The sequence below is a fragment of the Aliidongia dinghuensis genome (assembly GCF_014643535.1).
Taxonomy (GTDB): domain Bacteria; phylum Pseudomonadota; class Alphaproteobacteria; order ATCC43930; family CGMCC-115725; genus Aliidongia; species Aliidongia dinghuensis.
This window is the reverse complement of record NZ_BMJQ01000002.1, coordinates 111,117-168,165: the sequence shown is the minus strand read 5'-3', so window position 1 is coordinate 168,165 and position 57,049 is coordinate 111,117. Positions and strand designations below refer to the sequence as shown.

Sequence of the window (57,049 nt, the reverse complement as noted above, 5' to 3'; positions counted from 1 at the left end):
GCCCGCCGCCTCGGCGGCCTTGGCGTCCGGACCGGTCGCGAGGACGCTTTTCTCGATCATGCCGTACCTCCCTCCGCGATCCGCGCCTGATCGGCACCGGTCGCCAATGCAATGATGTTTTCCTGGGTGATCGCCCGGCCGCTGTCGCCGCCGACCTCGCCGACGAGGCGGCCTTCCCGCATGACCATGACGCGGTCGGCGATGCCGACGATCTCCGGCAGCTCGGACGAGATCACAAGCACGCCGACGCCGGATTTCGCGAGATTGTCGATGATGCGGTAGATCTCGGACTTGGCGCCGATGTCGACGCCGCGCGTCGGCTCATCGAGGATCAGCACCTTGGGCTTGGTCTCGAGCAGGCGCGACAGCATGACCTTCTGCTGGTTGCCGCCGGAGAGCGACCCCACCTCGACCGCCGGGCTCGCGACCCTTATGCCGAACGCGGTGATCGCACCCGCCGCGCGGCGCCGGCCGCGCTCGCGGTCGATGAGGCCGCCGAACTTCGCATCCCGGCCGATGACGCCCAAGTTGATGTTGGCGGCAACGGGCATGTCGAGGAACAGGCCCAGCCCCTTGCGGTCTTCGGTCAGATAGACGAGGCCGGCCTCGATCGCCTGCTCCGGCGCGCGGATGTCGACCGGCCGGCCAGCCAGCTCGATCGTGCCGCTCGTCCGCTCGTCGGCCCCGTAGACGAGGCGCGCCAGCTCGGTCCGGCCGGCGCCGACCAGGCCCGCGAGGCCCAGTACTTCGCCCGCATGCAGCGTGAACGAGCAGCCGTGGACCCGCACGCCGTCGCCCATGTCCTTGACCGTCAGGATCGGATCATTGTGGACGCCCGAGCGATGCTCCTTCTTGTAGAAGGACGAGAGGTCGCGGCCGACCATCATGCGCACGATCGCGTCGGGCTCGATGGCACCACGGTCGAGGCTGCCGACATAGCCGCCGTCGCGCAGCACCGTCACCCGGTCGGCCAGCTCATAGACCTCGGCCATGCGGTGCGAGATATAGACGATCGCCAGCCCCTCGGCGCGCAACCGCCGGATGAGCACGAACAGCGCGTCGGTCTCGCGCGAGGACAAGGCCGTCGTCGGCTCGTCCATCACCAGGATCTTCGATTCCGCGTGCAGCGCCCGGGCGATCTCGACCAGTTGTCGCTCGGCGATCGAGAGGTCGGCGACAATGCTCGTCGGCCCGAAGCCGGCGCCCAGCCGGTCGAGCACGGCGCGGGCCCCCTCCGCCATCGCCTTGCGGTCGATGAGGCCGGTCCGGCCGAGCTCGCAGCCGAGATAGATGTTCTCCGCGACCGTCAGGTTCGGCGCGAGCGCCAGTTCCTGGTAGATGATGGCGATGCCGTGCCGCTTGGCGGCCAAGGGATCGCCGATATGCACGATGTCGCCGGCGATGCGGATCTCACCGCCCGGATCGGCCCGATAGGCCCCCGCCAGCACCTTCATCAGCGTCGACTTGCCGGCACCGTTCTCGCCCATCAGCGCGTGGATCTCGCCCGGATAGACCCGGAGCTCGACGCCCCGGAGCGCCTTCACGCCCGGGAATGTCTTGGAGATGCCCACCATTTCCAGGATGGGCTGGGAAGGAGCGGTTTGGAATTCAGACGGGAAAGGCATGCTCGCGGACTCCAAGCGGTGCGCTCACGTCGCCGGTCAGAAGCCCGGCACGCGGTCCGAAATGAACGAAGAGCGGCAGGCTGGCGGCGCCGAGCGCCCCTGCATAGGCGCCGAAACTGCCAGCCGCGAGCCGCGGCGGCCGGCGCGATTCGGCCACCGCCGCAGCAAGATGCACGTCGGTCCGTTCGATCAGGAAATCGATCCACGCCCGGTCGAGGTCGCTGTCGAGCACGACCAGCGGCACGTCGAGCAGCGCCTGCATCGCGAGGATGGGCCCGACGAGTGCGCGCGCGCAATCCTCAACCCATTCGAGAGCCAGGTCGCGATGCCGCGCCATCAGGCCCGGCAGGTCGCCCAGGCCCGCCACCCCGTGCCCATGATGGCGCAGGTGCCGGATGAGCGCGTTGATCGAGGCGCGCGTCAGCAGGATCTCGGTCGGGCCGGCGAGCGCCGGCGCCGACACGAGGCCGGACGGCGCCACCGGCATGACGGCGACGTCGCCCGCATTGTCGGTCTCACCACGCCGGCAATCACCGTCGAGCGCCAGGCCGCCGCCAATGCAGGGCCCGATGAAGAGGTAGAGGAAATCGTCCGCCGCGTGGCCAACGCCGTAGAACAGCTCGGCGATGGCGGCGGCCGTACCGTCGTTCTCGTCGAACACCGTGAGCGAGGTCTCGCGCGCGAGGGCGGCGGCGAAATCCGTCTCGTCCCAGGCGCGCAGGCTCTCGACGTTCGAGAGATCGAGCAAGCGCAGCCAGCTGCCGAGGTTGAACGGCCGGGCGAGCCCGATGCCGGTCACGCGCCGCCGGGTTTCCGGCGAGCAGAGCACGAGCAGGCTTTCGACGTCCTGGCGCACGATCTCGAGCGTCCGGTCGGGCGGCGGCAGGTCCAGGTCGTGGGTGTGCTGGGCGATGATGCGGCCGCCGAGATCGGCCAGCACGGTCTCGATCCGGCTGCGATCGATGCGGACGCCGATGCCGAAGGCACCCGAGGGATTAATTTTCAAGAGCGTCGCGGGCTGGCCGCGCTGGCCTTCGTGCCGCTTGCCGACCGCCTCGATCAGGCCGAATTCCTCGAGCTCGGCCACGATCTGGCCGACGGCGCTGTTGGTCAATCCGGCGGCGCGCGCAAGGTCGGCCTTCGACGCCTGGCCCAGGCGGCGCAGGCGCTGCAGAACAAGACGCTGGTTGTATTGCCGGATCTGGACGGAGTTCGTCCCTTGGCCGGCGCGCCCCGCAGGCATGCCGATCTTCCTCCCTGTCACGGTGCTCGGCCGCTTAGCGGCACGTTTAATTCAACGTGATTTAATTAAACGTGCCGCAGGCGCACTTGTCAAGCCGGGAGACGGGAGGGGCGGCGTCAGCCGACGGGGAAGAACCGGTTCTCCGGCCGTTTCAGGCCCAGATGGTCGCGCAGCGTCGTGCCCTCGTATTCGCGCCGGAACAGGCCGCGCCGCTGTAGTTCCGGCACGACCAGGTCCGCGAAATCGTCGAGCCCGGCCGGCACGGTCGGGAACATGATGTTGAAGCCATCCGACGCCTCGCTCTCGAGCCATTCCTGCATCGTGTCGGCAATCTCGCCGGCGGTGCCGACCATCTGCAGGCCACCGTAGCCGCCGACCAGCTGAGCGAGTTGGCGCACGGTCAGGTTCTCCCGTCGGGCCAGCGCTACGAGCGCGCTCTGGCCGCTCTGGCTCTGGTTCGTCTGCGGAATGTCCGGCAACGGCGCGTCGAGGTCGAAGCCCGAGGCGTCGACGCCGAGCCGAATTGAGAGATTGGGAATGCCGCTCTCCGGATGCACCAGGCTGTCGAGCAGCGCCTTCTTCTCGCGCGCCTCCGCATTGGTGCGGCCGGCGACGACGAGCGCGCCCGGCAGGATCTTGAGCGTATCGGGCGCGCGGCCGAGCGCCTGCATGCGCGCCTTCACGTCCTTGTAGAAGACGCGGCCGTCCTCGATCGTGCGGCTGCTGCCGAAGATGACCTCGGCGGTCTCGGCCGCGAGCTGCTTGCCCGCCTCGGAGGCACCCGCCTGGACGATGACCGGCCAGCCCTGGATCGGCCGGGCGATGTTGAGCGGCCCGCGCACCGACAGGTGCTCGCCCTTGTGGTCGAGCACGTGCAGCTTCGCCGGATCGAAGAAGATGCCGCTCTCCTGGTCCCTGAGCCACGCGTCGTCGGCCCAGCTGTCCCAGAGCCCGGTCACGACCTCGTGGAACTCGCGCGCCCGGCGATAGCGCTCGTCATGCTCGACATGCTCGGTCAGGCCGAAGTTGAGCGCTGCATCCGGGTTCGAGGTCGTGACCACATTCCAGCCGGCCCGGCCGCCGCTGATGTGGTCGAGCGAGGCGAAGCGCCGGGCGATGTGATAGGGCTCGTCGAACGTCGTCGACGCGGTCGCGATGAGCCCGATCCGCTCGGTCACCATGGCGAGCGCCGAGAGCAGCGTCAGCGGCTCGAACGAGGTGGCGGTGCCGCTGCGCCGGAGTGCTGCCATCGGCATGTTCAGCACGGCCAGATGGTCCGCCATGAAGAAGGCGTCGAAGCGCGCCCGCTCGAGCGTCTGGATGAAGCGCGTCAGGTGCTGCAGGTTGAAGTTCGCATCCGCATAGGCGCCGGGATAGCGCCACCAGGCGGTATGGATGCCGACGGGCCGCATGAAGGCGCCCAGGTGAAGCTGTTTCGTCATGATGTCCCCGTTGCCCGTGATCGTTGCCAGCCGTGATCGTCGCTCGGGGTGACGTGGGGACGGATATTCCGATTTTGAAGTGTTGAAAAATCTAATAGACGAAACTGCTTGGTGCTTCCGAGCGCCACCTGCGGTGAGGTAGCCTTCGGGGAGACGACACCCCCAAGCGACCTCCCTGCCCATGAAGATCCTGATCGCCGGCTTCCAGCACGAGACCAACACGTTCGCGCCGACGAAGGCGCGCTACGAGGATTTCATCAACGGCGGCGGCTTCCCGCCGATGGTCCGCGGCGCCGATCTCCTGGCGCTCCGCACCGTCAACGTGCCGGCCGGCGGCTTCATCGCGGCGGCGGAGACCCAAGGGCACGAGTTGATCCCGGTCGTCTGGGCCGGCGCCACGCCGTCCGCCCATGTGACCGAGGATGCCTACGAACGCATCGCAGGCGAGATCATCGCCGCGGCCAAGCGCGGCGGGTTCGACGCAATCTACCTCGACCTCCACGGCGCCATGGTGACGGAGCATCTCGACGACGGCGAAGGCGAGTTGCTGTCCCGCCTCCGGGCGCTCGTCGGGCCGGACCTGCCGATCGTCGCCTCCCTCGACCTGCATGCGAACGTCACGGAACAGATGCTGGCGAATGCCGACGGGCTCGTGGCCTATCGCACGTATCCGCATGTCGACATGGCCGAAACTGGCCGCTTGGCGGCCGCCTTGCTCGCCGATCGCGTCGCGGCCGGGGGCCCGCTCCATCGCGCGGCGCGCCGCCTGCCGTTCCTGATCCCGATCAACGGCATGTGCACGCTGCTCGAGCCGGCGCGGTCGGCCTATGCGCAGCTCGCGACACTCGAGACGGGCCCCGTCGTTTCGCTGTCGTTCGCCCCGGGCTTTCCCGCCGCGGACTTTCCCGAATGCGGTCCGGTCGTCTGGGGCTACGGCCGGAGCGCCGAGGCCGCGGCGGCGGCGGTAGACACGCTCTATCGCCAGTACGTGGCGGCCGAGCCGGCATGGGCTGTGCCGTTCCTCGATCCCGACGAGGCCGTAACCCAGGCGATGCGGCTGGCCGAGGCGGCAACGCGCCCCGTCGTGATCGCCGACACCCAGGACAATCCCGGCGCCGGCGGCGATTCCAACACGACGGGCCTGCTGCGCGCGCTGCTGCACCACGAGGCAACGGACGCAGCACTCGGCCTGCTGTGGGATCCCGAGGCGGCGGCGGCTGCCCATGCCGCGGGGGTCGGTGCCACGGTTCGCCTGGCGCTCGGCGGCCGCTCGGGCGTGCGCAGCGATGCGCCGGTCGAAGGCGCATTCACAGTCGAACATCTGTCGGACGGCCGAACGGTGCTCGAAGGCCCGATGATGACCGGCTCCAGGGTCGACCTCGGCCCGACGGCGGGCCTCCGGATCGGCGGCGTGCACATCGTCGTCGCGAGCCGCAAGGCGCAGATGCTCGACCGGAACCTCTATCGCGTCGGCGGCGTCGAGCCCGAACGCATGAAGATCCTGGTCAACAAGAGCTCCGTGCATTTCCGCGCCGATTTCGAGCCGATCGCCGCGGCGGTCCTGGTCGCCAAGGCGCCCGGGCCGATGGCGGCCGACCCGGCGGACCTGCCGTGGCGGCGCCTCGCGCCCGGCATGCGCATCCGGCCGGGCGGCCCGGCGTTCGCGCCGCAACGTTCGGCCGGCTGACGGCCTCGCCGGCCGAGGTTAGAAGCGTGGCGGCGCTAGAAGTGCGCCGACAGGGTGAGCGAGCCGAACTGGTGCGGGCCGCCGTGCTGGCCGTAAACCTGCTCTGTCTGCACGACCTGCGTGTAGGAGATGCGCATGCCGTACGCCAGGAAGGCGACGCCGGCTTCGAGCTCGCCGACGAACGGCATGCGCGAAGCCGTCGCGCTGTTGCGGAAATCGTTGCCGTCGATCGTGACGTCGTGGACGACCGCCTGGCCGTCCGCGCCGACGAAGAAATACCAACCGAAATTGCGGGTCGCGTGATAGGCGTCGGAACCGGAGAGGCCCGGCCGGAGGCGCGCCGCACCGAAATCGGCATCGAGCCCCTGGCCGACGCGGAAGATCGAGCCGCCCAGGCCATAGACCCTGAGATTGCCGAGGCCGCCTTCGATCTGCGGCAGCGCGTCGGTCTCGAAGCCACCGACCGTGCCGAGCGGCACGCGCCAGATCTTCTGGCCGAGCAGTTCGGCCAGGGGCTCGTCCCGCAGCTGATAGGCCCAGCCCTTGGTGTGGCCGTAGCCGATAACGTCGTGGAAGCCGTTCTGGACCTGCTCGGCCTCGGCGTCCGGACCGACCAGGCCCAGTTGCAATCCCACCGACTGGCGCGTGTCGTCGGTGTCCTGCAGCAGCGTGGCGCCCAGCAGCAGCACGCCCGCATAAGGCCGGTCCTTCGGGTCAGGCGGCACCGCCAGCGTGTCGGCCGGCGTGTAGATCGACTGGGACACGTCGAGGGACAGGCGCTGCTGGCCCTCGCCGAACAGGCTATGGCCGATGCTCGCGATGAAGTGCGGCACCGCGTCCGTCGGCGAGGTCCAGCCGAGCTTCAAGCCATTGACGTAATATTTGTCGTTGAGCTTCGACGTGGTGATGGACGAATTCTCGTCCGACAGCGTCCAGATGCTCGTCGGGTCGGCGGCCGGCTCTGCGCGGGCGGGGGATGCCGCCACCAGAAGGCCGGTGGCCAGCAGCGAAGCGCCCCACGCGGCGCCAGTAACCTTCGACATCCAATTATTCCTTCGCCTGCCTCACGCGACGGCGCTCGCCGCAGCCCATGGCTGCGGCGTTGTCCGCTCTACAGCGGTATCTGCCACATTATCGGCCGAGAGTGAACAGCGGGCCGAGTACCACCCTCTCTATAATCGCCATCCACACCAGCGACTTGGGGTGGACCGGCGCGCGCCTTACACGGCCGGAGCGGCCGCCGCACCCGACGCCGCGCCGCTTTGGGGCGGGTGGGTCACGATCGAGCGCAAGGCTGCGACCGGCGTGCGCAGCTGCTCGAGATCGGGGCGCGGCCGGCGCAATGGCTCGATGCCGGCGAAGCCGGCCTCGAGTGCCGCGCCGATGCCCAGGAGCTCGCGGTCGCCGCGGAACCGCCCGACCACCTGCAGGCCGAACGGCATGCCGCGCCCGTCGGTGCCGCACGGCAGCGACAGCGCCGGGTTGGTGACCAAGGTCACGACGTAGGTGAGCGCCAGCCAGCGGTAATAGTTCTCGAGCGGCACGCCGTTCACGGCCTTGAGATAGAGCTCGGTCCAGGGAAAGGGCGAGACCGGCGTCGTCGGCGACAGGACCAGGTCGTAATCCTGGAACATCGTCTGGAACCGCCGGAAGAGGCGCGTCTGCTCGAGCTGCGCCCAGGCGCAGTCGGCGAGGCTCATCGCGGCGCCGATCTCGTAATTGGCCCGCGTGTTGGGGCCGAGCGAGGCCGGATCCTTCGCATAGGCGTCGCGGAACGCAGCGACGAAGCTTTCCGCACGGATGACGTCGAAGCAGCGGTGCGCCTCGCCGAAATCGAACGCAACCTCGTCGCAGGTCCGGAACAGATGGCGCATGGCGGCGATCTTGCTGCGGAAGGTTTCCGCGATCTCACGGTCGACGGCGCACACGCCGAAATCGACGGTCCAGGCGACGCGCAGCCGGCTCAGGTCGACCGTGGGCGGCACGGCCAGGCCCGCCGCATCCACATCGTAGGACAGGGGATCGCAGCGATCCTGCCCCGCCGTCGCCGCGAGCTGCAGTGCCACGTCCGCCATGGTGCGGCCCATCGGCCCCACGACCGAGATCGGCGTCCAGCCAAGCAGGCGCCGCTCGCCCGGCACCAGGCCCGGCGACGGACGGAAGCCGATGACGCCGCATTTGGCGGCCGGGATGCGCAGCGAACCGCCGGTATCCGAGCCGCTGCACAGCGGAAGCATGTCGCAGGCGAGCGCCGCCGCCGAACCGCCCGACGAGCCGCCCGCGTTCAGCATCGGGTCGAACGGGTTGCCGGTCGCCCCCCAGACCGTGTTGCGCGTGTTGGCGCCGGCGCCCATTTCCGGCACGTTCGTCTTCGCCGCAACGATGGCGCCCGCCCGGCGCAGGCGGCTGACCAGCACGTTGTCGCGCGCCGGCACGTTGTCGCGATAGAGCGGCGAGCCGTAGGTCGTGAGCAGCCCTTCCGTCTCTTCGAGATCCTTGATGCCGATCGGCAGCCCGTGCAGCGGGCCGAGCTCGTCGCCCGCAAGCACCGCGCGCTCGGCCGCCCGCGCCTCGCCCCGGGCGCGGTCGTAGCAGGTTGCCGTCACCGCGTTCACCGCGGGATTGATCGCCTCAATCCGCTCGATGCAGGCCTCGAGCAGCTCGACCGGCGAGATCGCCTTCGTGCCGATCAGCCGGCGCAACTCGACGGCCGGCGTTGCGAGCAGGGAAGCGGGATCGGCCATGGTCGGACTCCGTTCGGATCAAGCAAGACGCTGGCCGGTGTGGTCGGTCAACCACCGGATCGGCACCAGCGACAGCAAGCAGGCCGCGGCGACATAGAGCGCCGGGGCCAGCTTGTCGCCGGTCTCGGCGACAAGCCAGGTCGCAATGAAGGGCGAGAAGCCGCCGAAGATCGAGGCGCTCACCACATAGGTGAGCGCAATGCCGGTCGCACGCACCGCCTTCGGGAAGATCTCGGGCAGCATGACCAGGACCGGCACGATCTGGCCGCTGACCAGTACCGCGAGCCCGGCCGAGACGGCATAGAGGGCGAACGGCGTCGGCTGCCGCGTCAGCCACAGGAAGGCGGGATAGACGAGGACAAGCATCGCGACCCGGCACGTGACGAGGACGCGCTTGCGGGTGAAGCGATCGGCCGCGAGCCCCATCAAGGGCGCGCTCACGAACAGCGCGATCGCGCCAACGACGCCCGAGGAAACGCCGGTCGCGGCCGATAAGCCAAGCTCCCGTGTCGCGTAGCTGGGCAGGAAGAAGGCCGTGACATAGACCGAGACCGAGCCGCCCAGCTCCGCGAAGGTGCCGAGGATGGTGAGCGCGATATGGGTGGTCAGCACCGCCCGGACCGCGCCGGACTTGGCCGAGGCGCGCGCGGTCCGCGCATCGAGCGTCTCCTCGAGCCGGCGGCGGATCAGCATGCCGGCCGGTGCCGCCAGGATGCCGACCGCGAACGGGATGCGCCAGCCCCAGGTGTCGAGCGCCTCCTTGGGCAGCGCCCAGGACAAGAGCGTCGCGGCCGAGGCGCCGAGCGCCAGGCCCAGCGCCTGGGCCGCGAAGTTCCAGCTGGCGAAGAACGCACGGTCCCGATCGCCGGCGCATTCGATGAGCAGCGTCGTACCGGGGCCGAACTCGCCGCCCGCGGCGAAGCCCTGGACCAGCCGCGCCAGGAGCACGATGACGGGTGCGGCGACGCCGATCACGGCGAACGGCGGAACGAAGCTGATGAGCGCGCAGCCGAGCGCCATCAGCAGGATGGTCAGCACCATCGCCTTCTTGCGGCCGGCCCGGTCGGCATAGGCGCCAATAATGACGCCGCCCAAGGGCCGCACGACGAAGCCGACGCCGAACACACCGATCGACAGCAGCATCTGGTTGACCGGCGTCTCCGCCGGGAAGAACAGCTTGCCGATCGTAATTGCGAAGTAGCTGTAGACGGTGAAGTCGTAGAACTCGAGCGCGGTGCCAAGCGTGGTCGCCGTGATGATCTGCGCCTTCGAGACCGTGGGCCGCGCCAGCGCCGTCACCGCCACGGCTCAGGCCCTCCCGAGGCGGCGGGGCGACAGCATGTCCGCCGTGACACCGTGCGCCCGGACCCGGTCCGGGATCGCGAGGCCGCGGGCGAGTGCCGCGCAGGTCTCGCCCATGGCGGCCGAGGTCTGGACGCCATAGCCGCCCTGGGCCGCGACCCAGAAGAAGCCGTCCACGCGATCGTCGAAGCCGCCGACCAGGCCGCCGTCGGCGACGAAGGAGCGCAAGCCGGCCCAGGTCCTGAGCGGCCGGCGGATCTCGAGCGTGGTGAAGCGCTCGATCCGATCGATGCCCAGCGCGATGTCGAGCTCTTCCGGCTGGACGTCCTGCGGTTCCATTGGATCGGCATTGGCCGGTGAGCCCAGCAGCGCGCCGGCATCGGGCTTCATGTAGAAGCTCTCGTCGGCGGCGAGCAGGACCGGCCAGCGCTGGGTGTCGAGCCCCGGCGGGCTCGAGAAGATGAAGGCGGACCGTCGCTTCGGCACGAGGCCGAGCGGGCGGACATGCGCCAGTTCCGCGACCTTGTCGCACCAGGCGCCGGCGGCATTGATCAGGACGGCGGCCTCGAAGTCGCCGGCCGGCGTCCGCACGTGCCACATGCCGCGCACGCGCTCGATTGCCGTGACCTCCGCATCACACTGGATCGTGCCGCCGGCGCGCCGGATGCCGCGGAGGTAGCCCTGATGCAGGCCGTGGACGTCGATATCCATGGCAGGCGGCTCGTAGACCGCGCCGGCGATCTGGTCGGCGCGCAACACGGGAACCATCGCCGTGGCGGCATCCGGATCGAGCCAGACGGCCCCGGCCTGGGCGCGCGCATCATCGAGCTGATGGCCTTCGCCGCGCGCCGCAATCGTCAGCGTGCCGCGCGGCGTCAGGATCGGGTGCTCGGCGAAACCATCGGGCGGCGCCTCGAAGAAGGCGCGGCTCGCCCGCGTGAGGGCGCGGACCTGATCGTTGCCGTAGGTCTCCATGAACAGTGCGGCCGACCGGCCGGTCGAGTGATAGCCAGGCTGGCTCTCGCGCTCGAGCAGCACGACGCTGCCGTGGCGCGCCAGCCAATAGCCGATCGACGCCCCCGCGATCCCGCCGCCGATGATCAGGAAATCCGTCTTCACGAACCGGTCCCCTCACTCTTGGTCAAACGCATCTTTTGCGGACCAGCGGCACCCCTCTATGGCCTCCGGCCGCTGCGATGAATTATCATATACGAGAAATGGAAATTTCTCATATATGAAAAATACCCCCTTCACGATCGACCGCGCGGATGTCGGCGCCCGGCTGCGCCATCGACGCAAGGCGAACGGCCTGACGCTGCAGCAGCTCTCCGACCGTTCCGGCGTCACGCTGTCGATGATCTCCAAGGCCGAGCGGGGCGAGGTCGCGCTCACCTACGACAAGTTCGCGGCCCTTGCCCGGGCGCTCGGCATGGACTTCCACGACCTGTTCGGCCAGCCCACAGACACGGCGGCGGCAGATACGGCACCTGTCGGCGGCGTCTCCTTCACGCCGGCCGGCCAGCATGTGCTCTATCGCAGCGGCAATTACGGCTACGGCATGCTCGCGGCCGATTTCGCCGGCAAACGCATGGTGCCGATGCGCGCGACCGTCAGTGCCCGACGTCTCGAGGAATTCGCCGACTACATCCGGCACCCCGGCGAGGAGTTCGTCTATCTGCTCTCCGGCACGCTCCGGATCTGCTTCGAGGACGGCCGCGACGCCGTGCTGCAGCCGGGCGACAGTCTCTATTTCCACAGCACCACAGGACATATCTACCTGTCGATCGGCGCGGGCGACGCGGAAGCGATCGTGGTCTGCAGCGAGAAATCGGCCGACGACCTCGGCGCGGCCTAGCTGCCGTACCGCGCAAGACGCCACTAACCAGGCCATGGTCATGTCGACTCATTTGCAATATACTTGCGATCTGCAAATATATCGCAAGGAGCCGGGCCGATGCCGCGTCCCGCCCTCGAACAGCCCCTCTCGCTGCGGCTCAGCACTTGGCTGCCCTATCGCCTGTTCGTCGTCACGGCGCAGATCGCCCGGCCGCTCGAGGCGTTCTATGGCGAGCGATTCGGCCTCAGCCAAGCCGGCTGGCGCATCCTCGCCGTCATCGCCGAGCGTGACGGCGCCAGCGCCAGCGAGATCGGCCGCGCCGCAGGCCTCGATCCCTTCGCGGTCAGCCGCGGCATCGGCCAGCTCGTGGAACTGGGTTTCGCCAAGCGCAACACCGGCAAGACCGATCGGCGCCAAGCCGCCGTCGTGATCACGCATCCGGGCCGGAAAGCGTTCGACGAGATCGCAGCCTTGGGGCGCGCGATCGAGGACCGGCTGCTCGCCACCCTCGGCGCGGAGGAACGGGCCGTATTCGATAGCGGGCTCCGCAAGCTGCAGGGCGAGAGTGCTGAGATCGAGGCAATGGGCTGGCGCGCGCTCGTGGCGGGTGACGGTTCGTGACCGCGGCGCTATTCGCGCTGACGGCGCTGCTCTGGGGCGGCGGGGCGCTGGCGACCGCGCTGCAGGCAGGCGCTACACCGGCCGCCTGGTCGGTCGCGATCCGCATGGCCCTGGCCGGCTTGCTCCTGCTCGGCTACGGCAGGGCACGCGGCATGCCGCTCGCCATCCCGCGCGGCGACCGCGCCTACGTGGCACTCCAGGGCGTGCTGTTCTTCGCGCTCGCCTTCATTGCCTTCTACGAGGCGACGCGGCGCGTCCCGAGCGGGCTCGCCGCCCTGGTACTCTCCACCTCGTCACTGTTCGCCGCCGTCATCGCGCGCGTGCTGCTGGGATCGGCCCTGTCGCCGGGCCTCGTCTGGGGTGCGCTCAGCGGCGTCGCCGGCATTGCCATCATCTTCGGCCCGATGGCGGGCACAGTCGGGAGTGCCAGCGGCGCCGGCTTCGCCTGGGCGCTCGTCGCGGCGATCGCCACGGCCGGCGGCACCGTCGCGGGTGCCCGCAACCAGCGCGCCGGCCTGCCGACCCTTGCCGTGCTCGGCTGGGGGGGCAGCGATCGGCGCCGTGGCGAGCGCCGGCTGGGCCGTCCTCACGGGCCGGCCGCTGGTGCTCGATCTCTCGGCGCATTACCTCGCGAGCCTCATCTACCTGGCGATCGCCGCGTCCTGCGGCGCCTTCATGCTCTATTTCGAGCTGGTGCGCCGGCTCGGCCCCGGCCGGGCCGCCTATACGCTCGCGACCGTACCGGTCGTGGCATTGGTACTCTCCACCCTGTTCGAGAACCTGCAGCTCGACGGACGGATCGTCCTGGGCGCTGCTGCCGTCCTCGCGGGCAACATCCTCGTCCTGCGGCGCTGAACCTCCGCTCACCCGTTGCCGGTATTGACCGCACGATGCCGCGCCGCCCAGACCGCGACGACGGTCAGCGCGCAGCAGACGATGAGATAGAGGATCACCAGCCGGGGCCGGCCGTCTGAGAGCGCCACCAGGGCCGAGGCGATGAACGGCGTCGGCCCGGCGATGATGAGGCTGTTGAGCTCGCGCGCGAAGGCGATGCCGGAGAAGCGGTAGCGCGTCGGGAACAGGTTCGCGAGGAACGCCCCTTGCGCGCCGGCCATGCCGCCGAAACCGAAGGCATATGCCAAGCCCATGCCGACGGTCGCGAGCACCGCATCCTTGCTGTCGAGCAGAGCGAACAGCGGGAAGGCGAACAGCACCATGAAGAGCGCGCCGAAGCCATAGACCTTGGCGTGGCCGACCCGGTCGGCGATCCAGCCCAGGACCGGCGTCGCGACGATGCCGACCGCCGTCGCGGCGATGACCGCCATCAGCGCGTCCGTGCGCGGCATCTTGAGCGTGTTGGTCATGTAGCTGAGCGCGAAGGCGTTCAGCAGATAGGCGTTGGCATTGTGGCCGGTGACGGAGAGGAAGCCCAGGAACACCTCCTTGGGGCTGTTCGCCAGCAACTCGCGCACCGGCACGCGCGCCGCCCGGCGCCGGGCCTGCGCATGCTCGACGGCAGCGACATATTCCGGTGTCTCGTCGAGCCGGTTGCGGATATAGAGCGCCACGAAGAACAGCAGGGCCGAGACCAGGAACGGCACGCGCCAGCCCCAGCCGAGCAGCGTCGCCTCGGACTCGTACGAGACCGCGAGGAAGGCGAAGGTCGCGAGCAGGATGCCGATGATCGTGGCCGACTGCAGATAGGCCGTGTAGTAGCCGCGCCGCTCCGGCGGCACGTATTCGGAGACGAGCGTCACCGCACCGGCATATTCGGCGCCGGCGCCGAAGCCCTGCACCAGGCGCAGCAGCATCAAGAGGATCGGCGCCGCGATGCCGATCTGGCTGAAGTCCGGCAGGAGCCCGATCGCCACGGTCGAAAGCCCCATGAGGGCGACCGTGAAGATGAGCGCCGGCTTGCGCCCGACCTTGTCGCCGAAATGGGAGATGACGAGGCCGCCCAAGGGCCGGGTGAAGAATCCCACCGCGAAGGTGGCGAAGGCCGCGAGCACGCCCGCCACCGGCGAGAGCTGCGGGAAGAACAGCTTGTTGACGACGAGACCCGAGGCGGCGCCGTAAAGCGCGTAGTCGTACCATTCGATAACCGTGCCGATCGTCGCCGCCGTCACCGCCTTGCGGATGCCTGCCATATCGGCGGCCGGGCCCTCGATCCTGTCGATCGCGGCGGATTGCGTGGCGTCCATGAGCACCCCTCCCCTTTCTCGTTCGTCGGCCGGTCTCGCGCCGGCATCTTGTTCGTTCAGCGCATCCCCGGCAGGAGCACGGCGAATTTCCGCGCCCAGGGCTCGAGCGCCGCGAGGGTTGCGGGATCGATCGCGATACCGTCCCGGAGCTGTTCCGCGCGCCTTTCGGCGCTCGCCTCGCCCGGCAGGCGCACCCGATCGAAGCCTGGGCGCGGCGGCGAGGCATGGCAGGCCGCCGCGAGGACCTCGACCTGGCGCAGATAGGCCTCGTCGCTGCCGAACGCGGCCGGATCGATGACCATGAGGAAGACGGCGGCACTCCAGCCGTCGCGGGGTTCGGCCCGGCCGCGGCCCGAGAGGCAGCCGGTGAGGAGCTCGACCATCATGCCGATGCCGTAGCCCTTGTGGCCGGCATCGAGCCCACCGAGCGGCAGGATGCTGCCCGGCGGCTCCGCGAAAATCGCCGCCGGATTGGTCGACGGCCGGCCCGCATTGTCGAGCAGCCAGGGCTGCGCGAACGTCCGGCCCTCCCGCCGGTATTTGGCGACCAGGCCGTTGGTCGCCATGGAGGTCGAGATGTCGATCAGGATCGGCGCGCCCTTGGTCGGCGCGCCGAATGCGATCGGGTTCGAGGTCAGCACCGGTGCTACGCCGCCGAAGGGCGCCACGCTCGAGAAGCCCGGATCGGTCAGGGTCAGCAGCGTGAGGAAGCCGCGCTCCGTCGCACGGGTCAGATAGGCGCCGAGTGCTGCGATATGGTGGCTGCGCTGGATCGTGACCGCAGCCATGCCGAGGCGGCCGGCGCGCGCCATCGCGTGATCGAGCGCACGCAGCACGAGCCAGGGACCCGGCAGCTTGCGGCCATCCCAGCCGAGGCAGGCGCCGAAATCGGCGATGGTCTCCGGATCGCCCTCGACCCGCATGCCGCCGGTTTCGATCTCGCCGAGATAGGGCGCCAGCAGGGCCAGGCCGTGGGTCGACCGTCCGGCGAGCTCGCCTTCGACCAGGATATGGGCCACGGCCGCCGCCTTGTCGGACGGCATCGAAGCCCGCTCGAGCAACTCGCACGCGAAGGCGACGACTGTGTCGTAGGCGTGGCGCATCGCCGGCCCGGTCGCTACGGCACGTCGCCGCCGGCCTGCGCGCGCCGGACATTGTCGAGCAGGTTCTGTCCGCTGCGCCGCAGGTGCCGCTCCAGCGCGTCGCGCGCCTCCGTCACCGAGCCAGCGCGAAGCGCATCGAGGATGTCCCGATGCTCGCCATAGACCGGACGGGTGTCGCTGACGAGATAGATGTAGGCGGTATGGGTCTGCGCCAGGATCCGCTCATGCCAGCCGGCGATGACGGCATTGTCGCGCGCCGCGACCAGCCGATGGTGGAATTCCCGGTCGTATGCCAGCGCCGTCGTCAGGTCTTCGAGCGTGTCGCGCCCCAGGTGATAGGCATGGCGCTCGAGGTTCTCCGACAGCGCGTCGAGCAGCTTGGGCGTGACGGCGCCGCGCGCGAAGGCCGCGTCGATCGAGGCGAGCTCGACGAAGATCCGTGCCTCGTAGAGTTCCTCGACATCCTTCGCGGTGAAGCGGCGAACCATGGCGCCCTTGCGCAGGCCCGAGACGACGAGCCCGTCCGCCTCGAGCTTGAGCAGCGCCTCCTTCACCGGCGTCTGGCTGATGGCGAGATCGTTTGCCAGCTCCTCGGGCAGCAGGCGATGCCCGCCCGGCAGCTGCCCGCCGAGGATGCGGGCGCGCAGTTCCTGGTGAACCTGTTCGGACAGGGTGGCGCGGATGACGTTGCTCATGGCGTCCATGATCCGCTGATAAATCTAATATGCAACATCAAAAATGAAAAATTTTCTATTTGACGCGACGCATGCCGGAACCGACGATCCCGACAACAACCCGTTGGGAGGGAGCCCATGAGCAAGATCGTCTCGGTCGAGGTGCTGCAAGCGGACCTGAAGCCGAAGGTGAAGCGCACGGACGCGGTGCAGAGCTTCGAATGCCAGGAAACGCCGATCGTGCGGATCCGCGACGCGGACGGCGTGGTCGGCACCGGCTATTCCTATACGATCGGCACCGGCGGCTCGTCGGTCGCCAAGCTATTGGACGACCATCTGGCGCCCTTGCTGCTCGGACGCGAGGCGGATGAGGTCGAGCGGATCTGGCGCGACCTGTTCTACCGGGTCCATGCAACGACCGTGGGTGCGCTGACCTCGATCGCCCTCGCCGCGATCGACACGGCGCTCTGGGACCTGCGCGCCCGGCGTGCCAACCTGCCGCTGCACCAGATCGCCGGCGGCGCCAAGGACCGGATCAAGCTCTACTACACCGAGGGCGGCTGGCTGCACATCGACAAGGCGGAGCTGGTCGAGGAGGCCTTGAAGGCCAGGGAACGCGGCTTCGGCGGCACCAAGCTCAAGGTCGGCCGGCCCCATGTCGCCGAAGATGTCGCGCGCATCGCCGCCGTGCGCGACACGGTCGGATGGGACTGGGAGGTTATGACCGACGCCAACCAGGGCTTCACGCTCGACGAGGCGATCCGGCGCGCCGGCCGCTTCGCCGAGTTCGACCTCGCCTGGTTCGAGGAGCCGATCCATGCCGACGACGTGGCGGCGCACAAGCGCCTCGCGGATTCGACGTCAATCCCGATCGCCGTCGGCGAGTCCCTATACAGCATCAGCCAGTTCAAGGATTACCTGCAGGCTGGCGCCTGCTCGATCGTGCAGGTCGACGTCGGCCGCATCGGCGGCATCACGCCCTGGCTCAAGGTCGCGCACATGGCGGAGGCGTTCAATGTGCCGGTCTGCCCGCATTTCTTGATGGAGCTGCACCTGCCCTTGTGCTGCGCCGTGCCGAACAGCCGCTGGCTCGAATTCATCCCGCAACTCGACCTCGTGACCCAGACCGGCATGCGGATCGAGGATGGCCATGCTATCCCTTCGTCCGAGCCGGGCCTCGGCATCGACTGGGATTGGACGGCGCTCGACCAGCATGTCGTCCATCGCAGCCGGCACGACGCCTGAGCCAGGATACGGAAGGGAATGTCAATGAGACGTCTGGAAGGCAAGGTGGCGCTCGTCACGGCGGCGGCGCAGGGCATCGGCAGGGCGACGGCGGAACGGTTCGCGCGCGAGGGCGCCCGCGTCATCGCGACCGACATCAATACCGAGCTGCTGGGTCAACTCACCGGCTGCGAGACGCGCCGGCTCGACGTGACCAAGGACGATGCCGTCAAGGCGATCGCGGCCGAGGTCGGCGACATCGACATCCTGTTCAACTGCGCCGGCTTCGTTGCCGCTGGCACGATCCTCGACTGCGAGCCCGATGCCTGGGCCTTCTCGTTCGATCTCAACGTCACGGCCATGTACCGCACGATCCGCGCCTTCCTGCCCGGCATGCTCCGGAAGGGCAGCGGCTCGATCGTCAACATGGCGTCGGCGGCATCAAGCGTGAAGGGCGTGCCGAACCGCTGCGCCTATGGGTCAAGCAAGGCCGCGGTCGTCGGCCTCACCAAGTCGGTCGCGGCCGATTTCGTAGGCCAGGGCATCCGCTGCAACGCGATCTGTCCCGGCACGATCGAATCGCCGTCACTCAGTGAGCGAATCGCCGCGCAGGCCGCCGCCAGCGGCAAGAGCGAGGCGGAGGTGCGCGGCGCCTTCGTCGCCCGCCAGCCGGTCGGCCGCATTGGCAAGGCGGAGGAGATCGCGGCGCTCGCCGCCTATCTCGCCTCCGACGAAGCGGGCTTCACCACCGGCACGATCCACGTGATCGACGGCGGCTGGTCGAACTAAGAGCGAGCGGGCGTCAGTCGCGATAGGCCGCGGCGTGCGCCTCGGCCAGCGCCTCGTCGAACGGCCGGTCGGCGCGATATCCGCCGAGATGGTCCGGGCGCCGGGCGCCCGGGCTGAGCCTGGAACAGGGCTCGGGCGCGCCGACGATCGTGCGCACAGGCAGGCGCTCGGCATAGATCGGCAACGCGTAATCCTCGTCGTCGTCGATGACGCCCTTGGCGCGGATCTTCGCCGACGCCCGCTCGATCTCCATCGAGATGACGGAGGTCGCCTTGATCTCCTGATCCGTGGTCGGGCGCAGCTCTGCCGTCCGGCCCGGATAGAGCCGGTCGACCATCATGACGAGGGCGCGCCGCTTCTCCTCCGGGTCCTCGACCAGTCGCGCGTGCCCGAACGCCATGACCGAGCGATAGTCGGCGGAATGGTTGAAGGCGCTACGCGCCAGGATGAGGGCGTCGAGATGGGTCACCGTCAGGCACACGGGCTCGCCGTCCGAGAGATTGCGCAGCATCCGGCTTGCAGCACTGCCGTGCCAATAGAGCTGCCGGCCTTCGCGCCAGAACAGGGTCGGCGTGCAGAACGGCTGGCCGTCGATAATATAGGAGACATGGCAGAGCGCCGCCGCGTCGAGCAGCGCATGGACCGTCGCCTCGTCATAGGCGCCACGGTCGTGCCGCCGCTTCACCCGATTGATCTCGTCGACCGGATAGCTGTCACCCGCCAAATCGCCCATCTCTTCCCTCTCGACCATTTGGCAAATCTCTACACGGCGGAGCCTGCTGCGATGAGAGCCATTCCGGCGCGGCAAGCCGAACCACTCCCAACCCCTGCTGCGGTGGATGGATTTTCCGATTTGCGGTACACATCTCCTGAGATGGCATCCAATAGGTTCCGCATTCGGTTCGAGTGATAGGTGGTGGCATGGACGCGGCAGATCTCCGCCTGATGGAGGCGGTGGCGCGGCACGGCAGCATGAACCGCGCAGCAGCAGAATTGAACACCGTGCAGTCGAATGTCACTGCGCGCATCAAGCAGCTCGAGGACCAGATCGGCGTGCCGCTGTTCGAGCGCCATAGCCGGGGCGTCACGCCGACCGCGGCCGGCCTGCGCCTCTTGCCCTACGCGACGCGCATCGGACAGCTGCTGAAGGAAGCGCGTGCCGCCGCCCGCGACGATGGCACGCCGCAAGGCCGGCTGCACCTGGGCACGCTCGAGACGACGGCCGCGCTCAGGCTGCCGGCGATCCTCGCGGCCTATGCGCAGGCCCATCCCCGCGTCGACCTGGTCATCACGACCGGAACCAGCTGCAGCCTGATCGCCGATGTGATCGAGCATCGCCTGGACGGCGCCTTCGTCGCGGGCCCGGTGCAGCATGCCGACCTGCTGGCCGAGGCGGTCTTCCGGGAAGAGCTGGTGTTGATCACGGCCCGATCGATCCGCACGCTGGACGACTTGGCGAGCGTGCGTGACCTCCGGACCATCGTGTTCCAGCTCGGCTGCTCCTATCGCCAGCGGCTGGAGGCGATCCTGGCGCAGCGCGGCCTCCAGGCGGCGCAGCCGCTCGAATTCGGCTCGCTCGACGCCATCCTCGGCTGCGTTGCCGCGGGCGTCGGCGTCACCCTGCTGCCGAAGGCCGTGGCTGCAGCGGCACGGCGCGACGGTCTCGTCACCATCCATGAACTGCCCGCCGAGCAGGCGCAGGTCGAGACGCTGTTCATCCGCCGGCGCGATTCCTACGTGACGAGCGCGCTCGCCGCATTCCTGGCAATGGCGCGCCCGGCACCGCTCGCTGCATGACATGCAGATATCATCAATAGTGATTGCGATGATCAAAACAAACCGTTAGTGGCGATAGCGGATCCCCTCTATCTCTCTGAAGCCGGCGTCTCCCGGGCCGGCTGGAGGATGGAGGCACCGATGTCACACTCGGCTGCGGTCGATGAGCGAAGCCCGCGGATTCCGGTCACCAGTCCCTGGCAGGCGACCCTGTCGGGTCTCTGCGCGAGCCTCGTCGGCATCGGCCTCGCGCGCTTTGCCTATACGCCGCTGCTGCCGGCGATCATCGATGCACACTGGTTCGCCGCATCTGCTGCGACCTATCTCGGCGCCGCCAACCTGGTGGGCTATCTCGCCGGCGCCTTGCTCGCGCGGCCGCTGACCCAGCGCGTCTCCACGACATTGGTCCTCCGCGCGATGATGCTGGTGGCCACGGCCGCCTTCTTCGCGTGCGCGTTTCCGCTGTCGTTCCTTTGGTTCTTCGCCTGGCGCATCGCTTCGGGGATTTCCGGGGGCGCGCTCATGGTCCTCGCGGCGCCCGTGGTCCTGCCGCATGTCCCGCACGCCCGGCGCGGCCTGGCGAGCGGCTTGATCTTCGCCGGCGTCGGGCTCGGCATCGCCGCCTCCGGCACGCTCGTTCCGCTGCTGCTGCGACAGGGGCTCGAGCAGACTTGGCTGGGGCTTGGCCTGCTGGCGCTCATCCTGACGGCGATCGCCTGGACGGGCTGGCCGAGGCATCCGGCCGCGGTGCCGCCCGCGCCGCATGCGGCGAGAGGCACCCACCCGACGCGACAGCTCCAGGCACTCTATGCCGAATATGGCCTGAATGCCGTCGGCCTCGTGCCGCACATGATCTTCCTGGTCGATTTCGTGGCGCGCGGCCTCGGGCAGGGGCTCGATGCCGGCGCGCAATACTGGGTTCTGTTCGGCCTCGGCGCCATTGTCGGGCCGATCGTCACCGGCCATCTGGCCGACAGGACAGGTTACGGGTCCGCGCTGCGCCTTGCCTATCTGATCCAGGCCGCCGCGGTAGCACTGCCGATGCTCGGCCTCGGCTCGAGCGGGCTCATCGTCTCGAGCGTGATCGTCGGCGCGTTCACGCCGGGCATCGTGCCGCTGGTTCTGGGGCGCGTGCAGGAGCTGCTGGCCCATCATCCCGCGGCCCAGAAGGGTGCCTGGAGTGCCGCGACCACGAGCTTTGCCGTGCTGCAGGCGACCGCCGCCTACGGCATGTCGTTCCTCTTTACCGCGACCGGAGGCGACTACCGCCTGCTTTTCATCCTCGGCGCTTCGGCGCTGATCTTGGCGCTCGCCGTCGATCTCACCATTTCGGTCATGCGTGGCTCTCGGGAGTGATGAGCGATGAAGCGCGCTTACGAGATCGTCGAGCACGACTATGACGTGGTCGTGCTCGGCGCGGGCGGTGCGGGCCTGCGCGCTACCCTCGGCATGACCGCGGCGGGCCTCAGGACAGCCTGCGTCACCAAGGTCTTCCCGACGCGCAGCCACACCGTCGCGGCCCAGGGCGGGATCGCCGCAGCACTCAACAACATGGCCGACGGCGACGACTGGCGCTTCCACATGTACGACACGGTCAAGGGCTCCGACTGGCTCGGCGACCAGGACGCGATCGAGTACATGTGCCGCGAGGCGCCGGCCGCCGTCATCGAGCTCGAGCATTTCGGCGTGCCGTTCTCGCGCAATCCCAACGGCACGATCTATCAGCGGCCGTTCGGCGGCCAGACCCTGCGCTATGGCGAGGCGATGGCGCGGCGCACCTGTGCGGCTGCCGATCGCACCGGCCACGCCATCCTGCACACGCTCTATCAGCAGTGCCTGAAGCACAACGCGGAATTCTTCGTCGAGTACGTGGCACTCGACCTGTTGATGGACGACGACGGCAGCTGCCGCGGCCTCCTCGCCTGGAGCCTGGACGACGGGCGCCTTCACCGGTTCCGCGCGCACCGGACCGTGCTCGCGACCGGCGGCTATGGCCGCGTCTATTTCTCCTGCACCGCCGCCCACACCTGTACGGGCGACGGCAACGCCATGGTGCTTCGGGCCGGCCTGCCGCTGCAGGACATGGAGTTCACCCAGTTCCATCCGACCGGCATCTATGGCGCCGGCTGCCTGATCACTGAGGGCGCGCGCGGCGAAGGCGGCTTCTTCACCAATTCCGAGGGCGAGCGTTTCATGGAGCGCTATGCCCCGACCGCCAAGGACCTGGCCGGCCGCGACGTCGTCTGCCGCGCGATCACGGTCGAGATCCTCGAGGGCCGCGGCTGCGGCCCGAACAAGGATTACATCGAGCTGCATCTGGAGCATCTGCCGCACGAGACGCTCGACACGCGCCTGCCGGGCATCAAGGAGACGGCGCGCATCTTCGCCGGCGTCGACCTGACGCGTGAGCCGATTCCGGTGCTGCCGACCGTGCACTACAACATGGGCGGCGTGCCGACCAACCTGCACGGCGAAGCCGTGGCGCCGCGCAATGGCGACCCCGATGCCACCGTGCCCGGCTTGATGGCCATCGGCGAGGCGGCCTGCGTCTCGGTCCACGGCGCCAACCGGCTCGGCTCCAACTCGCTCATCGATCTGGTCGTGTTCGGACGGGCCGCCGCTCAGCGGGCCGCGGCGACCCTGCAGCCGGGCGAGCGCCACCCGCCGCTCTCGCGCGATGCGGAGGAGCGCGCCATCGCCCGCTTCGACCGCATCCGCCACGCGAGCGGCAGCCGGACCGGCGGCAGCTTGCGGCTGGAAATGCAGCAGATCATGCAGCGTCACTGCGCCGTGTTCCGCGACGGGCCGCTCCTGGATGAGGGCATCGAACGGCTGGAGCGGCTGTCGAGCAGCCTCGTCGACGCGCTGGGTCTGCAGGACCGCTCGCTCGTGTGGAATACTGATCTCGCGGAAGCACTCGAGCTCGACAACATGATGGGACAGGCCATGGTCAGCCTGCGCTCGGCCGCGACGCGCACCGAGAGCCGCGGCGCGCATGCGCGCGAGGATTATCCGACGCGCGACGATGCGAACTGGTTGAAGCACACGCTCGCCTGGCTGCAGCGGGACGGCAGCGTCGCGATCGCCTACCGGCCGGTGCATCTCCACACGCTTACGAACGAGGTCGAGACGATCCCGCCCAAGGCGCGCGTCTATTGAGCAGAGACACGATGGCAATCCGCGGCCTGGAGACCAGGCTGGGGACCCAATCGGCGGCTCAGAGGCTATGCGCGCGCCTTAGAGTCCATCCGAGATCATGTCGTTGTTTGGCAGAGTTTTCTGACCATGAGGCGGATGGAGGCCCAGCGTAGGAACGCCAGGCCGTTGCGGTTCAAGCGTTCGCAATCCTTGGCCATGCGGCGGCAGCGATTGAGCCAGCCGATGGTCCTCTCGACGATCCAGCGTTTGGGCAAGACCACGAACTTTCCGGCATCGGAGCGTTTGACGATCTCGACGTTGATCTGGCGGCAGACACGCGCCAATCCCTGTTGGAATTTCGGCCCGTGATATCCACTGTCGGCGTAGAGTTTCAGCAGGAATGGAAACAGCCCGAACAGAGAACTCATCAGCAGCACGCCGCCGTCGCGATCCTGGATATCGGCGGCATGGACGATTGCCTGCATCAGCAGGCCTTGCGTGTCGACCAGGATGTGTCGCTTCTTGCCTTTGATTTTCTTGCCCGCGTCATAGCCTGGCGGGTCGATCGAAAGCCCCCCTTTTCCGCGCTCTTGACGCTTTGGCTGTCGATGATCGCGGCACTCGGGCTCGCCTCGCGCCCAACCTGATCCCGGCACAGGATGTAGAGCGCATGGTGGATGCGATCGAGCGTGCCGTCATAGTCCCAGCGGCGGAAATAATCATTCACCGTGCTGCGCGGCGGCAAATCCTTCGGCAGGGCCGCCCACTGGCAACCGGTGCTCAGGATATACATCACTCCGTTGACGATCTCGCGCTCCGCGACCGTCCGTTTGTTGCCACCGCTCTTGGCTGGTGGGATCATTGGCCCGATCAAGGCCCACTCTTCGTCCGTCACATCACTCGGATAGCGCAGCTTGCTGCGGTTGTAGCGACCACGGTTCTCGTTCGTCCACATCATGCAGATCCCCCAAATCGGGCCACTGCCATCGAATCACAAGTGATTCCAATGATTCAAGCCGCTCTCGGATAGAGATTTAGAGGAAGGTTGACGTCCTAAATATCGAATATCTCGACAAATTACCGTCCTTATCGAGATAAATTTCAATCTCAACGGCCTCGTCAAGAAATATGCAAGAATCTACACCCCTAATGATCCCATGGTATTCCATATTATTTTTATAGTACTTGAATTGAAAATTGTACTTTGTCAGGACAAATTCAATATCACGCGAATACATTCCAGCGGATAAATCAATTTCCACATTGTCTCGAAGCGTCAAAAAAGATACTCTGCCCTCGATATAACATCTCAATAGTATGAGCGCCGTGAAAGTCACTAAAATCAAAAATATCATTGATGCAACGCGAATGGATTTTCTCTTATTCATTCGAATTTCAGCGCTGCCTTTCTATCACTGTAACCTGGAGCCATACGTTATGATGGTCGGTTAAACCCAAGCGCTTACACGGTCCTCATTCGTCCACATCACATAGATCCCCCCAATCGGGCCGCTGCCATCGAATCACAAGTGATTCCAATGATTCAAGCTGTTCTCGGATGGACACTTAGGCCTTACCCGCCGCGCAGCCGGCGGCTCGAATTCGGGCCGACGATCTCCTGCATTGCGACATAGGTATGATACTCCACGACGTTCGGGTCATCGTGGAATACCTCGCGAGCGAAGTTGGCGTAGGCCTCCATGCTTTCGACCTGGAGGTGCAGGACGAAGTCGGCGCCGCCCGTCACGTACGACGCGTGCCTGACCTCCGGACGGAGCCGAAGCTTGCGGGCGAAATCCCCATAAGTGCGCGAGCCATGCTCAATCGAGACGAGCACGTGCACCATTACAGGCACGCCGAGCACCTTCGGGCTGACAACCGAAATGTCGGCCATGATGACCTTCTCGGCTCGCAACCGGCGCAGTCGCCGGAGCACCGCGCTTTGCGACAGCCCGACCCGCTCCGCCAAGACGCGGGCGGGCGTCTGGTTGTCGACCTGCATCTCCGTCAGGAGCGCCCGATCAAAGCTGTCGAGTTCGACTGAATTCGCCATTTCTCTCCAATAATTCGACCAAAATCACCGACTGTCGAGCAAATTTCGCGGAAATGATCGACCTTTTCCCGGCAATCTTCGCGTCTGCGGCACGGGTGATGGCCGACCTTCAGACGGGGGACATATGACGAACAGTTGGGCGAAGGCGAGCCTGGTGGCGCAGGCGATGGGGCGCACGGACGCGGCTACACAGGCCGTGATACCGCCACTCCATCTCTCGACGACCTACCTGCGCGATCCAGACAATGCCTACTCTTCCAGCTACGTCTATGGCCGGCCCGACAACGCGACCGTGCGAGACACGGAGGCCGTGATCGCCATGCTCGAGGAGGCGAAGGCCGGCGCGCTTTTGTTTTCCTCCGGCATGGCCGCTGCAACTGCATGTTTCCAGGCGCTCCAGCCCGGAGACCACGTCGTGGCTTCGTCCGTCATGTACTGGTCGTTGCGCAACTGGCTGCGAACGGAAGCGACGCGCTGGGGCCTGCACGTCGATTTCGCCGAGACGAACGACCTCGACCGCCTGAAAGCGACTGTGCAGCCCGGCCGCACCAAGCTGGTCTGGGTCGAGACGCCGTCGAACCCGCTCTGGACGGTCACCGATATTGCAGGTGCCGCAGAAATCGCCCACGCGGCCGGAGCCCGGCTTGCCGTGGACTCAACCTGCGCCTCCCCCGTCCACACCCGCCCGCTGGCGCTCGGGGCGGACATCGTCATGCATGCGGCCACCAAGATCCTGAACGGCCATTCCGACGTGATCGCGGGCGCGCTGGCCGGTGCCGAGCGGGACGACTACTGGGCTCGGATCGAGACTGTCCGCAGAAGTGGCGGCGCCATCCTCGGCCCGTTCGAGGCCTACCTGCTGCAGCGTGGGCTGAAGACCTTCTTCGTCCGGGCAACCGCCCAGGCGAAGTCGGCGCAAGCCCTTGCCGAGCGGCTGACGTCGCATCCAAGGGTGGCGCGCGTGCTCTATCCAGGACTGCCGCAGCATCCCGGCCACGACCTTGCTGCGAGGCAGATGGAGAACGGTTTCGGCTTCATGTTGTCCGTTCAGGTTCAGGGCGGCGAAGTCGCCGCGGTCGCGACGGCAGCGCATGTGGAGCTCTGGAAGCGGGCAACTTCGCTCGGCGGCGTCGAGAGCCTGATCGAGCACCGGGCGTCCATCGAGGGGCCGGGGACACCCTGTCCTGCCGACCTGCTGCGGCTGTCGACCGGGCTCGAGGCGGTCGACGACCTCTACGACGATCTCGACCGGGCGCTCAACGCTGCACATCGTTGAGCGGATCGGGACGGTGAGCGACGAACGAGCCACGCCATCCGGGACGATTGCTCGCCCGGCGGCGAGCGCCATTGGTTTGACCGCCGTCGCGATGCTCGCCTTCGCGGCAAACTCGATCCTGTGCCGCCTCGCGCTGGCGCAAGGCCTGATTGACCCTACGAGCTTCACGTTGGTCCGGATCGCGTCGGGCGCCTTCGCGTTGTGGCTCATCCTCGCCCTGAAGCGGCAGGTGCGCTCCGTCCACGGTTCATGGGCCGGTGCGCTCGCCCTGTTCGTTTATGCCGGCGCATTTTCGTTCGCCTACATAGCCTTGCCCGCCGGCACCGGCGCGCTGCTCCTGTTCGGCGCGGTGCAAGTGACGATGGTGACGACGGCTCTTGTCAGGGGAGAGCGGCTGACCCTGCCGCAATGGTTCGGCTTCGCGCTGGCACTCGCCGGGCTGACAGCACTCCTCAGCCCTGGTGCTGGCGCTCCTCCCATCACGGGGGCCGGTCTTATGATTGCCTCGGGCGTGGCGTGGGGAGCCTACTCGCTCCTGGGCCGTGGGACGGTCGATCCGCTCGCTTCGACGGCCGGAAATTTCATCCGCGCGCTGCCATTGGCCGCGGTGGCGATGGCAGCGGCCATGATGCTGGGGCCGAAGGTCGAGGTCATGGGCTTCGTCTACGCCGTGATGTCGGGAGCTGTGGCGTCGGGTCTCGGCTATTGGATCTGGTATGCCGCGTTGCGTGGCCTCTCGCCAGTCCAGGGCGCGTCCGTACAACTGAGCGTGCCCGTCATAACGGCCCTTGCGGGCGCGATTGCACTCGGAGAGCCCATAACGACCCGCCTTTCGCTGTGTTCGATCACGATACTCGGCGGGATAGCCCTCGTGATCGTCACCCGCCCGAACGCTCGGCGCGTCGCAGCTCGGTAGCGACTGCTCGATGATGCGAAGCAGACGTGATGCAGTCTCGCCGAAATTTTGCCGCGCCCGCTTCCGGGTCGATCGCTGGACGCGCTGAACAGCCGGGATGGGCGCGAACGAGCCGCTCCGGTTTAGAGACCCCGGACAACGGAACGTTTCCGTTTCAGCGGCCTTTGAAGCGGCTCAGCGACGGCGCGGCGGCAGACGGCGGGCGGGCATGCCGGCGGGCGGGCGTTCGTCCTTATGGCGGTAGGTAATCCGACCTTTCGTGAGGTCATAGGGCGTCATCTCAACGGTGACGCGGTCGCCGGCGAGCGACCGAATGCGGCTCTTGCGCATCCTGCCGGCGGTGTATGCGATGATCTCGTGACCATTCTCGAGCATGACTCGGAAGCGGCCGTCGGGCAGCACTTCTTCGATCTTACCCTCAAACTCGAGAAACTCTTCTTTCGTCATCCGACCTTCTTGAAGCGCAAGAGAAATGACGGCGGCATGAATTTCATGCCGCCGTCCTTGGATTTCCGAAGAGAAGAGGTCAGACGGCGCGCAGGTTCTCAGCCGAGCTCTTACCCTTGCGGGGGTCGCGCACTGCCTCGAAACTTACCTTCTGGCCTTCGACGAGGCTACCGAGCCCCGCGCGCTCGACCGCGGAGATGTGGACGAACACGTCTGCAGAACCGTCCTCGGGCTGGATGAAGCCGAAGCCCTTGGTGCTGTTGAACCACTTAACAGTGCCGATAGTCATAAAAGCCTCCTGGGATCGTTCCCGATCGGAGCTGCCCGGCGCGGGAATGCGTCACGGGCATCAAAGTCACGACAGGGAAGGCCGGCGGTCGCCGGACGATAGCCCAGTAGCAAAGTCGACCTGCCTAAGATGAACTCTACGCGACGGAATCGCAAGCTAAACGGGATCTGCGGGCGCCAGGGTGCCAATACCAGACAGTGTCGAACGTGCTCTCGTTCGCCACATACTGAACGCCCGCCCGGAAATGGCCAGGGCGGGCGCTGAAACTCTCGGGAGAACGCGCGCTATTGCGCTTTGAGCTTCCGGTAGGCTTCGACCGGCAGGCCGCCGACACCCCAGTTCTCCATCTCGACCTCCTCGATGACGACGAAGGTGGCGTCGAGCGGCTTGTTGAGCACGTCGAGCAGCAGCTGGCTCACGCCCTTGATGAGGGCGGCCTTCTCCGCCGCGGTCACGGACTTGCGGTCGGGCGTCGAGCCTTCGCGCGTGACCTGAATGGTCACCATCGGCATGGCAATTCTCCTCAAAAGAAATGATGGGGCGGGCGGCCGGTCGCCGCCCGCCACTCAAGGTCTACCAGCGGCCGGCGTTCTGGCCGCCGTCGACATGCAGGATCTCGCCGGTGATGAACGACGCGCCTTCGAGGAACAGCACCGCGTCCACGATGTCGCGGATCTCGCCCATGCGCCCGACCGGATGGAGCTTGGCCAGGACGTCGTGCGTTTCCGGCGCATGCATCGGCGTCTTGACGATTCCCGGGGCCACCGCGTTCACGCGGACACCCTGCTTCGCATATTCGATCGCGAGCCCCTTCGTCACGGAATTGAGCCCGCCTTTGGTCAGCGAGGCGAGTGCCGCCGACACGCCGGCGATCGGCTGGTCGACCAGGCTGGTCGTGATGTTGACGATATGGCCGGAGCCCTGCTTCAGCATCGCGGCCACGGCCTTCTGCGTGACGTAGAAGAAGCCGGCGAGGTTGGTCGAGAGCATCGCCGCATAATCCTCCGGCGTGTACTCGACGAACGGCTTGGCGACGAAGATGCCGGCGTTGTTGACCAGCGTGTCGATGCGGCCGAAGCGCTTCAGGCCTTCGCTGACGATCCGTTCCGCGGTCTTCGGATCGGCGATGTCGCCGTCGATCGCCAGAATGTCCGGATCGCTGCTCGGCTTGATCGAGCGGGAATTGGCGATCACACGATAGTTGCGCTCGCGATAGGCCTTGACCAGCGCGGCGCCGATGCCCTGCGACGCACCGGTGATGATGGCGACCTTCTGTTCGATACCCATGATAGCCTCGATGATCTGCTTGGAGCGGCAGGAGCGCCGCCGGTGCTATTCATCTAAGCCATTGCTTTCTGAGATCGAATAGACGGCTTTCGGCAGACACTCTTCCGCAAGTCGGAAGAGTGTCTGCCTAAGCGCCCGAATCCGCGGCCAAGCGCGAGAACTGCGCCCTGAGGCGCGGCACCGCGAAATCGACGAAGGCGCGCACCTTCGGCACAGACATCCGGCCTTCGGGCGCAATGAGATGGACCGGCAGCGGTGCGTGCTCGTCCGAACGGAGCACGATCTTGAGCGCGCCGTCCCGGACCTCGTCGGCGACGTGATATGAGAAGAGCCGCGTGACGCCGCCGCCGGCGGCAGCGGAGGCAACGGCCGCGCGCACGCTGTTGACGACGAAGCGCGGCGTGAATTGCACCGTGCGCGGCACGGTCGAGCCCGGCGCCGGCGGGAAGCTCCAGGAATCCAGGCCGAAATGCGTCATGGCGATGATCTGGTGCTTGGCGAGATCCGCCGGCTCGTCGATGCGCGGGCTACGGGCGAGATAGCCGGGGGCGGCCGCGACGATGCGCCGGACCTCGCCGAGCCGCACGGCGACGAGCGTCGAGTCCGGCAGATGGGCGATGCGCAAGGCGACATCGATGCCCTCGTCGATCAGGTTGACCGGCCGGTCGAGCAGATAGAGCCGGACCGACACGGTCGGATAAGCATCGAGGAAGGCGTCGAGAATGGGGCGCACCACCTCCTCGCCGCTGATCAGGGGGGCGGTGATGGTGAGCGTACCGCGCGGCGCCGACCTTTCGCCGGCCGCCAGGATGTCGGCCTCCTCGAGATCGGTCAGCACGCGCCGGCAGGCGGCCGCGTAGCGCTCGCCCGCCTCGCTGAGCTTGATCGAACGCGTCGTCCGATGCAGCAGCTGCACGCCGACATGGGCTTCGAGAAACGCGATCGCCCGGCTGACGGCGGCAGGCGAACGGCTGAGCCGGCGACTTGCCCCGGCGAGGCTGCCTTCGTCGAGGGCCGCGACGAAGACCTTCATGGCGTCGATGCGATCCATCCACTCTTCCGAATGAAGCAATACCGAACGCCTGACTGTAAGGACTCCATCGCGACGCGCAATGACCTTCGGCCAGTCCTCGCCAAGCGCCCGTGCCCGTCGCACGCCGACGAACATTTGCGAAAGAAATCCGACCTACCCGAAAGCAGGCGACGCGGAACCGGCCTATAGCGGTGCCCAAGCTTACGGCCGATGCGCCGTCGTCCAGTCTAGGGAGGATAGGTCATGTCCAGTATCACTCGCCGATCGATCTTGGCGGCCGGCGCCATCGGTGGCGTCGTGTCGGCCGCGGCACACGCGGCCGGCGTGTTCGGCAACCCGGATCTGCCGCCGGAGGGCGCCATCAATTCGACGCCGCAGGCGCTCGCCGATCCGGGGCCGCAGAACCCGGCACTGGCGAACAACCTGCCGTCCTTCGTCGATCCGCCGCCGACCGACGTCAACGGCATGCCGCTGTTCTGGTCGTCGTTCAACATCGCGCCGAAGCGCGTCCAGGCCGGCGGCTGGGCCCGCCAGGTCAATACCGAGGCCTTCCCGATCTCGGAGACGATCGCCGGCGTCAACATGCGGCTCTCGGCCGGCGGCATCCGCGAGCTGCATTGGCATCAGCAGGCGGAATGGGCGGTCATGACCTACGGCAGCTGCCGGGTCACCGTGCTCGACAACCAGGGCCATCCCTATGTCGAGGACGTGAAGGAGGGCGATCTCTGGTATTTCCCCGGCGGTGCGCCGCATTCGCTGCAGGGGCTGGGGCCGGACGGCGCCGAATTCGTGCTCGCTTTCGATCGCGGTGCCGCCGGCGAATACAACACGCTGATGCCGACCGACTGGTTGGCGCACACGCCGCCCGACATCCTGGCCAAGAATTTCGGCGTGCCGGTCGACGCGTTCAAGAACATCCCGCTGCAGCAGCGCTGGATCTTCCAGGGCAAGATGCCGGGTCCGCTCTCGGCCGACCAGAAGGCGGTCGTCTCCCAGGCGGGTGCGGCACCCTACCCCTTCGTCTACCGGCTTTCGGACATGAAGCCGAACAAGGTGACCAAGGGCGGCGAGATCCGGATCGCCGACAGCACGAATTTCCGCGTCTCGACGACCATCGCGGCCGCGCTCGTGAGCATCAAGCCCGGCGCGCTCCGCGAGCTGCACTGGCATCCGAACGCCGACGAGTGGCAGTACTACATCAAGGGCCAGGGCCGCATGACGGTGTTCAACACCGGGCCGGCCGCGGTGACCGCCGACTTTCGGCCGGGCGACCTCGGTTACGTCAAGAAGAACCTTGGCCATTACGTCGAGAACACGGGCACGACCGATCTCGTGTTCATGGAGATCTTCAAGTCCGACCGATACGAGGAAGTGTCGCTGATCGACTGGCTCTCCCACACGCCGGTCGACCTGGTCGCGGCCACGTTCAACCTGGACCCGGACGTCATCGCCAAGTTCCCGAAGAACGCGCCGGGCGTGATGCCGGTCTAGCCATCGCGGGCAGGTAGCAGGAGCGGCGGCACCTTTTCCGGCAACGAGTGTTGACCCGGAAATCGGTGCCGCCGCAATATGATACCAGCCGGCGCTGCGTTCCAGATGCCGGTCGGAGGGCCAGGTCCTTGCGGTTGCGTGATCTACCGTCCGTCAGCACCATCCTGCAGACTGCCGAGGCCGCAGCGCTGCGCGAGCGCTTCGGCCATGGCCTGGCGACGGACGCGATCCGTGCCGTGCTGGACGAGGCTCGGCGCACGCTGCAGGCGGGCGCACCGGCCGCTTTCGCCATCGAGGAACTGGCAGGCCAGGCGGAAGCCCGGCTCGAAGCGGCGGAGCGCTCGGCGCTTCGCCCCGTCTTCAATCTGACAGGCACCGTGCTGCACACGAACCTCGGTCGAGCGCTCCTCGCCGAGGCAGCGATCGAGGCGGCCGTGGCCGCCATGCGCGATCCGGCGGCGCTCGAGTTCGACCTTGCAACCGGCAAGCGGGGCGAGCGGGACGACCATGTCCGTGCGCTGCTGTGCGACCTCACCGGGGCCGAGGACGCGACGGTCGTCAACAACAATGCCGCCGCCGTGCTCATCGCCATCAACACGCTCGCCCACGGCCGCGGGGCGATTGTATCGCGCGGCGAGCTGATCGAGATCGGCGGCGCGTTCCGCATGCCCGACATCATGCAGCGCGCCGGCGCGCATCTCATCGAGGTCGGCACGACCAACCGGACCCACGCCAAGGACTATCGGGCGGCGCTTGGCCCCGACACAGGCCTCATCCTCAAGGTCCATACCTCGAACTACCGGATCCAGGGTTTCACCGCGGAGGTCGGCGCCGCCGAGCTCGCGACCATCGCCGACGCCGCCGGCGTGCCGCTGATGAACGACCTCGGCTCCGGCACGCTCGTCGATCTCGGGCACTACGCGCTCGAGCGCGAGCCGACCGTGCGCGAGGCGGTCGCCGAGGGCGCCGGCCTCGTGACCTTCTCGGGCGACAAGCTGCTGGGCGGCCCGCAGGCCGGCTTCATCGTCGGCCGGCACGCGCTGATCGAAGCGATCAACCGCAACCCGATGAAGCGGGCGCTTAGGCTCGACAAGATCCGCCTGGCGGCGATCGAGGCCACGCTCCGGCTCTACCGCGATCCCGACCGTTTGGCCGAGCGTCTGCCGACCCTCAAGCTGCTGGCGCGGCCTGAGGCTGAGATCGAAGCCCAGGCACATCGCCTCGTTCCCGCCGTGGCGGCGGCAGTCAAGCCGGCATTCACCGTGGCGCCATGCCCGTGCCAAAGCCAGATCGGCTCCGGCGCGCTACCGCTCAATACCATCGCCAGCGCCGGTCTGGTCATCCGGCCCGTCGCGGCCGGCGGCCGGGCGCTCGACACCCTGGCCGCAGCACTCCGCGCATTGGACCGGCCGATCATCGGGCGGATCGAGGACGGCGGCCTCATTCTCGACCTGCGCTGCCTCACCGACGAAGCGGCCTTCCTCACGGCACTCGCCGGCCTGCGGGTAATGGTGCCATGATCATCGGCACTGCGGGCCATATCGACCATGGCAAGACCGCGCTCGTCAAAGCGCTGACCGGCATCGACTGCGACCGGCTCAAGGAAGAGAAGGCCCGCGGCATCACCATCGATCTGGGCTTCGCCTATTGGCCGATCGAGGGCGGCCGGGTGCTGGGTTTCGTCGATGTGCCCGGGCACGAGCGCTTCGTCCACACCATGCTGGCCGGTGCCGGCGGCATCGATTTCGCCCTGCTGGTTGTCGCCGCCGACGACGGCATCATGCCGCAGACGCTGGAGCATCTGGCGATCCTCGACCTGCTCGGCATCGAGCACGGCCTCGTGGCGCTGACCAAGGCCGATCTGGTCACGCCCGAGCGTCTAGAGGAGGTCAGCCAGGCCGTGCGCTCTGTGCTCGCGGCGACGGCGCTCGCCGACATCGGGATCCTGCCGGTCTCGGCCTTGACCGGCCTCGGGATCGAAGAACTCGGTGCTCGCCTCGCCGCGGCGGCGGCGGAGACGGCAGAGCGCTCGGCCGAGGGCGGCTTCCGCCTGGCGGTCGACCGGGTCTTCACGCTCGCCGGCATCGGCGTCGTCGCCACCGGCACCGTGCTCGCCGGCGAGGTCCGGGTCGGCGACGCGGTCGAGCTCAGCCCGTCTGGCCTATCTGCGCGCGTGCGCTCGCTGCATGCCCAGAACCGCCCGGCCGAGACGGGGCGATGCGGCGACCGTTGCGCGCTCAATCTCGCGGGACCGGGCATCGGCAAGGAGGCGATCCGGCGTGGCGACATGGTGCTGGCCCCCGGCCTGCACGCGCCGACGGACCGGATCGACGCGACGCTGCGCGTGCTAACGGGCGAAGCGAAGCCGATCAGCCAATGGTTCCCGGCCCGCTTGCACCATGCGACGGCCGAAGTCGGCGCCCGGGTTGTCCTGCTTGGCGACGGCTCGATCGAGCCGGGCACCACGGCCGAGGTCCAGCTGGTGCTGGACCGGCCGATCGCCGCCGCACAGCGCGACCGCTACGTGCTGCGCGACGTCTCGGCGCAGCGCACGATCGGCGGCGGCCGATTCATCGACCTGCGCGGCCCGGCCCGGCGGCGGCGTACGCCGGAGCGCGCAGCCCAGCGCGCGGCCCTCGCCCTCGCCGACGCTCAGACTGCGTTCACAGCCCTGCTCGCGGCCCCGCCCTTCGCAGCCGATCTCGCCGCCTATGCCCGCGACCGCGGCTTGTCGGCGATGCAGACGGAGAAAATGGCCCGCGAGGCCGGTCTGGTGCTGCTTGAAGCCGGCACCGCCCGGATCGCGATTGCGCCCGACCGCTGGCAGTCCTTTGCCGCGAGCGTCACGGAGCAGCTCGCCGCCTATCACGCCGAGAATCCCGACCTGCAGGGCATGGGGCGGGAGAAGCTGCGCCTGCAGTTGACGCCTCGGCTGCCGGCGCCGGTCTTCGTCGCAACACTGCAGCGGCTGGCGCGCGACGGCGGGCTGGTGCTGGACGGCGCCTTCGTCCGCCTGGCAAGCCATACGGTGCGCCTCGCCCCCGGCGACGAGGCGGCGTGGGCCGTGATCGCGCCGCTCTTGGGCGGGGCGGAACGGTTCCGGCCGCCCCGGGTGCGCGACATCGCCGGCATGACCGGGCGGGTGGAGCGCGACGTCCGGCGGCTGCTCAAGCTGGCCGGGCGCCTCGGCTGGGCCGACGAGGTGGCACCCGATCACTTCTTCCTGCGGCCGACCGTGCGCGAGATGATCGGCCTCCTGATCGAGGAGGCCGGCCGCGCGCCCGGCGGCGAGCTCACCGCCGCGCAGTTCCGCGACCGGCTCGACAACGGCCGCAAGGTCGCGATCCAGATCCTCGAATTCTTCGACCGGCACGGCGTCACGCTGCGCAAGGGCGACCTGCGCCGGCCGAACCGGCACCGGCTGGACTTGTTCGGCGCGCCCGTGCTTTCGTCCGACAGTTTCTTTGGAGGAGATTCGTCCCTGGTGGGGCGTTCGGACTTCAAATCCGAGTGGGGCAGCGAGCCTGTCCCAGGTGGGTTCGACTCCCACTCTCTTCCGCCACCTTCCTCCCGCGGCGTGGCCTGATGAATGCCGTCAGCCGATGCGGACCGCCGGCTCGCCTGCGGTGGCCGCGCCGATGATCCGGACGCGCGGATAGCCCGCGGCCTCGATCTCGGCTGCGAGCGAGGCTGCGCGTGCCGCGGCACAGGCGACGAGCAGGCCGCCCGAGGTCTGCGGATCGGTCAAGAGCGTGCGCCGCCAGGGGGCCAAGTCCGGCGGCAGGACCACCCCGTCGCCGTAGCTCGCCCAGTTGCGCTGAGAGGCACCGGTGGCATAGCCCGTCTCGGCCAGAGTCTCGGCCTCCTGGAGGAACGGGATCTGCCGGTAGTCGATGTCGAGCCGGACGCCGCTGCCGCGCGCCATCTCGAGCCCGTGGCCGAGCAGGCCGAAGCCGGTCACGTCGGTCATGCCGTGCACGTCTTCGTCTAGCGCCAGCCTAGCGCCGATCCAGTTCAGGAGCGTGGTGGACGCAATCATCTCGGCATAGGCGGCATCGCTGAGCGCCTGCTTCTTGAAGGCCGCGGAATAGATGCCGACGCCGATGCCCTTGGTCAGGATCAGCGCATCGCCGGGCCTGGCACCGGAATTGCGCCTTATGTCGCCGGGCCGGGCGAGCCCGATCACGGCCAGGCCGTAGATCGGCTCCGGCGCGTCGATCGAATGGCCGCCGGCGACCGGAATGCCGGCCTCGGCACAGACCGACGCACCGCCTGCGAGGATCTCGCGCACCGCCTCGACCGGCAGCTTGCCGAGCGGCATGCCCAGGATGGCGAGCGCCATGATCGGCTTGCCACCCATGGCATAGACGTCCGATATGGCGTTCGCGGCGGCGATCCGGCCGAAATCCCGCGGGTCGTCGACCATGGGCATGAAGAAGTCGGTAGTAGCGATAACGCAATGCTGGTCGTCGATCTGCCAGACCGCGGCGTCGTCGCCCGTCTCCGTGCCGACGAGCAGCTGCGCATAGGGAGCCATCCGCGGCTGTTCTGCCAACAGCTGCTGCAGCACCGACGGTGCCAGCTTGCAGCCGCAGCCGCCGCCATGCGCGAGTTCGGTCAGGCGAGGAAGGGGAAGCGACATAAGAGGACCTTCAACGAGGAGCGCCCGGCTTATCCGACGAGCAGCAGGGGATTGGGCGCATGGCGCAGCCAGCCGGCCTCGGCGACGAGCACGTCCAAGCCCAGGCTCGCGAGATCGTCGGCGACCGCGTCGACCTGCGTGTCTTGCGCCTGGTACAGCATCTTGGCGTAGCTATGGCACTCGTCGCAGGTCTCGGCCTTGACGGCGCCGCTGTCGCCGTCGATGCCGCGCTGGGCGAGCGAGCGCGACTGGCCGCAGGTGATGCAGACCGCGCGCGCATGGTTCCAGGCCGTGGCGCAGAGCGAGCAGTGGAGATAGCGCGCGCCGGGCGTCGCACCCGAGGCGGTCACGATGCCGGCGACCGGCGTCGAGCCGCAGCACGGGCAGAGCCCACGCTCCGGCAACAGGCGCAGGGCCTCGACGGGCAGGTCCGCGGCGAGCCGGGAGAAATAGACCTGCAGCGCCGCCGCGACATAGAGCGCGGCGCCGACGTCGGCCGGCGCCACGCCACCGGTGAGGAAATCATCGGCGAGCGCCTCGAGCGCCGCGGCATCGCGGTCGCGCAGGTTCGCGATGACGTCGCGCACCGGCGCCGGGACGGCGCTCGCGTCGAAGCCGTCGAGGAGGAAGCGGAGCGTCAGGCGCCAGGCGGGGTCTCGCCGGTGGCCGTCGGCGGCGAGCGGCGGCATGCGTGCCTCGACCGCCTGCCGCACCGCCTCTGGCGCGGGACCCGCGACGGGCCCGAGGGCCGTGGCGGCGCCATGCTGCGCCCGCGCCAAGAGGGCCATGAAGCCGAGCCATTCCGCCATCGGATGCCCCGCTGACAGGGCCTCGAGCCTGGCGGCGGTACGCAGGAAGCGTCGGGCGGGATCGGGCAGGATCACCGCCTCTGGCGCCGAGACGCCGCCCGTCGGGTTGCCGATCCAGGAGCCCTTGGGTGCTACCTCGCCCTGTCTCACCGCCCCTCCCTCGTGGTGCGTGGTGTCGTGATGCGCGGCGTCGGACCAGGCGATCCGGTCTCGGCCAGGCTGCGGAACCATTTGCGATGATGCCGCCAGGCCCAGCCGGGCGTCACGTAGCCCTGGGTCATCGCGCGCATCGAGCCCTTGACCCAGAGTGCGGCATAGACATGGATGATCCAGACGATGATCGCGCCAATCGCGGCGAGGCTGTGGATCAAGAGCGCCACGCGCTGCACCTCGATCGAGGTGTAGGGGAAGAAATAATATTCCCAGATCACGAGACCGGTGAAGAACAGCACCGGCACCAGCAGCGCCATGGACCAGAAGACGAATTTCTGGCCGGCGTTGAAGCGCGCCACCTCGGGCACGCCCTCCTCCTCGTTCACGAGCACCTTGTTGAGGGCCAGCGTCCAGTCGAGGTCGGCACGGTTCGGCAGGTTCTCGCGCCAGAACTGCACGATGAGGCCGGCGTAACTCAGGAACAGCAAGACGCCGATCCACGGATGGATCGCGCGCGTCCATTGCCCGCCGCCGAACAGGGCCGACAGGAAGAACAGCATCGGGTGGAACATCGACAGGCCCGACAGCAGCAGCAGCACGAAGCAGCCGCCGGTGATCCAGTGATTGATCCGCGTCGTGGTCGTGTGGCGGATCATGGTGCCCTTGGGGTAGCTCATGACCTGCGCTCCTTACCCTCGAGCAGATGCCGCGCCTCGGCCTCGTCCTCCGGCTGCACCTCGTTCGGCCCGGCGACGATCCAGTGGAAGAACCCGGCCACCGCCGTGAGCGCCACGCCGGCAAGCGCCAGCGGCTTGATCGCCCCCTTCCAGAAGCCGACGAAGTCGCTGATCTTCGGCTCGTCCGGCAGCCCGGCATAGAGCGACGGCTTGTCGGCATGGTGCAGGACATACATCACGTGCGTGCCGCCGACGCCCGGCGGATCGTAGAGCCCGGCATGCTCGAAGCCGCGCGACTTCAGATCCTCGACCCGCTCGCCGGCCCAGACCTGCATGTCCGTCTTGGCGCCGAACATGATGGCGCCGGTCGGGCACGCCTTGACGCAGGCCGGCTCGAGGCCGACGCCGACACGGTCCGAGCAGAGCGTGCACTTATAGGACTTGTGGTCGACGGGGCTGATGCGCGGGATATCGAACGGGCAGCCTTTGACGCAATAGCCGCAGCCGATGCAGTTCTCGCTGATGAAGTCGACGATGCCGTTGGCGTATTGCACGATGGCGCCCGGCGCCGGGCATGCCTTGAGGCAGCCCGGGTCCTCGCAATGCATGCAGCCGTCCTTGCGGATCAGCCACTCGAGATTGCCCTGCTCGTTCTCGTACTCGGTGAAGCGCATGAGCGTCCACGCACTCGGCCCGAGGTCGGCCGGGTTATCGTAGGCACCCTCGAAGTGCCCGACCTCGGGCCTGAGGTCGTTCCATTCCATGCAGGCCGACTGGCACGCCTTGCAGCCGATGCAGCGGCTGACGTCGATCAGCTTCGCCACCTCCTGCTCATGGTGGCGCACCGACGGCGGTGTCAGCGTCGTCGCCGAGCGTCGGATGTAATCCTGGGACTGCAGATCTGCCATCATTGGCTCCTTCAGGCCGCGGGATCAGGCCACCGGGGCGCTTGTCTTTTCGATATTGACCAGGAACGCCTTGAACTCCGGCGTCTGGGTATTGGCGTCGCCGACCGAGGGCGTCAGCGTATTGGCGCCGTAGCCCTTGCGCGCCTGGCCGGTGAAGCCCCAATGCAGCGGCACGCCGATCACGTGGGTCGGCTTGCCGTCGACCATCAGCGGCTTGATGCGCTTCGTCACATAGGCCTTGCACACGATCGCGCCGCGCTTGGAGAAGACGCGCACCCAGCCGCCCTGCTCGATGCCCTTCTCCTTGGCCAGCGCCTCGCCAACCTCGACGAATTCCTCCGGCTGCAGCACGGCATTGATGAGCGCGTGCTTGGTCCAATAGTGGAAATGCTCGGTGAGGCGATAGGTCGTCGCCACATAGGGGAACTCCGCCGCCGTGCCGAAGTTGGCCCGGTCATGGTCGAACACGCGCGCCGCCGGGTTCGACTTGACCTTCGGGTGCAGGAGGTTGGTCGCCGGCGACTCGAACGGCTCGTAATGTTCCGGGAACGGGCCTTCCGCCATCGTGCTGCGCGCGAACAGGCGCGCCGTGCCCTCCGCGTTCATGATGAAGGGTCCAACCGCGTCGGACGGCTTCGTCGTCGGCCCATAGTCCGGCACATCGATGCCGACCCAGCGGCTGCCGTCCCATTCGATGATGGGCTTCGCCGGGTTCCAGGCCTTGCCCGAGAGGTCGGCACTGGCGCGGTTGTAGAGGATGCGCCGGTTGGCGGGCCACGCCCAGGCCCAGTTGGGCGCGATGCCCTGCTCGCGCGGGTCGCTCGCATCCCGGCGCGCCATCTGGTTGCCCTTCTCGGTAAAGCTGCCCGAGAAGATCCAGCAGCCGGACGCGGTCGTGCCGTCGTCCTTGAGCTGGGCGAAGCCGTCCAGGAGCTGGCCGGCCTTGAGCGCCACCGCCCCCGTCGCGTCCTTGAGGTCGACGAGCGTCCGGCCGTTCATATCCTTCGCCAGCTCCTCCGGGTCCGGATCGACCGGGTCGGTATAGTGCCAGGTCAGGTTCAAGATCGGGTCGGGGAAGGCGCCGCCGTCCTTGCGGTACATGTCGCGCATCCGGTGGAAGATGCCGGCCATGATCCAGATGTCGCTCTGCGCCTCGCCCGGCGGCTCGGCCGCCTTCCAATGCCATTGCAGCCAGCGCGCCGAATTGACGAGCGAGCCGTTCTCCTCGGCGAAGCAGGTCGTCGGCAGCTGGAACACCTCGGTCCCGATGCTCGCCGGATCGGACGGATTCTGCGGGCCGTGATCCTCCCAGAAGCGCGACGTCTCGGTGTCGAGCGGATCCATGACGATCAGATACTTGAGCTTGCCCAGGGCCTTGCGGATCTTGCCCCGGTCCGGGAACGCCTGCATCGGGTTGAAGCCCTGGCAGATGTAGCCGTTCATCTGGCCGTTGTTCATCATCTCGAACGCGCGGATGATGTCGTAATTGTCGACGTCGAGCTTGGGCAGCCAGTCGTAGGCCCAGTCGTTCTCGGCCTTGGCGGCGTCGCCATAGACCGCCTTCTGGAAGCTGACGAAGAACTTGCGATAGTTCTGCCAGTAGCTCGTCTGGCCGGGCCGGAGCGGCTTGAACAGCCGCGACTGCATGTACTGCTCGAAGCTCAGTTCCTTGTCCTGCGGCAGGGTCATGTAGCCGGGCATCGAATTCGACAGCAGGCCCACGTCGGTCAGGCCCTGGATGTTGGAATGACCGCGCAGCGCGTTCATGCCGCCGCCGGCCACGCCGATGTTGCCCAGGAGCAGCTGGACCATCGCCATGGTGCGGATGTTCTGGGCGCCGATCGAATGCTGCGTCCAGCCGAGCGCGAACAGGCTGGTGAGCGCCTTGTCCGGGGCCGCCGTCCCGGCAAACAGGGCACAGATCTCGAGATACTTGTCCTGCGGCGTGCCGCAGATGCGCGACACCATCTCGGGCGTATAGCGCTCGACATGCTGCTTCAGGAGGTTGATGACGCAGCGCGGATGCTGCCAGCTGTCGTCGATCTTGGCGAAGCCCTGCTCGTCGAGCTCGTAGTCCCAGCTCGACTTGTCGTAGCTGTGGCTGTCCTCCTTGTAGCCGGTGAAGAGCCCGTCCTCGAAGCCGAAGCCGTCCTTCACGATCAGGCCGGCATTGGTATAGGCGCGCACGTACGCGTGCTGGATCTGGTCCTTTTCCAGAAGATAGCGGATGACGCCGCTCAGGAATGCGATGTCGGTTCCCGGGCGGATCGGCGCGTAGACGTCGGCGACCGAGGCCGTGCGCGTGAAGCGCGGGTCGACCACGACCAGCTTGGCCTTGTTCTCGATCTTCGCCTCGATGACCCACTTGAAGCCGCACGGGTGCGCCTCGGCGGCATTGCCGCCCATCACCAGCACCACGTTGGCATTCTTGATGTCCTGCCAGGTGTTGGTCATTGCACCGCGACCGAATGTTGGAGCCAGACTGGCCACCGTCGGTCCGTGTCAGACACGCGCCTGGTTATCGAAGACGACCATCCCGAAGGAACGGGCGACCTTCCAGGTGAGATAGGCGGTCTCGCTGGACGCGGCCGAGGCCGCCAGCATGCCCGTGCTGGTCCAGCGGTTGACCGTGGTGCCGGCCGCATTCTTCGCGACGAAATTGGCGTCGCGGTCCTGCTTCATGAGCGTGGCGATGCGGTCGAGCGCGAAATCCCACGAGACGCGCTTGAATTCCTTGGCGCCGGGGGCGCGGTACTGCGGATATTTGAGGCGCGTCGGCGCATGCACGATGTCGAGCAGCGCCGAGCCCTTGGGGCAGAGCGTGCCGCGGTTGACCGGATGGTCCGGGTCGCCCTCGATATGGATGATGTTGGAGCGCGCGTTCTTGGCCTTGTCGCCCATGCTGTAGATCAGGATGCCGCAGGCGACCGAGCAATAGGTACAGGTGTTCCGGGTCTCGGTCGCGGCCGTCAGCTTGAAGGGGCGGACCGAGGCCGCGAGCGCCTCGCCGGCCGAACCGAACCCAAGGACACCCAGGCTTGAGGCCGCCAAGCCGGCGCCGGTGAGCTTGATGAAACCGCGGCGGCTCAGTTCCATTTCAATGAACTCCTCTGCGAAGCCGAGCGGATATCCGGGGCGACGGACCGTTCCCACGATCGAGAACATCTATCGCGCCTTATGATCGGGATAATTTATCACGCCTGGCGATCAAGGGTTTTCCAAAAACTTCGATATCTTGCGATGAAGCAGCACCGGCGAACGGATATGCCGGATGGGCATGTCGTTGTGCCGAGCCTGCATTGGAGACTTCAGCCGGATCAGGCCAGCTTGTGTCTCGAAGTCGGGAGGAAACAGGCTTCGAGGAGACAGGCAATGTCCTGCGAGAAGATAGATTTCGTGACCTCGCAAATTGCCGCGAGCCCTGCCCTCCGGCCAGGTGCTGCCCATGGTCCCGCGATCGTCAGGATGCGGCGTCAGCATAATGGGGCGTTCAGCCTGCAGATTTCCGATCTCCGGGTCGATCAGGACCCCGAATTGCTGAGAATCCTGCCGGCCAACGTCACGGTCCGGGCCGAGACGCGGGACGGTGCCGGCCTGTCGCTCGAGATCCAGTTTCTGGCGCAGCCTGGCCAAGATGCCGAGGCGCCGGATCGCCGGACCCCGCCCGGCCTGCCGAAATGGCGGCTGAAACGGGCGTTCGACCATATCGAGGCGAATTTGGCGGAGCCGATCAGCCTGCCGGACCTGGCCGAAGTAGCCGGCCTGTCGCCGACCTATTTTTCCACCCAGTTCCGGGCGACGACCGGCCTTCGGCCGCACGAATACATCCTGCGCCGCCGCATCCATCACGCCCAGCGCATGCTGCTCGACCCGCGCACGAGCGTTATCGAGATCGCGCTTAGCGTCGGCTTCCAGACCCATGCGCATTTCACGACCGTGTTCAAGCGGTTCGTCGGCGAGACGCCGTACCGCTGGCGCCAGCGCAATCTGGAAGCGCCTGAGCCCGCAGTGCGTTTGGGCGCCGCCTGAGGCGGCGCCCAAACGCCTCCTCACGAGTGCGGCTCGGCGAATTCCTGGTCCGGGAAGACGTCCCGATCGGGCACCTTGACCACAGCCATGGCATGGTCGGTCGACTGGTGGCAGGCGTTGCAGCCGTCGGTCAGCGCGCCGTAGGCCTGGGCAAAGCGGGCCTGATCCTTGGCCTTGATCGCCGCGTCGAGATCGGCGAACGGCTGCGACGTGAAGGCGTCGATCAGGTCGGTCATCTTCGACCCCTTGTAGTCGGGAATCGCCGTCGCCATGCGGGCGAAGGCGCCCTGCAGGTTATGGCGCTCGTAATCCGCCAGCACCCAGTTCTGCGCCTGGCCGGCCAGCCAGAGCTTGATGTGCCGCGGCTGGATGATCGCGTTCATGAGGTCGCTCGTGACCGGCCGATAGACGGGCGGCGTCGCGTCAGCCGAGGTTACATTGGGTGGGGCTGCATGAGCACGCTGCGTCGTCAGATAGCCGAAGGACGACGCGAGCACGAGGCTCAGCACCGACGCGAGACCGAATCCGACTGATAATTTCGTCACTTTTCACTCCCTTGCGCGGCAGGGCCGCTCTCCAAGACATTGGCGGCGAGCTTCGTCGCGGCCGCTTCGGACGGCAGGTCCGTCGTGTCCCAGCCGCCGCCGAGCGCGCGGATGAGGCCAACGTCGGCCGTGAGCCGCCGTGTGCGGAAATCGAGGGCGGCCTGCTGTGCCTGCAGCAGGGCGGTCTGCGCGGTTACGACCTCGAGATAGCTCGACGCGCCCTCGTGATAGAGGCTGAGCGCCACGTCGAGCGCATGCTGGGCCGCGGTGACGCCGGCCTCTTCATGCTGGGACGCCTCGCCCAGCCCATGGAGTTCAGCCAGATTGTCCTCGACCTCCTGGAAGGCGGCGAGCACGGTCGCGCGGTAATTCCCGCTCGCCTCGCGGAACCGGGCGTAGGCCGCGGATTCCTCGGCTTCGAGCCGGCCGCCGGTGAAGAGCGGCAGGCTGACGTCGGGGCCGACCGACCAGAAGCTGTTCGGCAGGCTCAAGAGATTGAGGCCGCTGCTCTGGAAGCCGGCGAGCAGGTTCAGCGACAGTGACGGGTAGAAAGCGGCACGCGCGACGCCGATCTCGCTGTTGGCGGCGGCGACCGTGCGCTCGGCCGCGGCGATGTCCGGCCGGCGCTCGAGCAGGGTCGACGGCACGCTCGCCGGCACGTCCGGCAGGGTGAAGGGCCGGACCTCGCTCGGGATCGAGAAGCCGCCGGCCGGCTGGCCGACCAGGCTCGCGATCGCATGCTCCATGAGCGCGCGCCGCGCGGTCACATCGGAGAGCTGCGCCTTCGCCGTCTCGAGCTGAGTCTCGGCGCGCGAGACGTCGAGGCTGGACGCGATCTTGCCCTGGAACAGCGTGCGGGTCAGGTCGAGCGCCTTCTGGTAGGCGTCGGCCGTGTCCGTCAGCAGCCTGGCGTTGGCATCGAGGCCGCGCAGCGTGAAATAGTCGGTGGCGAGCTCCGCCTCGAGGCTCAGGCGCATGGACGCGAGATCGGCCGCACTCGCCTGCGCGAGCGCCGTGCCGGACGCGGCCTCATTGTGGAGCTTGCCCCAGAGGTCGATCTCGTAGCCGGCCGTCACCGCCGCCTGGTTGGCGCCGTAGAAGTTCGGCTGGCTCGAGCCGCGCAAGGGCCGCGTCTTCGATTGCCGATTGGCCGTGAGGCTGGCGCCGAGGCCGACCTGCGGGTCGAGCCCGGCCTCGGCTTCGGCCGCAAGCGCGCGCGCCTGGTCGTAGCGGGCGACCGTCGCAGCCAGATCCGGGTTCGCCGTGTCGATCTCCGGCTCGAGCCGGTCGAGCGTCGGGTCCGTGAAGCGCTGCCACCACGCCCCGCGCGGCCGGTCGTCGGACGGTGCTGCCGGTTGCCAGGGCCCGGTCTCCTTGTAGGTGGCCGGCACAGCGACAAGCGGCGGGTGATAGTCGGGAGCGAGGTTGCAGGCGCTCAACGTCGCCGCCAGGCCCAGAACACCGATCAGCCGGGAGGACATCGCCTAGTCCGCCTTCGCCGGAGCAGCGCCCGCGACCTGATCGGCGGCCGGCGCCTGCACCCGCACCGCATCGCCGGCCTGGAGCGTCTCGGCGGGGCTGTCGATTACCCGGTCGGTGGGCTTGAGGCCGGCCGTGACCTCGACCGTGTCGCCGAAATCCCGGCCGAGCTTGATCGGCGTCATCGCGACCTTGTCGTCCGGGCCGACCACGGCGACCTCGACGCCCTTGTCGACCGGGACGAGCGCCGTCGCCGGCAGACGCACGACATGGGGGTCGCCCGGCACCTGGAACTGCACCTCGCAATAGGTGCCGGCGGCGAGCCGGCCGTCGGGATTGTCCGCCTGGAGTTCGACCAGCATGCTGCGCGAGCCGCTGTCGACGGCGTTCGACGTCGTGACCAGCGTCGCGTCATAAGGCTGCCCGGGATTTTCCGGCAGGACGAACTTAGCCTTGAGCCCCGGATGCAGCTCAGCGGTGAAGGCCTGCGGCACCTGGACGTAGATCCGGACCTTGTGCAGGTCGGCGATCTCGAACAGCTCCTGGCCCGCACCGCTGCCGGCGTTGATGAGCGCGCCGATGTCGGTCTTGCGCGCGGTCACCACGCCGTCGAACGGCGCCACGACATTCTTGAACGCTTCGAGCGCCTCGAGGCGGCGGACATTGGCGCGCGCCGCCTCGGCCACGGCCTTCTTCGCCGCCGCGTCGCCCGCCTTCTCGTCGACTGCCTGCTGCGCCACCGCCTGCGAGGCGACGAGCGCCCGCCAGCGCTTCGCCGTGAGATCGGCGAGTGCCGCATTGGCCTCGGCACTCGCCAGGTCTGCCTTGGCCTGGTCGAGCTGCTGGTCGAGATCCGGCGTGTCGATCGACGCGAGCTGCTGCCCGGTCGTGACATGGGCGCCGATATCCTCGTTCCAGCTCTTCAGATAGCCGCTGACGCGGGCATAGATGGCGGCCCGGTTGTAGGGCTGGATCGTGCCCGGCAGCGACAGGGTCCTGAAGGCGGCGTTCTGTTCGATCTTGGCGAGCGCCACCGTCTGGACGGCCTGGTCGTTCGTCCAGGTATCGAGCGCGCTCCTCGTCCGCGCGCGCTCGATCAGGCCGCGCGCGAGGATGGCGCCGGCGACCACGAGCGCCGCCGCGCCGAACGCGAGCAGCCGGCGGGCGCTGGGAAGCTTGACGGGGACCTCGGTCATGAGTGGTTCCGATCGGAGGACATGGAGGGTTCGGCCGCGGACCGGCGGTCGCGGGCGTGGACGACGCTGAACAGGACCGGGACGAAGACGAGCGTGGCTGAGCTCGCGAACAGCAGGCCGCCGATCACCGCCCGGCCGAGCGGTGCGTTCTGGCCCGGCTCGATCGCCATGGGCAGCATGCCGATGATCATGGCGAGCGCCGTCATGAGCACCGGCCGGAAGCGCGTGCTGCCCGCCTCGAACGCGGCCGTGACGGCATCGGCGCCGGCCGCGAGCCGCTCGCGTGCGAAGCTGATGACGAGCACACTGTTCGCGGTCGCGACCCCCATGCACATGATGGCACCGGTCAGCGCCGGCACGGAGAGCGTCGTCCCGGTCGCGAACAGCATCCAGGCGATGCCCGCAAGCGCGCTCGGCAGCGCCAGCACGATGACGAACGGGTCGAGCCAGGATTGGAAATTGACGACGATCAGCAGGTAGATGAGCACGATCGCGAAGGCGAGGCCGGTGAAGAGCTGCTGGTATGCGCTCGTCATGGTCGCGACCTGACCGCGCAGCACGAGATCGGCGCCGCGCGGCAGGTCGTGGGCGGTCTGCTGCATGATCTGGCGGATGTCGGCCGCGACCGCACCCAGGTCGCGCCCCTGGGTCGTGGCATAGATGTCGATCGTGGTGCGCACATTATAGTGCGAGACGACCGCATCGCTGGGCGAACGCTTGATGGTGGCGAGGCCGCCCAGCAGTTGCGAACCCGTCCCGGTGCCCGCAGTCACCGGGATCGCCTCGAGCCCGCTCATGGTGCCGATGTCGCGCGGCGGCGTCTGGATCGAGACCGGATAGGAGACGCCGGTCTTGCGGTTGAGCCAGAAGGTCGGGTCCGTCTGCGAGCTGCCCGAGAGCGTGTCGAGCATGGTCGTGGCCGCATCGCGCTCGTTCAGGCCCACCAAACTACCCAGCGACCGGTTGAAATTGACGTCGAGCGTCGGCTGGCTGAACGCCTGCTGGATCCGCGCGTCGGCGATGCCCGGCACGTGGCGGATCCGTTCCAGAAGTTCGTTCGCGTATTTGCGGCTGGCCGCGACGTCGTTGCCGACGAGCTGCAGATCGATCGGCGCGGGCGCGCCGAAATTCAGGACCTGGCTCACGATATCGGCCGGCAGGAAAGCGAAGGAATTGCCCGGGAACAAGCGCGGCAGCCGCGTGCGCAAGGTCTTGACGTAACCGTCCGTCGGCGCGTGGCCGGGCTTGAGGCTGACCAGGATGTCGGCATCCTCGACGCCGATCGTGCCCGAATTGTTGTAGGCGGTGTTGATGCCGCTCGCGGTGATGCCGGCATTGACGACGACGCCGTCGATCTCGCTCTTGGGAATGATCTTCTCGATCTCGGCGCTCACCGCATCGCAGAGCTTGGTCGTCTCCTCGATGCGCGTGCCGGTCGGTGCGCGCACATGCAGCTTGATCTGGCCGCCGTCGACGTTCGGGAAGAAATCCTCGCCCAGCGTCGGCACGAGCGCCAGCGAAAGCAGGCTCACGCCCAGCACGCCGCCGATGAGCTTCAGCGGATGCCCGAGCGCCAGCTGCAGGACGCCCTGATAGCCGACGCGGATCCGCTCGAAGCGACGCTCGAACGCCTGCTGGAACCGGACGAGCGGATTGCGGCCGGGGCCTACTGCATGATGGGCCTGATGGCGCAGCAGATGGTGCGCCATGGTCGGCACCAGCGTGTAGGTGAGCGCATAGGACGCCATCAGCGCGAAGACGACCGCCTCGGCCAGCGGGCGGAACAGATAGCCCGCGACGCCGCCGAGCCCGAACATCGGCAGGAAGGCGATGCAGATGCAGCCGAGCGACACGGTCGCCGGGATCATGATCTCGTGCGCGCCGGAGAGGATCGCCGGCTCGATCTCGTCGCCCGCCTCCATATGGCGGTTGATGTTCTCGATCGTCACGGTCGCGTCATCGACCAGGATGCCGACGGCAAGCGCCAGGCCGCCCAGGGTCATGACGTTGATCGTCTCGCCCAGCAGCGAAAGCGCCGTGAGCGCCGTCAGGATGGCGAGCGGGATCGAGACGGTGATGATGAGCGTCGAGCGCCAGCTGCCGAGGAACAGGAGGATCATCAGGGCGGTGAGCGCGCCCGCGATCAGACCCTCGCGCACCACGCTGGTGACGGCACTCGTCACATAGAAGGACTGGTCGCCGACCGCGGTCAGATGGAGGCTCGCGGGCAGGCTTTCCGCCACATGAGGCAGCAGCGCCTTGATGCCGGAGATGATGTCGAGGGTCGAGGCCGAGCCCGACTTGACGACACCCAGGAGTACCGCACTCTTGCCGTCGACATGGACGACGCTGGTCTGCGGCGGGCTGCCGTCATGCACATAGGCGACGTCGCGCATATAGACGACCGTGCCGTTGACGGTCTTGATCGGCAGGTCGTTGAACGCCTCGATCTCGCTCGGCGAATCGTTCAAGTTCACCGTGTATTCGAGCTTGCCGACCTTCTGGGTCCCGACCGGCGTGATCAGGTTCTGCAGCGAGAGCGCGTTCACCACGTCGTTCGCGGAAATGCCGTAGCTGTGCAGCGCTTGCTGGTTGAGGTCAGCCTGCACCTGGCGCACCTTGCCGCCATAAGGCAGCGGGATCGCCGCTCCCGGCACCGAGGTCAATTGCGGGCGGATGAAGCTCGTGCCGTAGTCGTAGAGCTTGGTCTCCGACAGCGTGTCGCTGGAGAGCGCCAGCTGCAGCACCGGCACGCTCGATGCGTTGAAGCTCAGGATGAGCGGCGGCGTGATGCCGGCCGGCATCTGCTTCAGCACGGTCTGCGACATGGCGGTGACCTGGGCCAAGGCCGCGTTGATGTTCACCGTCGGCTGGAAAAAGATCTTGATGACGCCGTAGTTCGGGATCGACTGGGACTCGATGTGCTCGATGTCGTTGACGCTGCCGGTGAGCGCACGCTCGTAGAAGGCGACGACCCGTCCCGCCATGTCGTCCGGCGGCAGGCCGGTGTAGGAAAAGACGACGCTGATCACCGGGATATTGATGTTCGGGAAGATATCGGTCGGCGTGCGCAGCGCCGAGACCGTGCCGAAAATCAAGATCAGCACCGCCATCACGACGAAGGTATACGGCCGGCTGAGCGCTATCTTGACGATGCCGGTCATGGCGACTCCGGGATCATGGGAACGAAAGACAGAAGGACCCGGGAGAGCATGGCGCCAGCCGGCGCCGTGCTCTCGACGGGTCCGACGGCATTACTTGACGCTGGGATTGTCCTCGTGCTGCGCGGCCGCGGTCTGGAGCGGATGCACGTCACTGCAGGCGGCAAGCGCGGTCATGGCCAGCGCCGCACAGATCAGCAACGCGAAACGATGGGGAATCGCTTTCATTCTTCGGCACTCCTCAATATTGATGCGGATCGTTCGAAACATTTCCGCATCAATTGAGTAGGGTCGAAATCAAATTCCTACAATGTTCACAATTTTAAAATCGGATTTATAGTTTCACAACAAGCAATCAGGACAATAACTCTCTAAAAAATATTTTAATATTATAGCCTTTCAGCAGAGAAGCTGCGAAGACGGAGCCACATGCTGCAGCATGTGGCCCACCGGATCGGCTTGATAGGATCCTCCTATCGCAGGATCTGATCTAACGATTGGACTTGGCCGATACGGCTAACCACGTTCCGCCACCGCCCGACCGCCTGGCGGTCAAAAGCTTACGGACCCGCGACCCATGATGCCGGAGAGATCGACCAGTACCCCAAGATCCCGCGCCGGGCTCCGGGAGATCCTGTTCGCCGTGCGCGGCTCGATCATCCGCCTCATCGCGTGGAAGGTCGCCATGCTCACCACGCTCGCCTGCGGTGTCGTCTATTGGACGAAGCTCCACGGCGATCCGCTGTCCGCGTTCGGCATAGCACCGTTCAGCTTCATCGGCATCTCGATCTCGGTCTTCCTGAGCTTCCGGAACAACGCCTGCTATGACCGCTGGTGGGAGGCGCGCAAGCAATGGGGCCGGCTCATCGTCGCGGCGCGATCCTTCGCCCGCGAGACCATGGCGCTGCCGGTCGACCGGCGACGGCTGCTGCGCGCCGTCTGCGCCTATGCCCACGCGCTCCGAGCGCGCCTGGACGGGACGAGCGAGGCCGACGCCTGCCGGACCTGGGGCACGCTTGGCCCCGTGCGTCCTGGCAGCGCCAACGCGACGAACCGGCTCTTGGACCAGATCGGACAGGAATGCTCGAGGCTCGCCGACGAAGGCCGGATCAGCGAGTGGCGCTACATGCTGCTCGAGAGCCGGCTCGTGGAGATGAGCGAGGTCCAGGCCGCGTGCGAGCGGATCAAGAATACGCCGCTGCCGTTCGCCTATACGCTGCTGATCCACCGCACGACCTATCTCTTCTGCTGCTTGCTGCCATTCGGCGTGGCACCGCAGCTCGGCTGGAGCACGCCCATCCTCGTCGCGGTCGTGAGCTATACGTTCTTCGGGCTCGACGCGATCGGCGACGAGCTCGAGGACCCGTTCGGCCGCAACGAGAACGACCTGCCGCTCGACGATCTGGTGCGGACGATCGAGACGGATATCGGGGAAAGCCTCGAGGCCGGCTGATCAGTCCGCCGGCAAATCTGCCGGATCAACCGGTTGGCAGCGGAGTTCCACGATCGCCCCCGGCATACCGTCGCCGATGTGCAGGCAGAAGCCGTGCAGCCGGGCGATCGCCGCGACCAGGCTCAGGCCCAGGCCATGGCCGCCGACGTGCCGGCTCTTGTCCGAGCGGTAGAAGCGCTTCAGCACGGATTTCCGCTCGGCGGCGGCGATGCCGGGGCCGCTGTCGACGATCCGGATGACCGGGACCTGCGCCTCGAGCGTCGCCGAGAGCTCGACCCGCCCGCCCGCAGGCGTGAATTTGACCGCATTGTCGACGAGGTTCGCGACCGCCTCCATCAAGAGGTCCCGGTCGCCCGTGACGACTGGCAGCCGCTCAGCCGGTCGTGCGGTGAAGGTGATCGATTTCGCCTCCGCCAGCGGCTCGTAGAGATCGAAGACCTCCGCCAGCAGATCACGCAAGTCCACCGCGCCAAACTCGCTCCGGCGCCGGCTGTTCTCGATCTCGGAGATGCGCAGCAGCGCCGTGATGATGGCAAAGGCCTTGTCCAGGTCGGCAAGCGTGCTCGACGCCACCGTCTCCAGATCCGCCGCCCCGGTCGCGGCGAGCGCGCGCTCGAGTTTCGCGCGCATGACGGAGAGCGGCGTCCGCAGGTCATGGGCGATATTGTCGCCGACGCTCTTCACCTCGTCGAGCAGATGGCAGATCTGGTCGAGCATGCGGTTGACCTCGAGGGCAAGCTTGTCGAGATCGTCGGCCGTTCCGCGGGTCGGCAGGCGTTCCAGCAGGTTGCCGCCCATGATGTGGCCGATCGATTGCTGGACGGTCCGCACCCGGCGGAGCGCGCGGGAGCTGAGCAGCATGCCGAAGATCAAGGACAGGGCGACGCTCGGCACGATGCCGAGCAACAGCCCGCGCGAAATGGTCTGGCGCAGGACGACGACCTCGGTCATGTCCCGGCCGATGATCACCGTGCCGCCGTCGGCGCGATGCCGGGCCGCAAGCGTGACGTGGCGCGTTCCCGCCACTCGCCGATCGACGCCGCCGACGGCGGCTCCGCCGATGGCGGCGGCCGGCATGCGGTGGGCCGCCCCGTCGATCGGCAAGTCATCCGGAATGGCGGCGATGTTGCCGGCCAGCAGCTTGCCGGCCGGATCGAACAGGGCAGCGTAGCTCAGCCGATGGAGGTCGGCCGCGATGCGCAGATCGATGTCGCGCAGCAGATCGTCGGTCTCGATCTTCGCCGCATTCTCGACCTCGTCGACGATCTCATAGCGGATGCGCCCCGTCTCGACGAGCGCCGTCTGCCAATAGACGAAGCCGAAGGTGAGGAGCATGCAGGCCGCGAGTGCCGTGGTGAAGGCGAGCGCCAGCCTGAACTGAGCCGTGCGGAAGAGCTCAGTCCGGCGCACGGAGCATGAATCCGGTCCCGCGCACGCTGACGATCATCGGCACGTCGCCGTCCGCGTCGATCTTGTGCCTGAGCTTGCCCATGTGCACGTCGATCAGGTTCGTCTGCGGCACGAAGCGATAGTGCCAGACCTCCTCGAGCAGCATCGCCCGGGTGATGGTCTGATCCGGCCGCCGCATCATGTATTCGAGCAGCTTGAACTCGCGCGGCAGCAGCTCGATCTCCCGCGGACCGCGATGCACGGTCCGATCGATGAGGTCCATCTCCAGCGGCCCGACGCGGAGCACGGTCGCGCGCGTGTCGGCCGGCCGGCGCAACAGTGCCTCGACGCGCGCGGCCAGCTCGTCCATGGCGAACGGCTTCGTCAGGTAATCGTCGCCGCCCGCCTTGAGGCCGCGGACGCGGTCGTCGACCGAGCCGAGCGCGCTCAGGATGAGCACGGGCGTGCCGATCGCCTCGCTGCGCAGCGCCTCGATCATCGAAAGCCCGTCGAGCACCGGCAACATGCGGTCGGCGATCACCAGCTTGACCGACCCGTCGGCCCGTATGGCCGCGAGCCCGTCTTGCCCGGTCTCGGCCAGGCTCACGAGATAATCGCGCGCCTCGAGCTCGGCGACGATCTCCCGCCCCATGTCGGGATCATCTTCGACGACCAGGATATGCGCTCCGCGAGCGAGACCAGATGACATGGCAGTGCCGAACGTGGAGCCGGAAAGGGTGGCGTGCGGCGACGCGGCGCCGATGCTGCCCATGGACTTGGGATCGCCGTAACTGGGCGACAAGATTCACCTCCTCCGTCACGTGAGGGTGCAAGGGATCTCTGTACCCGGCTCAATCTCCCGAGTTCGGCAACCGCATCAAATAAAATATGTTTTAGGGCGAAATAAGTTTTATGGCGCCGGCAAAAACGGGAGAGCGGATGACCGCTCTCCCCTCGCAATATCGGACGACTCTCGCCGCTTACCAGCGGAACGAGGTCTCCATGATGAGCGCCGTCGAATCGAAATTCTTGGCGAAGACGTTGTTGTTGGCGGCCACACCGCCGGTCCCCGACGTGAAATTGGCACCGTTCGGCACATAGGCACCGCCGGCGTCATAGAGCGTCTGCTGGATCATGCCCGTGAGATTGACGCCCGGCCCGACCGAATAGGTCGCACCGACCTGGATCACGTCGTTGGTCACGGCCCGCTTGACGTTCGCGTCGCCAGTCAGGCCCTCATACTCGCCGCGCGACCATTCCACGCCCATGCGGATGGCACCGATCGTGTAGGACAGGTTGAGGTCGAGGTTCTTGTTGACCATCTCGTTCGTCTTGAGCGTGCTGAACGAGATCGGAACGCCCACCGCATTGAATGCGGTCGCGACGCCGGCGCCGGTGCCCATCAGACCGTTCGGGAACGCCTGCGACAGCTCATAGTCGAAGCCCAGCTCGTACGGGCCGTAATTGACCTGGACGCCGCTGTTGTAGATCTGCGGGTCGGCGTTGTTGGTCGGGGTCAGAACGCAGTCGTTCGAGAGCGCGTCGTTGCCGAGCGCTACCTTGTTGGAGCAGGCGCCCTTGCGGCTCGCGGTCGAGTAGCCGGCGGTCCATGCCACCTTCGCCGGACCGACCGTGCCGGCCCAGCCGGTCGACAGCGACCAGTAGTTATAGGCCGTCGCATTGTTGAGCAGGCTCGGCGTCAGGCCGTTCGTCTGGTTGTCGGTCAGGCCGTTGTTGTCGCCGATGTTGCCCGGACCGTTCGTGTGGCCGCCCGCCTTGTCCGGTGTGTAGCTCGCCGCGAAATGGAAGCCGGCAATGACCGGGCTGTAGTACGCGATCTTCGTGCCGCGGCTGTCGAGGTTGAGCGTGGTCAGGTTGAACACGGGCGAGTTCGAGAAATAGATCGCGGCCGAGTTCGCACCGGTGTTCTGATCGCCGGTGACGCCGGCATTGGTGCCGACCGCGTCGTCGCGGCGGACGTCGCTGAAGTCGCCGATGCGCACCTCGCCCCAGCTCTGGGCGTTCCTCAGGTAGATATAGCTGTCCTTGATCGTCGTGTTGTTCGAGCTCTGGAAGCCGTTCGTCGTGCTGGCCGCAGCGTTCGGCGCGCTGAACGCATTGAGGCGCGTGAAGACGCCGGCGGTGATGCCGTTCGAGAAGGTCGTCGAACCGAGGAAGCGGATCAGGAAATAGTCCTGGAAGCCGACCGGCTGCCGCTTGTAGGCGGCGTCGCCCGGCTGATCGTCCTGCGAGATCATGGCGGCAGCACCGGTGTAGTACTGGCCGCCGAGCTTCATCTGGATCGGCTGATCGGTACTCGCGGTCTGCGCGTAGGCGCCGTGCGCAAGAAGACCCGCCGCGACGAACGCGGACGTCTGGAGAAGCAGTTTCTTCATGGTAGGCGTTGGCCTTCGATAGGCCTGAGCGTCGTGCGGACGGTCAGGTTTGCCGTAGCGTGCCCCCACACAGCCGCGACAAGTTTAACCTCCTGTGCGGCCGAAGATACGGCCGGGCTCCCGCCGGTCAAGCAAGCATGCCGGAACGCGTCGGCAAATTCGAACGCTGTTGCCGCGACGCCACAACTCGCCACCCGCAGGACAACGATATCAATGCGCGCATATTATTACAGACTTGGAACAAAAATATAATAACATTAACCAAATACCGCAAAGCAAAAATAAAAGATATTTTAATAGAGCCCAGAGACCGATCCAGGCCACATATTTGGCCAAGATAATAAATATTCTCTCAATCAATCCGAAAAATTCGCAAACAACCTTGGCCGGAGAGCTCGACGATCGCCAAATACCTGGCGAGACCGGGCGGACTTCCCGAGCATTCGACTTTCGATACAGGTACGGGATACCTCCTGCCGTGCCTGTCGAGCCTCCCCCACCGGCGAATCCGCGCCCCCATCGCGGGTCGGTGGCGGGAGGTTCACCCTTTCACGAGCGAAGGGCCCGGGCGTTTTCCCGGGCCCTCCAATAGCGTCGACGAGAGGATGCCGACTAGATGGCGTCGACTAGAAGTCCATGTCGCCCATGCCGCCGCCGGGCATGGGTGGTGGGGCCGTCTTCCTCGGCTTCTCGGCGACGAGCGCCTCGGTGGTGATGAGCAGGCCGGCAATCGAGGCCGCGTCCTGCAACGCCGTGCGCACCACCTTGACCGGGTCGATCACACCGGCGGCGACCAGGTCCTGGTACTCGCCGGTCGCGGCATTGTAGCCCCAGTCGTAGTCGGTAAGCTCGAGCAGCTTGCCGACGATGATGGAGCCGTCGGCGCCGGCGTTCTCGGCGATCTGCCGCGCCGGCATCTGGAGCGCCCGGCGCACGATGGCGACACCGGCCTTCTGGTCGTCATTTTCCGGCGCGACGCCCTCGGTCGCCTTCGAGGCCCTGAGCAAGGCGACGCCGCCGCCCGGCAGGATGCCCTCCTCGACCGCCGCGCGGGTTGCATGCAGCGCGTCGTCGACCCGGTCCTTGCGCTCCTTGACCTCGATCTCGGTGGCGCCACCGACGCGGATGACCGCGACGCCGCCCGCGAGCTTGGCCAGCCGCTCCTGCAGCTTCTCCCGGTCATAGTCCGAGGTCGTCTCCTCGACCTGCGCGCGGATCTGGGCAATGCGGCCTTCGATTGCAGCCTTCTCACCGGCGCCGTCGACGATGGTCGTGTTCTCCTTGTCGATCATGATCTTCTTGGCGCGGCCCAGCATGTCGAGGGTGACGCTCTCGAGCTTGATGCCGAGTTCCTCGCTGATGAGCTGGCCATCGGTCAGGATCGCAATGTCCTCCAGCATCGCCTTGCGGCGGTCGCCGAAGCCCGGCGCCTTGACGGCCGCTACCTTGAGGCCACCCCGGAGCTTGTTGACGACGAGGGTCGCCAAGGCCTCGCCCTCGATGTCCTCGGCAATGATGAGGAGCGGCTTGCCGGACTGCACCACGCCCTCCAGCACCGGCAGCAGCGCCTGCAGGCCCGAGAGCTTCTTCTCGTGGATCAGGATGTAGGGCTCCTCGAGCTCGGCCCGCATCTTCTCGGCATTGGTCACGAAATAGGGCGAGACATAGCCGCGGTCGAACTGCATGCCTTCGACCACTTCGAGCTCGGTGCCGAGGCTCTTCGCCTCTTCGACGGTGATGACGCCCTCGTTGCCGACCTTCTGCATGGCCTCGGCGAGGAAGCTGCCGATCTCGGTGTCGCCGTTGGCCGAGACGGTGGCGACCTGGGCGATCTCGTCGTTGCGCGTCACCTTGCGGGCATGGCTCTTCAGGTCCTCGACGACCGCGTGGACCGCGAGATCGACGCCGCGCTTCAGGTCCATCGGGTTCATGCCGGCGGCCACCGCCCTGGCGCCTTCCCTGACGATCGCCTGGGCCAGCACGGTCGCGGTCGTGGTGCCGTCGCCGGCGATAT

48 protein-coding genes, 1 tRNA gene and 3 pseudogenes (2 of these 52 only partly in view) are annotated in these 57,049 nt (G+C 67.3%); 18 read left to right on the top strand and 34 right to left on the bottom strand.

The genetic code is table 11. The features are described from left to right. The 4 genes from IEY58_RS04205 to IEY58_RS04190 form a co-directional block, all read right to left on the bottom strand. A protein-coding gene (locus IEY58_RS04205) for an ABC transporter permease subunit (RefSeq protein ID WP_189042834.1) crosses the window boundary here: on the bottom strand, positions 1-60 show its beginning. The gene continues 993 nt to the left of window position 1, outside the view; 60 of the gene's 1,053 nt are visible here — the first part of the coding sequence; it begins with the start codon at positions 58-60; its stop codon lies beyond the left edge, outside the window. Beyond that, on the bottom strand, positions 57-1,625 hold the full coding sequence (locus IEY58_RS04200; protein WP_189042832.1) for a sugar ABC transporter ATP-binding protein: 1,569 nt from the start codon (positions 1,623-1,625) through the stop codon (positions 57-59). Before IEY58_RS04200 ends, IEY58_RS04205 begins: the two co-directional genes overlap by 4 nt. After that, positions 1,609-2,868, bottom strand: a complete 1,260-nt coding sequence (locus IEY58_RS04195) for an ROK family protein (RefSeq protein ID WP_189042830.1) — start codon at positions 2,866-2,868, stop codon at positions 1,609-1,611. Before IEY58_RS04195 ends, IEY58_RS04200 begins: the two co-directional genes overlap by 17 nt. Before the next feature lie 116 nt (positions 2,869-2,984). Continuing rightward, a complete protein-coding gene (locus tag IEY58_RS04190; protein ID WP_189042828.1) occupies positions 2,985-4,310 on the bottom strand; it encodes an LLM class flavin-dependent oxidoreductase in 1,326 nt (441 codons plus the stop codon). Positions 4,311-4,491: 181 nt separating this feature from the next. Here IEY58_RS04190 and IEY58_RS04185 point away from each other — a divergent pair, with 181 nt between their 5' ends. Beyond that, the gene (locus tag IEY58_RS04185; protein ID WP_229743472.1) at positions 4,492-5,997 is read left to right on the top strand and encodes a M81 family metallopeptidase; all 1,506 of its coding nucleotides are present in this window, start codon (positions 4,492-4,494) and stop codon (positions 5,995-5,997) included. A gap of 35 nt (positions 5,998-6,032) precedes the next feature. Here the strand turns inward: IEY58_RS04185 and IEY58_RS04180 are convergent, their stop codons facing one another. The 4 genes from IEY58_RS04180 to IEY58_RS04165 form a co-directional block, all read right to left on the bottom strand. After that, positions 6,033-7,040 carry a lipid A deacylase LpxR family protein gene (locus IEY58_RS04180; RefSeq protein ID WP_189042826.1) on the bottom strand — a complete coding sequence of 336 codons (1,008 nt, stop codon included), beginning with the start codon at positions 7,038-7,040 and terminating at the stop codon, positions 6,033-6,035. 177 nt (positions 7,041-7,217) lie between these two features. Next, positions 7,218-8,741, bottom strand: coding sequence for an amidase (locus IEY58_RS04175; RefSeq protein ID WP_189042824.1), 1,524 nt, complete (start codon positions 8,739-8,741; stop codon positions 7,218-7,220). Positions 8,742-8,759: 18 nt separating this feature from the next. Beyond that, a complete protein-coding gene (locus IEY58_RS04170; RefSeq protein WP_189042822.1) occupies positions 8,760-10,046 on the bottom strand; it encodes an MFS transporter in 1,287 nt (428 codons plus the stop codon). A 3-nt stretch (positions 10,047-10,049) separates the two neighbouring features. Beyond that, entirely contained in the window at positions 10,050-11,162 is a 1,113-nt protein-coding gene (locus IEY58_RS04165; protein WP_189042820.1) for an NAD(P)/FAD-dependent oxidoreductase, read from the bottom strand. A 115-nt stretch (positions 11,163-11,277) separates the two neighbouring features. Here IEY58_RS04165 and IEY58_RS04160 point away from each other — a divergent pair, with 115 nt between their 5' ends. From IEY58_RS04160 to IEY58_RS34290, 4 genes and pseudogenes are all read left to right on the top strand, one after another. Further along, positions 11,278-11,898 (top strand): helix-turn-helix domain-containing protein, encoded by a 621-nt coding sequence (locus tag IEY58_RS04160; protein ID WP_189042818.1) that lies wholly within the window; start codon positions 11,278-11,280, stop codon positions 11,896-11,898. Positions 11,899-11,997: 99 nt separating this feature from the next. Then, positions 11,998-12,501: a MarR family winged helix-turn-helix transcriptional regulator gene (locus IEY58_RS04155; RefSeq protein WP_189042816.1), complete on the top strand. Its 504-nt coding sequence runs from the start codon at positions 11,998-12,000 to the stop codon at positions 12,499-12,501. Then, positions 12,498-12,839 (top strand): annotated as a pseudogene (locus tag IEY58_RS34770) (EamA family transporter); the annotation flags it as partial. The gene IEY58_RS04155 and the pseudogene IEY58_RS34770, both read left to right, overlap by 4 nt. Before the next feature lie 22 nt (positions 12,840-12,861). Then, positions 12,862-13,356, top strand: a complete 495-nt coding sequence (locus tag IEY58_RS34290; RefSeq protein ID WP_407648380.1) for an EamA family transporter — start codon at positions 12,862-12,864, stop codon at positions 13,354-13,356. A gap of 8 nt (positions 13,357-13,364) precedes the next feature. Here the strand turns inward: IEY58_RS34290 and IEY58_RS04145 are convergent, their stop codons facing one another. Genes IEY58_RS04145 through IEY58_RS04135 form a run of 3 tightly spaced genes read right to left on the bottom strand, consistent with a single transcriptional unit; the run spans position 13,365 to position 16,500 of the window. Beyond that, positions 13,365-14,702, bottom strand: coding sequence for an MFS transporter (locus IEY58_RS04145; protein ID WP_189042814.1), 1,338 nt, complete (start codon positions 14,700-14,702; stop codon positions 13,365-13,367). Positions 14,703-14,758: 56 nt separating this feature from the next. Next, the gene (locus IEY58_RS04140; protein WP_189042812.1) at positions 14,759-15,805 is read right to left on the bottom strand and encodes an Ldh family oxidoreductase; all 1,047 of its coding nucleotides are present in this window, start codon (positions 15,803-15,805) and stop codon (positions 14,759-14,761) included. Positions 15,806-15,819: 14 nt separating this feature from the next. Continuing rightward, on the bottom strand, positions 15,820-16,500 hold the full coding sequence (locus IEY58_RS04135; protein ID WP_189042811.1) for a GntR family transcriptional regulator: 681 nt from the start codon (positions 16,498-16,500) through the stop codon (positions 15,820-15,822). 117 nt (positions 16,501-16,617) lie between these two features. Here IEY58_RS04135 and IEY58_RS04130 point away from each other — a divergent pair, with 117 nt between their 5' ends. Next, positions 16,618-17,724 carry a mandelate racemase/muconate lactonizing enzyme family protein gene (locus IEY58_RS04130; RefSeq protein ID WP_189042809.1) on the top strand — a complete coding sequence of 369 codons (1,107 nt, stop codon included), beginning with the start codon at positions 16,618-16,620 and terminating at the stop codon, positions 17,722-17,724. A gap of 24 nt (positions 17,725-17,748) precedes the next feature. Next, positions 17,749-18,492, top strand: coding sequence for an SDR family oxidoreductase (locus IEY58_RS04125; protein WP_407648379.1), 744 nt, complete (start codon positions 17,749-17,751; stop codon positions 18,490-18,492). A 13-nt stretch (positions 18,493-18,505) separates the two neighbouring features. On the opposite strand, the gene IEY58_RS04120 is transcribed toward IEY58_RS04125, so the two are convergent. Continuing rightward, positions 18,506-19,243: a pyridoxamine 5'-phosphate oxidase family protein gene (locus IEY58_RS04120; RefSeq protein ID WP_229743469.1), complete on the bottom strand. Its 738-nt coding sequence runs from the start codon at positions 19,241-19,243 to the stop codon at positions 18,506-18,508. Between the two features lie 170 nt (positions 19,244-19,413). Here IEY58_RS04120 and IEY58_RS04115 point away from each other — a divergent pair, with 170 nt between their 5' ends. The 3 genes from IEY58_RS04115 (at position 19,414) to sdhA (ending at position 23,427) form a co-directional block, all read left to right on the top strand. Continuing rightward, complete coding sequence (locus IEY58_RS04115) at positions 19,414-20,289, top strand: LysR family transcriptional regulator (RefSeq protein WP_189042805.1); 876 nt, start codon at positions 19,414-19,416, stop codon at positions 20,287-20,289. Between the two features lie 120 nt (positions 20,290-20,409). Further along, positions 20,410-21,624: a YbfB/YjiJ family MFS transporter gene (locus IEY58_RS04110; RefSeq protein WP_189042803.1), complete on the top strand. Its 1,215-nt coding sequence runs from the start codon at positions 20,410-20,412 to the stop codon at positions 21,622-21,624. Between the two features lie 6 nt (positions 21,625-21,630). Beyond that, complete coding sequence (gene sdhA / locus IEY58_RS04105) at positions 21,631-23,427, top strand: succinate dehydrogenase flavoprotein subunit (RefSeq protein WP_189042801.1); 1,797 nt, start codon at positions 21,631-21,633, stop codon at positions 23,425-23,427. A 95-nt stretch (positions 23,428-23,522) separates the two neighbouring features. On the opposite strand, the pseudogene IEY58_RS04100 reads toward sdhA, so the two are convergent. Beyond that, positions 23,523-24,268: pseudogene (locus tag IEY58_RS04100) on the bottom strand (IS5 family transposase). A 711-nt stretch (positions 24,269-24,979) separates the two neighbouring features. Further along, the gene (locus IEY58_RS04095) at positions 24,980-25,459 is read right to left on the bottom strand and encodes an Lrp/AsnC family transcriptional regulator (protein ID WP_189042800.1); all 480 of its coding nucleotides are present in this window, start codon (positions 25,457-25,459) and stop codon (positions 24,980-24,982) included. A 124-nt stretch (positions 25,460-25,583) separates the two neighbouring features. Here IEY58_RS04095 and IEY58_RS04090 point away from each other — a divergent pair, with 124 nt between their 5' ends. Next, positions 25,584-26,735: a trans-sulfuration enzyme family protein gene (locus tag IEY58_RS04090; protein ID WP_189042798.1), complete on the top strand. Its 1,152-nt coding sequence runs from the start codon at positions 25,584-25,586 to the stop codon at positions 26,733-26,735. 13 nt (positions 26,736-26,748) lie between these two features. Further along, positions 26,749-27,651, top strand: coding sequence for a DMT family transporter (locus IEY58_RS04085; protein ID WP_229743468.1), 903 nt, complete (start codon positions 26,749-26,751; stop codon positions 27,649-27,651). Positions 27,652-27,825: 174 nt separating this feature from the next. Here IEY58_RS04085 and infA read toward each other — a convergent pair whose 3' ends face one another. The 5 genes from infA to IEY58_RS04060 all read right to left on the bottom strand — a co-directional run bounded on the left by infA (position 27,826) and on the right by IEY58_RS04060 (position 30,725). Continuing rightward, entirely contained in the window at positions 27,826-28,098 is a 273-nt protein-coding gene (infA, locus tag IEY58_RS04080; RefSeq protein WP_189042796.1) for a translation initiation factor IF-1, read from the bottom strand. Positions 28,099-28,177: 79 nt separating this feature from the next. Then, positions 28,178-28,387 (bottom strand): cold-shock protein, encoded by a 210-nt coding sequence (locus tag IEY58_RS04075; RefSeq protein ID WP_189042794.1) that lies wholly within the window; start codon positions 28,385-28,387, stop codon positions 28,178-28,180. A 284-nt stretch (positions 28,388-28,671) separates the two neighbouring features. Further along, a complete protein-coding gene (locus IEY58_RS04070) occupies positions 28,672-28,899 on the bottom strand; it encodes a tautomerase family protein (protein WP_189042792.1) in 228 nt (75 codons plus the stop codon). 61 nt (positions 28,900-28,960) lie between these two features. Beyond that, positions 28,961-29,674 (bottom strand): SDR family NAD(P)-dependent oxidoreductase, encoded by a 714-nt coding sequence (locus tag IEY58_RS04065; protein WP_189042790.1) that lies wholly within the window; start codon positions 29,672-29,674, stop codon positions 28,961-28,963. Positions 29,675-29,801: 127 nt separating this feature from the next. After that, on the bottom strand, positions 29,802-30,725 hold the full coding sequence (locus IEY58_RS04060; RefSeq protein ID WP_189042788.1) for a LysR family transcriptional regulator: 924 nt from the start codon (positions 30,723-30,725) through the stop codon (positions 29,802-29,804). Between the two features lie 225 nt (positions 30,726-30,950). Between IEY58_RS04060 and IEY58_RS04055 the strand changes: the two genes are divergently transcribed. The 4 genes and pseudogenes from IEY58_RS04055 to IEY58_RS04040 all read left to right on the top strand — a co-directional run bounded on the left by IEY58_RS04055 (position 30,951) and on the right by IEY58_RS04040 (position 35,760). After that, on the top strand, positions 30,951-32,198 hold the full coding sequence (locus IEY58_RS04055) for a cupin domain-containing protein (RefSeq protein ID WP_189042786.1): 1,248 nt from the start codon (positions 30,951-30,953) through the stop codon (positions 32,196-32,198). A 134-nt stretch (positions 32,199-32,332) separates the two neighbouring features. Beyond that, complete coding sequence (selA, locus tag IEY58_RS04050) at positions 32,333-33,718, top strand: L-seryl-tRNA(Sec) selenium transferase (RefSeq protein WP_229743467.1); 1,386 nt, start codon at positions 32,333-32,335, stop codon at positions 33,716-33,718. Continuing rightward, positions 33,715-35,547, top strand: a pseudogene (selB, locus tag IEY58_RS04045) (selenocysteine-specific translation elongation factor); the annotation flags it as partial. The gene selA and the pseudogene selB, both read left to right, overlap by 4 nt. Before the next feature lie 117 nt (positions 35,548-35,664). Further along, a tRNA-Sec gene (locus IEY58_RS04040) sits at positions 35,665-35,760 on the top strand. A 33-nt stretch (positions 35,761-35,793) separates the two neighbouring features. Here the strand turns inward: IEY58_RS04040 and selD are convergent. From selD to IEY58_RS04010, 6 genes are all read right to left on the bottom strand, one after another. Next, a complete protein-coding gene (selD, locus tag IEY58_RS04035) occupies positions 35,794-36,840 on the bottom strand; it encodes a selenide, water dikinase SelD (RefSeq protein ID WP_189042782.1) in 1,047 nt (348 codons plus the stop codon). Between the two features lie 29 nt (positions 36,841-36,869). Next, positions 36,870-37,799 carry a formate dehydrogenase accessory protein FdhE gene (fdhE, locus tag IEY58_RS04030; RefSeq protein ID WP_189042780.1) on the bottom strand — a complete coding sequence of 310 codons (930 nt, stop codon included), beginning with the start codon at positions 37,797-37,799 and terminating at the stop codon, positions 36,870-36,872. After that, complete coding sequence (locus IEY58_RS04025) at positions 37,796-38,479, bottom strand: formate dehydrogenase subunit gamma (protein ID WP_189042778.1); 684 nt, start codon at positions 38,477-38,479, stop codon at positions 37,796-37,798. The genes fdhE and IEY58_RS04025 overlap by 4 nt, the downstream gene beginning before the upstream one ends. Beyond that, positions 38,476-39,390, bottom strand: coding sequence for a formate dehydrogenase subunit beta (fdxH, locus tag IEY58_RS04020; protein WP_407648378.1), 915 nt, complete (start codon positions 39,388-39,390; stop codon positions 38,476-38,478). Before fdxH ends, IEY58_RS04025 begins: the two co-directional genes overlap by 4 nt. 21 nt (positions 39,391-39,411) lie before the next feature. After that, on the bottom strand, positions 39,412-42,483 hold the full coding sequence (gene fdnG / locus IEY58_RS04015) for a formate dehydrogenase-N subunit alpha (RefSeq protein WP_189042776.1): 3,072 nt from the start codon (positions 42,481-42,483) through the stop codon (positions 39,412-39,414). Between the two features lie 111 nt (positions 42,484-42,594). Then, entirely contained in the window at positions 42,595-42,834 is a 240-nt protein-coding gene (locus IEY58_RS04010; protein WP_189042774.1) for a hypothetical protein, read from the bottom strand. Between the two features lie 18 nt (positions 42,835-42,852). Here IEY58_RS04010 and IEY58_RS04005 point away from each other — a divergent pair, with 18 nt between their 5' ends. After that, positions 42,853-43,416 (top strand): helix-turn-helix domain-containing protein, encoded by a 564-nt coding sequence (locus IEY58_RS04005; protein ID WP_189042772.1) that lies wholly within the window; start codon positions 42,853-42,855, stop codon positions 43,414-43,416. 20 nt (positions 43,417-43,436) lie between these two features. Here the strand turns inward: IEY58_RS04005 and IEY58_RS04000 are convergent, their stop codons facing one another. The 5 genes from IEY58_RS04000 to IEY58_RS34570 all read right to left on the bottom strand — a co-directional run bounded on the left by IEY58_RS04000 (position 43,437) and on the right by IEY58_RS34570 (position 50,025). After that, positions 43,437-43,961, bottom strand: a complete 525-nt coding sequence (locus tag IEY58_RS04000) for a cytochrome family protein (protein ID WP_189042771.1) — start codon at positions 43,959-43,961, stop codon at positions 43,437-43,439. Then, the gene (locus tag IEY58_RS03995) at positions 43,958-45,442 is read right to left on the bottom strand and encodes an efflux transporter outer membrane subunit (RefSeq protein ID WP_189042769.1); all 1,485 of its coding nucleotides are present in this window, start codon (positions 45,440-45,442) and stop codon (positions 43,958-43,960) included. Before IEY58_RS03995 ends, IEY58_RS04000 begins: the two co-directional genes overlap by 4 nt. 3 nt (positions 45,443-45,445) lie before the next feature. Further along, positions 45,446-46,636, bottom strand: a complete 1,191-nt coding sequence (locus IEY58_RS03990; RefSeq protein ID WP_189042767.1) for an efflux RND transporter periplasmic adaptor subunit — start codon at positions 46,634-46,636, stop codon at positions 45,446-45,448. Next, on the bottom strand, positions 46,633-49,800 hold the full coding sequence (locus IEY58_RS03985; protein WP_189042765.1) for an efflux RND transporter permease subunit: 3,168 nt from the start codon (positions 49,798-49,800) through the stop codon (positions 46,633-46,635). Before IEY58_RS03985 ends, IEY58_RS03990 begins: the two co-directional genes overlap by 4 nt. Positions 49,801-49,890: 90 nt before the next feature. After that, complete coding sequence (locus IEY58_RS34570) at positions 49,891-50,025, bottom strand: hypothetical protein (protein ID WP_268237549.1); 135 nt, start codon at positions 50,023-50,025, stop codon at positions 49,891-49,893. 349 nt (positions 50,026-50,374) lie between these two features. Here IEY58_RS34570 and IEY58_RS03980 point away from each other — a divergent pair, with 349 nt between their 5' ends. Then, complete coding sequence (locus IEY58_RS03980; RefSeq protein ID WP_229743466.1) at positions 50,375-51,250, top strand: bestrophin family protein; 876 nt, start codon at positions 50,375-50,377, stop codon at positions 51,248-51,250. Here the strand turns inward: IEY58_RS03980 and IEY58_RS03975 are convergent, their stop codons facing one another. The 4 genes from IEY58_RS03975 to groL all read right to left on the bottom strand — a co-directional run. Next, the gene (locus IEY58_RS03975) at positions 51,251-52,660 is read right to left on the bottom strand and encodes a sensor histidine kinase (RefSeq protein ID WP_189042763.1); all 1,410 of its coding nucleotides are present in this window, start codon (positions 52,658-52,660) and stop codon (positions 51,251-51,253) included. Next, entirely contained in the window at positions 52,647-53,348 is a 702-nt protein-coding gene (locus IEY58_RS03970; RefSeq protein WP_189043476.1) for a response regulator transcription factor, read from the bottom strand. The genes IEY58_RS03975 and IEY58_RS03970 overlap by 14 nt, the downstream gene beginning before the upstream one ends. A gap of 271 nt (positions 53,349-53,619) precedes the next feature. After that, a complete protein-coding gene (locus IEY58_RS03965) occupies positions 53,620-55,035 on the bottom strand; it encodes a porin (RefSeq protein WP_189042761.1) in 1,416 nt (471 codons plus the stop codon). Positions 55,036-55,661: 626 nt separating this feature from the next. Further along, positions 55,662-57,049 carry the 3' portion of a chaperonin GroEL gene (gene groL, locus IEY58_RS03960; protein ID WP_189042759.1) on the bottom strand. Its footprint extends 247 nt past the window's final position, so the window shows 1,388 of its 1,635 coding nt (coding positions 248-1,635); its start codon lies off the right edge, out of view; its stop codon occupies positions 55,662-55,664.

What these genes read in the sequence shown, in the direction of transcription:
- IEY58_RS04200 (WP_189042832.1), bottom strand. Translation starts at nt 1,625, where the DNA reads ATGCCTTTCCCGTCTGAATTCCAAACCGCTCCTTCCCAGCCCATCCTG.
- IEY58_RS04195 (WP_189042830.1), bottom strand. Translation starts at nt 2,868, where the DNA reads ATGCCTGCGGGGCGCGCCGGCCAAGGGACGAACTCCGTCCAGATCCGG.
- IEY58_RS04190 (WP_189042828.1), bottom strand. Translation starts at nt 4,310, where the DNA reads ATGACGAAACAGCTTCACCTGGGCGCCTTCATGCGGCCCGTCGGCATC.
- IEY58_RS04185 (WP_229743472.1), top strand. Translation starts at nt 4,492, where the DNA reads ATGAAGATCCTGATCGCCGGCTTCCAGCACGAGACCAACACGTTCGCG.
- IEY58_RS04180 (WP_189042826.1), bottom strand. Translation starts at nt 7,040, where the DNA reads ATGTCGAAGGTTACTGGCGCCGCGTGGGGCGCTTCGCTGCTGGCCACC.
- IEY58_RS04175 (WP_189042824.1), bottom strand. Translation starts at nt 8,741, where the DNA reads ATGGCCGATCCCGCTTCCCTGCTCGCAACGCCGGCCGTCGAGTTGCGC.
- IEY58_RS04160 (WP_189042818.1), top strand. Translation starts at nt 11,278, where the DNA reads ATGAAAAATACCCCCTTCACGATCGACCGCGCGGATGTCGGCGCCCGG.
- IEY58_RS04155 (WP_189042816.1), top strand. Translation starts at nt 11,998, where the DNA reads ATGCCGCGTCCCGCCCTCGAACAGCCCCTCTCGCTGCGGCTCAGCACT.
- IEY58_RS04145 (WP_189042814.1), bottom strand. Translation starts at nt 14,702, where the DNA reads ATGGACGCCACGCAATCCGCCGCGATCGACAGGATCGAGGGCCCGGCC.
- IEY58_RS04140 (WP_189042812.1), bottom strand. Translation starts at nt 15,805, where the DNA reads ATGCGCCACGCCTACGACACAGTCGTCGCCTTCGCGTGCGAGTTGCTC.
- IEY58_RS04135 (WP_189042811.1), bottom strand. Translation starts at nt 16,500, where the DNA reads ATGAGCAACGTCATCCGCGCCACCCTGTCCGAACAGGTTCACCAGGAA.
- IEY58_RS04130 (WP_189042809.1), top strand. Translation starts at nt 16,618, where the DNA reads ATGAGCAAGATCGTCTCGGTCGAGGTGCTGCAAGCGGACCTGAAGCCG.
- IEY58_RS04125 (WP_407648379.1), top strand. Translation starts at nt 17,749, where the DNA reads ATGAGACGTCTGGAAGGCAAGGTGGCGCTCGTCACGGCGGCGGCGCAG.
- IEY58_RS04120 (WP_229743469.1), bottom strand. Translation starts at nt 19,243, where the DNA reads ATGGTCGAGAGGGAAGAGATGGGCGATTTGGCGGGTGACAGCTATCCG.
- IEY58_RS04115 (WP_189042805.1), top strand. Translation starts at nt 19,414, where the DNA reads ATGGACGCGGCAGATCTCCGCCTGATGGAGGCGGTGGCGCGGCACGGC.
- IEY58_RS04110 (WP_189042803.1), top strand. Translation starts at nt 20,410, where the DNA reads ATGTCACACTCGGCTGCGGTCGATGAGCGAAGCCCGCGGATTCCGGTC.
- sdhA (WP_189042801.1), top strand. Translation starts at nt 21,631, where the DNA reads ATGAAGCGCGCTTACGAGATCGTCGAGCACGACTATGACGTGGTCGTG.
- IEY58_RS04095 (WP_189042800.1), bottom strand. Translation starts at nt 25,459, where the DNA reads ATGGCGAATTCAGTCGAACTCGACAGCTTTGATCGGGCGCTCCTGACG.
- IEY58_RS04090 (WP_189042798.1), top strand. Translation starts at nt 25,584, where the DNA reads ATGACGAACAGTTGGGCGAAGGCGAGCCTGGTGGCGCAGGCGATGGGG.
- infA (WP_189042796.1), bottom strand. Translation starts at nt 28,098, where the DNA reads ATGACGAAAGAAGAGTTTCTCGAGTTTGAGGGTAAGATCGAAGAAGTG.
- IEY58_RS04075 (WP_189042794.1), bottom strand. Translation starts at nt 28,387, where the DNA reads ATGACTATCGGCACTGTTAAGTGGTTCAACAGCACCAAGGGCTTCGGC.
- IEY58_RS04070 (WP_189042792.1), bottom strand. Translation starts at nt 28,899, where the DNA reads ATGCCGATGGTGACCATTCAGGTCACGCGCGAAGGCTCGACGCCCGAC.
- IEY58_RS04065 (WP_189042790.1), bottom strand. Translation starts at nt 29,674, where the DNA reads ATGGGTATCGAACAGAAGGTCGCCATCATCACCGGTGCGTCGCAGGGC.
- IEY58_RS04060 (WP_189042788.1), bottom strand. Translation starts at nt 30,725, where the DNA reads ATGGATCGCATCGACGCCATGAAGGTCTTCGTCGCGGCCCTCGACGAA.
- IEY58_RS04055 (WP_189042786.1), top strand. Translation starts at nt 30,951, where the DNA reads ATGTCCAGTATCACTCGCCGATCGATCTTGGCGGCCGGCGCCATCGGT.
- selD (WP_189042782.1), bottom strand. Translation starts at nt 36,840, where the DNA reads ATGTCGCTTCCCCTTCCTCGCCTGACCGAACTCGCGCATGGCGGCGGC.
- IEY58_RS04025 (WP_189042778.1), bottom strand. Translation starts at nt 38,479, where the DNA reads ATGAGCTACCCCAAGGGCACCATGATCCGCCACACGACCACGACGCGG.
- fdxH (WP_407648378.1), bottom strand. Translation starts at nt 39,390, where the DNA reads ATGATGGCAGATCTGCAGTCCCAGGATTACATCCGACGCTCGGCGACG.
- IEY58_RS04010 (WP_189042774.1), bottom strand. Translation starts at nt 42,834, where the DNA reads ATGGGCAGCACCTGGCCGGAGGGCAGGGCTCGCGGCAATTTGCGAGGT.
- IEY58_RS04005 (WP_189042772.1), top strand. Translation starts at nt 42,853, where the DNA reads ATGCGGCGTCAGCATAATGGGGCGTTCAGCCTGCAGATTTCCGATCTC.
- IEY58_RS03995 (WP_189042769.1), bottom strand. Translation starts at nt 45,442, where the DNA reads ATGTCCTCCCGGCTGATCGGTGTTCTGGGCCTGGCGGCGACGTTGAGC.
- IEY58_RS03990 (WP_189042767.1), bottom strand. Translation starts at nt 46,636, where the DNA reads ATGACCGAGGTCCCCGTCAAGCTTCCCAGCGCCCGCCGGCTGCTCGCG.
- IEY58_RS03985 (WP_189042765.1), bottom strand. Translation starts at nt 49,800, where the DNA reads ATGACCGGCATCGTCAAGATAGCGCTCAGCCGGCCGTATACCTTCGTC.
- IEY58_RS34570 (WP_268237549.1), bottom strand. Translation starts at nt 50,025, where the DNA reads ATGAAAGCGATTCCCCATCGTTTCGCGTTGCTGATCTGTGCGGCGCTG.
- IEY58_RS03980 (WP_229743466.1), top strand. Translation starts at nt 50,375, where the DNA reads ATGATGCCGGAGAGATCGACCAGTACCCCAAGATCCCGCGCCGGGCTC.
- IEY58_RS03970 (WP_189043476.1), bottom strand. Translation starts at nt 53,348, where the DNA reads ATGTCATCTGGTCTCGCTCGCGGAGCGCATATCCTGGTCGTCGAAGAT.
- IEY58_RS03965 (WP_189042761.1), bottom strand. Translation starts at nt 55,035, where the DNA reads ATGAAGAAACTGCTTCTCCAGACGTCCGCGTTCGTCGCGGCGGGTCTT.